This window comes from Streptomyces sp. NPDC043908, from assembly GCF_056435525.1.
On sequence record NZ_JBWKEI010000003.1, the window covers coordinates 354,770 to 412,258 of the forward strand.

Annotated in this window: 49 protein-coding genes and 1 pseudogene (1 of these 50 running past the window's edge); 34 read left to right on the top strand and 16 right to left on the bottom strand. The window is 72.5% G+C overall.

The features are described 5' to 3' along the window. The first annotated feature begins 36 nt into the window (after positions 1-36). On the top strand, positions 37-1,065 hold the full coding sequence (locus AC069K_RS09665; protein ID WP_365102137.1) for a C40 family peptidase: 1,029 nt from the start codon (positions 37-39) through the stop codon (positions 1,063-1,065). 39 nt (positions 1,066-1,104) lie between these two features. Here the strand turns inward: AC069K_RS09665 and AC069K_RS09670 are convergent, their stop codons facing one another. Beyond that, positions 1,105-2,754: a PP2C family protein-serine/threonine phosphatase gene (locus tag AC069K_RS09670; protein WP_478614010.1), complete on the bottom strand. Its 1,650-nt coding sequence runs from the start codon at positions 2,752-2,754 to the stop codon at positions 1,105-1,107. Positions 2,755-3,260: 506 nt separating this feature from the next. Here AC069K_RS09670 and AC069K_RS09675 point away from each other — a divergent pair. The 4 genes from AC069K_RS09675 to AC069K_RS09690 all read left to right on the top strand — a co-directional run bounded on the left by AC069K_RS09675 (position 3,261) and on the right by AC069K_RS09690 (position 9,314). Then, positions 3,261-4,034, top strand: coding sequence for a polysaccharide deacetylase family protein (locus AC069K_RS09675; RefSeq protein WP_478614013.1), 774 nt, complete (start codon positions 3,261-3,263; stop codon positions 4,032-4,034). An 81-nt stretch (positions 4,035-4,115) separates the two neighbouring features. Then, a complete protein-coding gene (locus AC069K_RS09680) occupies positions 4,116-5,567 on the top strand; it encodes an amidase (RefSeq protein ID WP_478614016.1) in 1,452 nt (483 codons plus the stop codon). 169 nt (positions 5,568-5,736) lie between these two features. Then, complete coding sequence (locus tag AC069K_RS09685; protein WP_365102126.1) at positions 5,737-7,137, top strand: amino acid permease; 1,401 nt, start codon at positions 5,737-5,739, stop codon at positions 7,135-7,137. A gap of 95 nt (positions 7,138-7,232) precedes the next feature. Then, the gene (locus tag AC069K_RS09690; RefSeq protein WP_478614019.1) at positions 7,233-9,314 is read left to right on the top strand and encodes a pectinesterase family protein; all 2,082 of its coding nucleotides are present in this window, start codon (positions 7,233-7,235) and stop codon (positions 9,312-9,314) included. A 115-nt stretch (positions 9,315-9,429) separates the two neighbouring features. Here AC069K_RS09690 and AC069K_RS09695 read toward each other — a convergent pair whose 3' ends face one another. From AC069K_RS09695 to AC069K_RS09710, 4 genes are all read right to left on the bottom strand, one after another. Next, the gene (locus AC069K_RS09695) at positions 9,430-10,239 is read right to left on the bottom strand and encodes a hypothetical protein (protein WP_478614022.1); all 810 of its coding nucleotides are present in this window, start codon (positions 10,237-10,239) and stop codon (positions 9,430-9,432) included. After that, a complete protein-coding gene (locus tag AC069K_RS09700; protein ID WP_358831575.1) occupies positions 10,239-10,763 on the bottom strand; it encodes a SigE family RNA polymerase sigma factor in 525 nt (174 codons plus the stop codon). The genes AC069K_RS09695 and AC069K_RS09700 overlap by 1 nt, the downstream gene beginning before the upstream one ends. A 196-nt stretch (positions 10,764-10,959) precedes the next feature. Continuing rightward, positions 10,960-12,303 (bottom strand): pectate lyase family protein, encoded by a 1,344-nt coding sequence (locus AC069K_RS09705; protein WP_478614026.1) that lies wholly within the window; start codon positions 12,301-12,303, stop codon positions 10,960-10,962. Positions 12,304-12,488: 185 nt separating this feature from the next. Further along, positions 12,489-13,019 (bottom strand): hypothetical protein, encoded by a 531-nt coding sequence (locus AC069K_RS09710; RefSeq protein ID WP_365102114.1) that lies wholly within the window; start codon positions 13,017-13,019, stop codon positions 12,489-12,491. A gap of 275 nt (positions 13,020-13,294) precedes the next feature. Here AC069K_RS09710 and AC069K_RS09715 point away from each other — a divergent pair, with 275 nt between their 5' ends. Next, on the top strand, positions 13,295-14,125 hold the full coding sequence (locus AC069K_RS09715) for a rhomboid family intramembrane serine protease (protein ID WP_478614029.1): 831 nt from the start codon (positions 13,295-13,297) through the stop codon (positions 14,123-14,125). Positions 14,126-14,188: 63 nt separating this feature from the next. Here AC069K_RS09715 and AC069K_RS09720 read toward each other — a convergent pair whose 3' ends face one another. Next, positions 14,189-14,998 carry an alpha/beta fold hydrolase gene (locus tag AC069K_RS09720; RefSeq protein ID WP_478614032.1) on the bottom strand — a complete coding sequence of 270 codons (810 nt, stop codon included), beginning with the start codon at positions 14,996-14,998 and terminating at the stop codon, positions 14,189-14,191. A 193-nt stretch (positions 14,999-15,191) separates the two neighbouring features. On the opposite strand from AC069K_RS09720, the gene AC069K_RS09725 reads away from it, so the two are divergent. From AC069K_RS09725 to AC069K_RS09740, 4 genes are all read left to right on the top strand, one after another. Further along, positions 15,192-15,422 carry a hypothetical protein gene (locus tag AC069K_RS09725; RefSeq protein ID WP_358831580.1) on the top strand — a complete coding sequence of 77 codons (231 nt, stop codon included), beginning with the start codon at positions 15,192-15,194 and terminating at the stop codon, positions 15,420-15,422. A gap of 5 nt (positions 15,423-15,427) precedes the next feature. Continuing rightward, positions 15,428-16,456: a serine hydrolase domain-containing protein gene (locus AC069K_RS09730; RefSeq protein ID WP_478614035.1), complete on the top strand. Its 1,029-nt coding sequence runs from the start codon at positions 15,428-15,430 to the stop codon at positions 16,454-16,456. A 244-nt stretch (positions 16,457-16,700) separates the two neighbouring features. Then, positions 16,701-17,258: a GNAT family N-acetyltransferase gene (locus tag AC069K_RS09735; protein ID WP_478614038.1), complete on the top strand. Its 558-nt coding sequence runs from the start codon at positions 16,701-16,703 to the stop codon at positions 17,256-17,258. Positions 17,259-17,532: 274 nt separating this feature from the next. Further along, positions 17,533-17,961: a DUF3592 domain-containing protein gene (locus tag AC069K_RS09740; protein WP_478614041.1), complete on the top strand. Its 429-nt coding sequence runs from the start codon at positions 17,533-17,535 to the stop codon at positions 17,959-17,961. 81 nt (positions 17,962-18,042) lie between these two features. Here AC069K_RS09740 and AC069K_RS09745 read toward each other — a convergent pair whose 3' ends face one another. From AC069K_RS09745 to AC069K_RS09760, 4 genes are all read right to left on the bottom strand, one after another. After that, entirely contained in the window at positions 18,043-18,543 is a 501-nt protein-coding gene (locus AC069K_RS09745; RefSeq protein ID WP_365102098.1) for a VOC family protein, read from the bottom strand. Between the two features lie 136 nt (positions 18,544-18,679). Further along, positions 18,680-20,236, bottom strand: a complete 1,557-nt coding sequence (locus AC069K_RS09750) for a class I adenylate-forming enzyme family protein (protein WP_478614044.1) — start codon at positions 20,234-20,236, stop codon at positions 18,680-18,682. After that, complete coding sequence (locus AC069K_RS09755) at positions 20,220-22,115, bottom strand: ABC transporter ATP-binding protein (protein ID WP_478614047.1); 1,896 nt, start codon at positions 22,113-22,115, stop codon at positions 20,220-20,222. The genes AC069K_RS09750 and AC069K_RS09755 overlap by 17 nt, the downstream gene beginning before the upstream one ends. Continuing rightward, a complete protein-coding gene (locus AC069K_RS09760) occupies positions 22,115-23,965 on the bottom strand; it encodes an ABC transporter ATP-binding protein (RefSeq protein ID WP_478614050.1) in 1,851 nt (616 codons plus the stop codon). Before AC069K_RS09760 ends, AC069K_RS09755 begins: the two co-directional genes overlap by 1 nt. A 590-nt stretch (positions 23,966-24,555) precedes the next feature. Between AC069K_RS09760 and AC069K_RS09765 the strand changes: the two genes are divergently transcribed. From AC069K_RS09765 to AC069K_RS09865, 21 genes and pseudogenes are all read left to right on the top strand, one after another. Continuing rightward, complete coding sequence (locus tag AC069K_RS09765) at positions 24,556-25,383, top strand: LuxR C-terminal-related transcriptional regulator (RefSeq protein WP_365102086.1); 828 nt, start codon at positions 24,556-24,558, stop codon at positions 25,381-25,383. Between the two features lie 323 nt (positions 25,384-25,706). Further along, the gene (locus AC069K_RS09770; RefSeq protein ID WP_478614447.1) at positions 25,707-27,038 is read left to right on the top strand and encodes a condensation domain-containing protein; all 1,332 of its coding nucleotides are present in this window, start codon (positions 25,707-25,709) and stop codon (positions 27,036-27,038) included. A gap of 132 nt (positions 27,039-27,170) precedes the next feature. Then, on the top strand, positions 27,171-28,577 hold the full coding sequence (locus AC069K_RS09775; protein ID WP_478614054.1) for an aldehyde dehydrogenase family protein: 1,407 nt from the start codon (positions 27,171-27,173) through the stop codon (positions 28,575-28,577). Further along, positions 28,574-29,122 (top strand): nucleoside 2-deoxyribosyltransferase, encoded by a 549-nt coding sequence (locus tag AC069K_RS09780; protein WP_365102080.1) that lies wholly within the window; start codon positions 28,574-28,576, stop codon positions 29,120-29,122. Before AC069K_RS09775 ends, AC069K_RS09780 begins: the two co-directional genes overlap by 4 nt. Then, positions 29,119-30,078, top strand: coding sequence for a glutamate synthase-related protein (locus AC069K_RS09785; protein WP_478614058.1), 960 nt, complete (start codon positions 29,119-29,121; stop codon positions 30,076-30,078). Before AC069K_RS09780 ends, AC069K_RS09785 begins: the two co-directional genes overlap by 4 nt. Then, entirely contained in the window at positions 30,041-30,832 is a 792-nt protein-coding gene (locus AC069K_RS09790) for a creatininase family protein (RefSeq protein ID WP_478614061.1), read from the top strand. Before AC069K_RS09785 ends, AC069K_RS09790 begins: the two co-directional genes overlap by 38 nt. Before the next feature lie 23 nt (positions 30,833-30,855). Continuing rightward, complete coding sequence (locus AC069K_RS09795) at positions 30,856-31,989, top strand: hypothetical protein (RefSeq protein ID WP_478614064.1); 1,134 nt, start codon at positions 30,856-30,858, stop codon at positions 31,987-31,989. 46 nt (positions 31,990-32,035) lie between these two features. Further along, complete coding sequence (locus AC069K_RS09800) at positions 32,036-33,349, top strand: nucleotide sugar dehydrogenase (protein WP_478614067.1); 1,314 nt, start codon at positions 32,036-32,038, stop codon at positions 33,347-33,349. After that, positions 33,342-34,334: an NAD-dependent epimerase/dehydratase family protein gene (locus tag AC069K_RS09805; RefSeq protein ID WP_478614070.1), complete on the top strand. Its 993-nt coding sequence runs from the start codon at positions 33,342-33,344 to the stop codon at positions 34,332-34,334. The genes AC069K_RS09800 and AC069K_RS09805 overlap by 8 nt, the downstream gene beginning before the upstream one ends. Next, positions 34,331-35,395 (top strand): glycosyltransferase family 4 protein, encoded by a 1,065-nt coding sequence (locus AC069K_RS09810; protein WP_478614073.1) that lies wholly within the window; start codon positions 34,331-34,333, stop codon positions 35,393-35,395. The genes AC069K_RS09805 and AC069K_RS09810 overlap by 4 nt, the downstream gene beginning before the upstream one ends. Before the next feature lie 14 nt (positions 35,396-35,409). Next, positions 35,410-36,168: a nucleotidyltransferase family protein gene (locus AC069K_RS09815; protein WP_478614076.1), complete on the top strand. Its 759-nt coding sequence runs from the start codon at positions 35,410-35,412 to the stop codon at positions 36,166-36,168. Beyond that, entirely contained in the window at positions 36,165-37,316 is a 1,152-nt protein-coding gene (locus tag AC069K_RS09820) for a DegT/DnrJ/EryC1/StrS family aminotransferase (RefSeq protein ID WP_478614078.1), read from the top strand. The genes AC069K_RS09815 and AC069K_RS09820 overlap by 4 nt, the downstream gene beginning before the upstream one ends. Then, complete coding sequence (locus tag AC069K_RS09825; protein ID WP_478614081.1) at positions 37,298-39,214, top strand: beta-galactosidase trimerization domain-containing protein; 1,917 nt, start codon at positions 37,298-37,300, stop codon at positions 39,212-39,214. Before AC069K_RS09820 ends, AC069K_RS09825 begins: the two co-directional genes overlap by 19 nt. Continuing rightward, on the top strand, positions 39,211-40,074 hold the full coding sequence (locus tag AC069K_RS09830) for an amidohydrolase family protein (RefSeq protein WP_365102054.1): 864 nt from the start codon (positions 39,211-39,213) through the stop codon (positions 40,072-40,074). The genes AC069K_RS09825 and AC069K_RS09830 overlap by 4 nt, the downstream gene beginning before the upstream one ends. A gap of 7 nt (positions 40,075-40,081) precedes the next feature. After that, positions 40,082-40,897, top strand: a complete 816-nt coding sequence (locus AC069K_RS09835) for a class I SAM-dependent methyltransferase (protein WP_358831601.1) — start codon at positions 40,082-40,084, stop codon at positions 40,895-40,897. Then, the gene (locus AC069K_RS09840) at positions 40,894-42,264 is read left to right on the top strand and encodes a condensation domain-containing protein (protein ID WP_478614086.1); all 1,371 of its coding nucleotides are present in this window, start codon (positions 40,894-40,896) and stop codon (positions 42,262-42,264) included. Before AC069K_RS09835 ends, AC069K_RS09840 begins: the two co-directional genes overlap by 4 nt. Then, on the top strand, positions 42,261-43,307 hold the full coding sequence (locus AC069K_RS09845) for an alcohol dehydrogenase catalytic domain-containing protein (RefSeq protein ID WP_365102050.1): 1,047 nt from the start codon (positions 42,261-42,263) through the stop codon (positions 43,305-43,307). The genes AC069K_RS09840 and AC069K_RS09845 overlap by 4 nt, the downstream gene beginning before the upstream one ends. Further along, on the top strand, positions 43,304-46,546 hold the full coding sequence (locus AC069K_RS09850) for an amino acid adenylation domain-containing protein (protein WP_478614090.1): 3,243 nt from the start codon (positions 43,304-43,306) through the stop codon (positions 46,544-46,546). The genes AC069K_RS09845 and AC069K_RS09850 overlap by 4 nt, the downstream gene beginning before the upstream one ends. 207 nt (positions 46,547-46,753) lie before the next feature. Beyond that, complete coding sequence (locus tag AC069K_RS09855; RefSeq protein ID WP_365102044.1) at positions 46,754-47,125, top strand: phosphopantetheine-binding protein; 372 nt, start codon at positions 46,754-46,756, stop codon at positions 47,123-47,125. 123 nt (positions 47,126-47,248) lie between these two features. Next, positions 47,249-47,559, top strand: a pseudogene (locus AC069K_RS09860) (dihydrofolate reductase family protein). A 111-nt stretch (positions 47,560-47,670) separates the two neighbouring features. Continuing rightward, complete coding sequence (locus AC069K_RS09865; RefSeq protein ID WP_478614095.1) at positions 47,671-51,228, top strand: glycosyltransferase; 3,558 nt, start codon at positions 47,671-47,673, stop codon at positions 51,226-51,228. 50 nt (positions 51,229-51,278) lie between these two features. On the opposite strand, the gene AC069K_RS09870 is transcribed toward AC069K_RS09865, so the two are convergent. From AC069K_RS09870 to AC069K_RS09880, 3 genes are all read right to left on the bottom strand, one after another. Then, the gene (locus AC069K_RS09870) at positions 51,279-51,812 is read right to left on the bottom strand and encodes a phospholipase A2 (RefSeq protein WP_365102039.1); all 534 of its coding nucleotides are present in this window, start codon (positions 51,810-51,812) and stop codon (positions 51,279-51,281) included. Positions 51,813-51,936: 124 nt separating this feature from the next. Beyond that, complete coding sequence (locus AC069K_RS09875; RefSeq protein WP_478614098.1) at positions 51,937-52,995, bottom strand: hypothetical protein; 1,059 nt, start codon at positions 52,993-52,995, stop codon at positions 51,937-51,939. Next, positions 52,992-53,366 (bottom strand): PadR family transcriptional regulator, encoded by a 375-nt coding sequence (locus tag AC069K_RS09880; RefSeq protein ID WP_365102033.1) that lies wholly within the window; start codon positions 53,364-53,366, stop codon positions 52,992-52,994. The genes AC069K_RS09875 and AC069K_RS09880 overlap by 4 nt, the downstream gene beginning before the upstream one ends. A gap of 173 nt (positions 53,367-53,539) precedes the next feature. On the opposite strand from AC069K_RS09880, the gene AC069K_RS09885 reads away from it, so the two are divergent. Further along, positions 53,540-54,085 (top strand): hypothetical protein, encoded by a 546-nt coding sequence (locus AC069K_RS09885; protein WP_478614102.1) that lies wholly within the window; start codon positions 53,540-53,542, stop codon positions 54,083-54,085. 34 nt (positions 54,086-54,119) lie between these two features. Here AC069K_RS09885 and AC069K_RS09890 read toward each other — a convergent pair whose 3' ends face one another. Both AC069K_RS09890 and AC069K_RS09895 read right to left on the bottom strand, forming a co-directional pair. After that, positions 54,120-55,709 carry a phytoene desaturase family protein gene (locus AC069K_RS09890; RefSeq protein ID WP_365102028.1) on the bottom strand — a complete coding sequence of 530 codons (1,590 nt, stop codon included), beginning with the start codon at positions 55,707-55,709 and terminating at the stop codon, positions 54,120-54,122. After that, positions 55,702-56,154 carry an SRPBCC family protein gene (locus tag AC069K_RS09895; protein ID WP_365102026.1) on the bottom strand — a complete coding sequence of 151 codons (453 nt, stop codon included), beginning with the start codon at positions 56,152-56,154 and terminating at the stop codon, positions 55,702-55,704. The genes AC069K_RS09890 and AC069K_RS09895 overlap by 8 nt, the downstream gene beginning before the upstream one ends. A 284-nt stretch (positions 56,155-56,438) precedes the next feature. On the opposite strand from AC069K_RS09895, the gene AC069K_RS09900 reads away from it, so the two are divergent. Further along, positions 56,439-56,666 carry a DUF5133 domain-containing protein gene (locus tag AC069K_RS09900; RefSeq protein ID WP_365102023.1) on the top strand — a complete coding sequence of 76 codons (228 nt, stop codon included), beginning with the start codon at positions 56,439-56,441 and terminating at the stop codon, positions 56,664-56,666. Between the two features lie 23 nt (positions 56,667-56,689). Then, complete coding sequence (locus AC069K_RS09905) at positions 56,690-57,139, top strand: DUF6098 family protein (protein ID WP_358831615.1); 450 nt, start codon at positions 56,690-56,692, stop codon at positions 57,137-57,139. 34 nt (positions 57,140-57,173) lie between these two features. On the opposite strand, the gene AC069K_RS09910 is transcribed toward AC069K_RS09905, so the two are convergent. Beyond that, on the bottom strand, positions 57,174-57,489 hold the 3' portion of the coding sequence (locus AC069K_RS09910; protein ID WP_478614108.1) for a DUF1360 domain-containing protein. 158 nt of this gene lie beyond the right edge of the window; only the last 316 of its 474 coding nucleotides appear in the window; its start codon lies beyond the right edge, outside the window; the stop codon is at positions 57,174-57,176.

Here is a 57,489-nt window from a genome sequence, read left to right on the forward strand (position 1 = left end):
AGTTCGGCGGCTCTGAGGAAGAAGGAGCTGCCTACCGTGGGGTCCCACCGCCGTCCCAGGAATCCGAGCCGCGCCCGCGTCAGCGTGCTCACCGCGACCGCCGCCGCGGCCGTCGCGCTCAGCTCCCAGACCGCCGACGCCGCGCCGGCCAAGCCGAGCAAGGACGAGGTGAAGTCGAAGGTCGACGAGCTCTACCACCAGGCGGAGAAGGCCACCGAGGAGTACAACGGGGCCAACGAGAAGCAGACCGCCCTCCAGAAGGAGGTGACGGCCCTCCAGGACCAGGTGGCCCGCGGCCAGGCCGAGCTCAACGTCCTGCGCAACGGCATCGGTTCGCTCGCCAGCGCCCAGTACCGTACCGGCGGCATCGACCCCTCCGTCGCCCTCTTCCTCTCCGCCGACCCGGACAGCTACCTCGACAAGGCCTCCGCGATCGACCAGTTGGGCGGCAGGCAGGCCGAGGCCCTCCAGACCATCCAGTCCAAGCAGCGGGCCCTGGCGCAGAAGCGCGCGGAGGCCACGCGCAAGCTCGCCGCCCTCGCGGACGTCCGCAAGACGGCCAGTGAGAAGAAGCAGTCCTTCCAGGGCAAGCTCGCCGAGGCGCAGAAGCTCCTCAACACCCTGACCACCGCCGAGCGCGCCAGGATCCAGCAGGACGAGAACCGCGCCAGCCGTGACGCGGGCGCACGCGTGGACCTGGGCCAGGAGAAGCCGGGTTCCGGACGCGGTTACGCCGCCCTCCAGGCCGCCGCGACACAGATCGGCAAGCCGTACCAGTCGGGCCACGAAGGCCCCGACTCCTACGACTGCTCGGGTCTGACCCAGTGGGCCTTCGCCCAGGTGAACGTCCACATATCGCGCGTCACGTACACGCAGATCAACGACGGCAGCCCGGTCGCCTTCAGCCAGCTCGCCCCCGGCGACCTGGTCTTCTTCAACAACCTCCTGCACGTCGGCATCTACGCGGGCAACGGCATGGTGCTGCACGCCCCCAAGCCCGGAGCCTTCGTCCGTTACGAGAAGATGAGCTACCTCGGCAGCTTCTACGGCGCCCGCAGGATCTGACCGGTCCACGCGCCCCGGGGCCGCCGTGAGGCGGGCCCCTCACAGCGCGATGTGCAGGGCGCAGATGTCGTCGCGGCGGCCCTCGGGAGTGACGAGGGTGTCCAGGATGCCGTCCAGGACGCGAGGGCTGCCGCTGCCCGCCGCCGCGGCGCGCACCAGCCGGGCCAGCCCCTCGGCGAGGTCCTCGCCCGGCTTCTCGACCAGGCCGTCGGTGTACAGCAGCAGATGGTCGCCGGGGAACAGACGCAGGGTGGACGCCTCGTAACGGGGCGTGGCCGTCGCGCCCAGGAGGATGCCGTGGGGGGCGGGCAGATAGCTCGCCCGCCCCTCGCGCAGCAGCAGGGGCGGCAGATGGCCGGCCTGTACCCAGGTCAGCTGCGACAGCGCGGGATCGAAGTGGGCCATGATCATGGTGGCCGTGCCGAAGTTCCGCTCGGACGTGTGCAGCAGCAGCGTGTTGAGCCGGGTGAGGATCGCCGCCAGGGGCATACCGGTGATCGCCATGCCCTTGGCGGTGAAGCGCAGCTGGGCCATGGTGGCCACCGCGTCCAGCCCATGGCCGGCGACGTCACCGATGACCAGCAGGGCGCTCCCGTCGGGCAGCTCGATGGCGCTGTACCAGTCGCCTCCGACATTGAGCCCTTCCTGGAGGGGCTGGTACGCCACTTCCACCGTGAGCCCCGCCAGGCGCAGGGACTGCTGCGGCAGGGGCAGCAGGGCGTGCTGGAGGCGCCCCGCGAGGTCGCGCTCGGCGGTCAGGAGGCTCTGCTGGGCCAGGGCGGCCTGCTGGTGCTCCAGGAGCTGCTGCTGGGTCCGCTTCTCGGGGGTGCGGTCCTGGAAGAACCCGTGGACCTCCACGGGGTTCTCCTCCACGTCCAGCTCGGCCTCCGCGACGATCCGGACGTGCCGGGTCTCCCCGCCGGGAGTGGTGATCCGGAAGGTGTGGTCGGCGGGCCGGCCCTTGCGCGTCAGCAGCCGCACGGTCCTGGCCAGGGCCGGACGGTCCTCGGCGACGATCTGGGCCGCCAGGTCCTCCAGCGTCATGGGCTCCGTGGGCCGGTCCCGGCCGAACACGGCGTAGACCTCGTCGGACCAGGTGATCACGTTCTGGGAGAGGTCCCAGTCCGCCCAGCCCATGCGGCCCAGCCGCTGCATCACCGTGAGGCGGCGCTGCTCGCGCTCCCCGCTGTCGAGACGGATCCAGGAGACGATCAGGCCGTCCTGGCAGGCCGCCGCCCGGACGGAGAAACGGGACAGGCGCGGTATGCCGGCGAGGACCTCTTCGTACTCGAAGGGGTCGCCCTCGTACCGGACGCCGCTCCGCAGTGCCTGGAGGTACCCCAGCCACAGGTCGGTACCGGCCACGCTCGGGTAGGTCTCCAGGATGCTCAGCCCGACCAGTTCCTTGCCGCGGCGGGCTCCGATGTCGACCGATTCGGGCGCCGCCGCCATGATCCGGAAATCGGCGACCTCTCCGTCGTCCCCGTACACCGGCAGCAGGAAGATCGCCGAACCGGACAGACCGTCGAGCACCTGCTGCACGGCGGAGAACCGCGCGGCGGGCGCCGCGTCGTCTCCGGCAGCCGGTGCGCCGGGAACCGCGTAGCGGCTCAGCGCGAACACGGGGTCGTTGCCCGCCGCGCCGAAGCCGCTCGTCCCCGCCACCACCAGCTCCTCGTGGTCCTTCATGCAACGAGCATGGCACGCCGCAGGACCTGCTCCCGACAGTACGGATCATCTGCCGGCCGTCCCGGACGGCGGCTGCCCGGGCGCCGGGCGGGTCGCCCCGGGCCCCGGTCCCGGGATGCGAGGAGGTTACGCGGTTTCCCCGGCGAAACGAAGCCCGGGGGGTGCCGTCCAGGGGGTGCGGAGGTGACCGGCTTCACTGGCGGGAGCGCGGCCCCTGTCCGGTCGTGGTACGGCCCGCCGGGGTGAACTCCTGAACGCGCCGGAGCGGCAGCCGCCCCGGCCGCGGCGATCAGGACGGCCCCGAAGCTGTCGACAGAACCTGGTCAAATGGTGACAATTCGCATCAATTGGCTTGCTGTGGACTGCTGTTCGCGAGGAGATGTCCGCGATCCATCCCGGAAATGTCCGTGATCCGTAACGGACGCATCCCTTAACCTCGGTTCCTCGTCCTGCCAGATGGTCGCAAGGCGACCGCGGTAGGCGAAGGACTGCGTAAAGGGGCGGACATGGCACGGCACGGCGGCGGGCGGGCTTGGTACGGCAAGATGATCGGGGCGGCGATCGGGGTGACGGTGCTCGCCACCGGTGCCTCGGTGTGGACCGCCCAGGCCGGCCCCGCGGACGAACCGTCCCCCAAGGTCTCCGCTTCCGCCACGCCGACGAGTGAGGCCAAGCGGGTCGCGACGACCATCGCCCACTCCTCGGAGGCGGGGGCGCGCGGCGTCAACATCACCATCGACGACGGCCCCGACCCCCGCTGGACCCCGCAGGTGCTCGACGTGCTGCGCGAGTACGGGGTGAAGGCGACCTTCTGCATGGTGGGCACCCAGGCGCAGGCCCACCCCGACCTCGTGAAGAAGGTCGTCGCGGCCGGGCACCGCCTCTGCGACCACTCGGTGTCGCACAACACCGGCATGGACAAGAAGTCGCGGGCCTACCAGTCGCAGCAGATCCTCGACGCCGAACGCATGATCACCAAGGCGTCCGGGGGCGTACGGCCGATGTACTACCGGGCGCCCGGCGGGGCCTTCACCCCCTACAGCCGCGAGCTCGCCGCCTCCCGTGGCATGCGCCCGCTGGGCTGGAACGTGGACAGCAAGGACTTCGAGCGTCCTGGTACGAACGCCATCGTCGCCACCGTCGAACGGGAACTGCACAACGGCCCCACGCTCCTCTTCCACGACGCGGGCGGCGACCGTACCCAGACCGTCCAGGCCCTGCGCCGCATCCTTCCCTGGCTCAAGGAGCAGGGTTATTCGTTCGGCTTCCCGGTGCACTGAGAGGCACCCGACCCGGACCCCAAATCTGTTGTACGAACCGGTATTTCATGCCCTCACAGGGGGGCCGGTACGGTCGGTTTCATGGAGTGGACCTATGCGACGGCCGAAGAACTCACCGCCGCCCTGTGCGCCGGTGACGTGACCTCGGCGGAACTGACCGACGACGCGATCACCCGCATCGAGCGGGACGACAAGACCATCAACGCGATATGCGTGCCCGACTTCGACCGTGCCCGGGCCGCCGCGCGCGCCGCCGACCGGGCGCGCGCCCGCGGCGAGGACCGCCCGCTGCTCGGCGTCCCGGTGACGGTCAAGGAGTCCTACAACATCGCCGGGCTGCCCACGACCTGGGGCATGCCGCACCACCGGGACTTCCTGCCGGACGAGGACGCGGTACAGGTGTCGCGGCTCAAGGCGGCGGGTGCGGTGGTGCTCGGCAAGACCAACGTGCCCGTGGGGCTCCAGGACGTGCAGTCCTTCAACGAGATCTACGGCACCACCAACAACCCCTGGGACAGCGGCCGTACGGCGGGCGGCTCCTCCGGCGGATCCGCCGCGGCCCTCGCGGCCGGGTTCGGTCCGCTGTCCATCGGCTCCGACATCGGCGGCTCGCTGCGCACCCCCGCGCACTTCTGCGGTGTCTACGCGCACAAGCCGTCGCTCGGACTGGTGGCCGACCGCGGTATGACCCCGCCGCCCGCACCCGCCCTGCCGGTCATCCACGACCTCGCCGTCGTCGGTCCCATGGCGCGCACCGCCCGCGACCTCGCGCTCCTGCTCGACGTCATGGCCGGCCCGGACCCGCTGACGTTCGGCGTGGCGTACGACGTGGCACTGCCGCCCGCCCGCCATGAGCGGCTGGGCGACTTCCGGGTGCTGGTGCTGGAGGAGCATCCGCTCATCCCCACCGGGTCCGCGGTGCGGGCGGGCGTGAACCGGGTGGCGGACGCCCTGGCGCGGGCCGGCGCCCGCGTCGAGCGGCACAGTGCGCTGCTGCCCGACCTGGCCGAGAACGCGATGGTCTACACGCAGTTGATGTTCTCCGGCGCCGCCGCGCGTTTCCCCGTCGAGGTGTACGAGCAGTTGCGCGCCCGCGCCGCCGGGCTGGGCGAGGAGGACCGGAGCCTGGACGCGACACGGCTGCGCGCGATGGCGTTCAGTCACCGCGACTGGATGGAGGCGAACAACTGTCGCGAACTCCACCGCCACGGCTGGCGGCGGCTCTTCGCGGAGTTCGACGCGGTGGTGTGTCCCATCACGCCGACCCCCGCGTTCCCGCACGACCACACCCCCGACCCGCTCGAACGCCGGCTCGACATCGACGGCGTCGCCTACCCGTACCTGGACCAGCTCGTCTGGGCCGCTGTGGCGACCATGCCCGGGCTGCCCGCCACCGCCGTACCGGCGGGCCGGTCCCCCGAGGGTCTGCCGGTCGGAGTGCAGCTCATCGGCCCGATGTTCGAGGACCGCACCCCGCTGCGGCTGGCCGAACTGCTGGAGCGGGAGATCGGCGGCTTCCAGGCGCCCCGGTAGCGAGCCGTCCGGGTCGGTGCGGGGGTGGTGGCGGCTCGTAGGGGCGTACGGGCCCGGTCACAGTCGGTGAGGAACATTCCCGGATAACGGACAGACCAGACAGAAGATCGCGTCGTCGTCTCACAATCGGGCGTACATCGATCTCAGCAATTGGACAGGCCTTTCCGTTATGAGCCGGACCCTCACCTCCCCGTCCCCGCACCAGGAAGGGCACCAGCAGGACACACCGCTCGCGAACGGGCTCAAGCAGCGGCACCTTTCGATGATCGCCCTCGGCGGTGTCATCGGAGCCGGGCTCTTCGTGGGCTCGGGCGCCGGGATCGCGGCTGCCGGGCCGTCGATCGTGCTGGCCTACGCGCTGTCGGGCGTGCTGGTGATGTGCGTGATGCGCATGCTCGGCGAGATGTCCGCGGCCGATCCGGCCTCCGGGTCGTTCTCCGTGCACGCCGACCGCGCGATCGGCCCGTGGGCCGGGTTCACGGCCGGATGGATGTTCTGGACCCTGCTCGTCGTGGGCGTCGGGATCGAGGCGATCGGCGCCGCCCACATCATGCAGGGCTGGTTCCCCGGCACCCCGTCCTGGCTGTGGGTGCTGGTCTTCATGGCGCTGTTCTGCGGCGCCAACCTGGGGGCCGTGTCGAACTTCGGCGAGTTCGAGTTCTGGTTCGCCGCCCTCAAGATCGGTGCCATCGCGCTCTTCCTCGTCCTGTGCGCGCTGGCGGTCCTGGGCCTGCTGCCCGGCACCGATTCCCCCGGTACGGCCCACCTCCTGCACGACGGCGGATTCCTGCCCACCGGCGTCAGCGGCCTGCTCGTCGGACTGCTCGCCTCGGTCGTCGCCTACGGCGGCCTGGAGACGGTGACCATCGCGGCCGCCGAGTCCGACGACCCGGTGCGCGGCGTGGCCAGGGCCGTGAGGACGACCATGTGGCGGATCGCCGTCGTCTACGTGGGCTCCATGCTGGCGATCGTCACCCTGATCCCGTGGAACGACCCGGCGGTCACCGGGTCCGGCCCGTACGCGGCCGTCCTGGACCGGCTCGGCGTTCCCGGCGGCGCGCGGATCATGGAGGCCGTCATCCTCGTCGCGCTGCTGTCCGCGATGAACGCCAACATCTACGGCTCCTCCCGCATGGCCTACTCGCTGGTCGCGCGCGGCCAGGGCCCCGCCTTCCTCGGCAGGCTCTCCGGCCGGGTCCCGCGCCACGCCGTCCTCGCGTCGTGCGCGTTCGGCTTCTTCGCCGTACTCCTGTCGTACTGGTGGCCCACCACGGTCTTCGCCTGGCTGCTCAACATGGTCGGCGGCGTCGTCCTGGTCGTGTGGGGCTTCATCGCGGTGTCCCAACTGGTGCTGCGCCGCCGCCTGGAGCGCGAGGCCCCCGAGAGGCTCGCGGTCCGGATGTGGGGGTTCCCGTATCTGACCTGGGTGGCCCTCGCCGGGGTGGTGGGCGTGCTGGTCCTCATGGCCGTCGACTCCGGAACGCGGGTGCAGGTGTACTTCACCGGCGGCCTCGCCCTCGCGCTGGCCGCGGTCGGATACGTGCGCCAGCGGGCGGCCACGGCGCGCTGAGCCACGGCGAGGTTTTTTCGGGGAGCACGGCAACCATACGGACTCCGGCGGCAACCAGAAACCGATCCTCCCTCTTCAAGGAACGGAAGCCGCATATGAGTTCGACCCGCCGCGCGTCCCGTCATCGCAGACCGCACAAGGCCCTGGCCATCGGCGTGCCCCTGGCACTGGCCGCCTCCGGCGTGCTGGCGTACGGATCCGTGTTCGGACTGGGACTGGGCGACGAGGAGAAGGCCGCGGCCGCGGAGGCTCCCACGTGGGCCACCGCCGCCGCCGACGGGTTCGCCTCCGTCAACGCACTCGGTCAGAACGGCACCTACGGCGGCCGCGACGGCAAGACCGTCACCGTCAGAACGCTCGCCGATCTGGAGAAGTACGCCACCGCACCGGACCCGTACGTCATCGTCGTCGCCGACACGATCAACATGGCCCCCGTCGGCAAGGAGATCAAGGTCGCCTCGCACAAGACGATCATCGGCTCCGGGTCGCTGGGGCACATCGTCGGCGGTGGCTTCTTCCTCGGCCAGGGCGTGCACAACGTCATCATCCGCAACCTGACGATCAGGGACTCCTACCAGGGCGTCTGGAACGACAAGGCGCACGACTTCGACGCCGTCCAGATGGACGGCGCCCACCATGTGTGGATCGACCACAACGACCTCCGGCACACCGCCGACGGACTGATCGACGTCCGCAAGGACAGCACCTACGTGACGGTGTCCTGGAACAGGCTCAGCAACGCCAACAAGGCCTTCGGCATCGGGTGGACCCCGAACGTCGTCACCGACATCACGATCCACCACAACTGGATCCGCGAGACCGAGCAGCGCAACCCCTCGACGGACAACGCCGCCCACGCGCACCTCTACAACAACTTCCTGGAGGACGTCCCCGGCACGGCCATCAAGTCCGCCTACGGCAACTACGCTCGCGGCAAGACGCGGATGGTGCTGGAGAACTCCTACTTCCAGGGCATGAACAACCCGGTGACCAGGGACTCCGGCGCCGCCCTCGTCCAGCGCGGCAACCTCTTCTCGGGCACGAGCGGGCGCAACGAGAGCGGCGGCGGTGCGGCCTTCGACCCGAAGACGTACTACCGGTACACCCCGGACGCGGCCGTCGACGTGCCCGCCCTTGTGAAGTCCGGTGCCGGACCGCGGAGTTCCTGGGGCAAGGCGGCCGCCGCCAACGCAGCTGCCGCCAACACCACCGCCAACGCCGCCGCCACCAAGACGCTCACCGTCGCCAAGGACAACACGGGCCAGTACAAAACGGTCCAGGCCGCGGTGGACGCCGTGCCCGTCGGCAACTCCTCCCGCGTCGTCATCTCGGTCAAGCCGGGTACGTACCGCGAGACGGTCGACGTGCCGGCGAACAAGCCGCACGTCACCATCCAGGGCTCGGGCACGAGCCGCAAGGACACGGTGATCGTGTACGGCAACGCGGCCGGTATGCGGAAGCCGGACGGGTCGGGCACCTACGGCACTCCGGGCAGCGCCACGGTCGCCATCCGCTCGGACGACTCCCAGATGCGCAACCTCACCGTCTCCAACGACTTCGACGAGGCCTCGCACCAGTCCCTCAAGGACCACCAGGCCGTGGCCCTGCTCACGACCGGGGACCGGATCGTGCTGAACGGCCTCATCGTCACCGGCGACCAGGACACGCTGGAGATGGAGACCGCGGCGAAGGACAAGCCCGGCCGCGTGTACATCACCCGCTCCTACATCGTCGGCAACGTCGACTTCATCTTCGGCCGTGCCACCGCCGTGGTCGACCAGTCGGTCATCACCCTCAAGAAGCGCTGGAACGGCAGCTCGGCCGGATACATCACCGCCCCGAGCACCCCGGCGGGCCGCCACGGCATCCTCATCAACCGCACCACGGTCAACGGTGACGTGGCCGCCGCCTCCTTCTCCCTCGGCCGGAACTGGCACCCCGGCGGCGACAAGACCGTCGACCCCCAGGCCACCGTCCGCAACTCCACCCTCAGCGCCGCGATCAAGCGCGCTCCCTGGAGCGACATGGGCGGTTTCTCCTGGAAGGAGGACCGCTTCGCGGAGTACATGAACACCGGTCCCGGCGCCGGTCCCAAGAGCGCCGACCGGCCCCACCTGACCGACGCCCAGGCCGCGGACCAGCAGGTCTCGGACTGGCTGGGCGACTGGACTCCGTAGACCGCCGGGAAGAGAAGGAAGGAGCCCGGCAGACGCGTCCTCGCGCGACTGCCGGGCTTCTCCGGCTTCTCCGGCCTCTCCGTGTCGCACGGGCACGCGGTGGTGCGGCGCGGTGTCAGCCCGACGTGGCTCGGGGGGCCGCGCGGAACCGGCCCGTGACGGTGTACCGCTGCCCCTCGGCCGTCGTGGCCGAGGCGGTGTAGACATCGGCCGTCGCCGCCCGCGGACCTTGGGCGTGGTTGTACTGCACGGCGAAGACGTGCCGGCCCGGCGGGACGGTGCGGCCCGGCTTGAGAGTCCACCGGTAGGTGAGCGCGCCACCCTTGTCGATGGTGGTCAGGGCGAAGTCGTCCGTGGGCAGGGTCCGCCACGCGCCGGTGGAGGCCACCCCGCCAGTCTGGGCGACGCGGACCTCCACCGTCAGCGCGCGCAGGGGCACACCGGTATGGAAGGTGAGGTTGCTCTGCGCCCAGAAGGCGTTGGAGTGCGGGTCGACGGCACCCTCGGACCGCAGCGGCCCGTCCTGCGAACGGGGAGGGGCGCCGGCCGGGGGGGAGGGGTCGGGAGCCCGGCCCGTCGCGGAGGGGTGCGAGGGGGCGGGGGCCCGGTCCGTCGCGGAGGGGTGCGAGGGGTCGGGGGCCCGGCCCTTCGCGGAGGGGTGCGAGGGCGCCGCCGGGACCGTGGCGACCTCCCGCCCGGCGCCGCCGCCGTGAACGGTGGCGGCGATCGCGAATCCGCCCGCCACGAGCGCCGCGGTCGAGGCGACGGTGGCGAGGGTGACACGGGGCCAGGACAGCGGCGCGGCCGCCCGGCGGCGGGGACGGGGACTGTGGGAGATGCCCTGGTGGACACGTGACAGCATGCCCTCCCGGTCGGGCTCGTGAGCGGCCGCCGCTTCCCGCAGCCGGCGCTTCAGGTCCTCCATCAGTTCCTCGTTCCGCTCAGTTCCTCGGCGGCCTGCGCCCCGAGGATGCGCTGCAGCTCGGCCATACCCTTGGAGGTCTGGCTCTTCACCGTACCGACGGACGTCCCGAGGGCGAGGGCGGTGTCCTTCTCCGACAGGTCAAGGGCGTGGCGCAGCACGACGCAGGCACGCTTGCGGAACGGCAGCCGCGCCAGCGCGCGGCGCACGTCCACGACGGCATCCACGTCGGGGTGCTGCGCGCGGCCGGGGAGGGCCGCCCAGAAGAGGTGGACGCGGCGCCGTTCGCGGGTGAGGGCGCGGATGCGGGCGCGGGCCATGTTGGTGACCACGCCCCGCGCGTACGCCACCGGGTGGTCGGCGCCCCGGACGCGGTCCCAGCGGTGCCAGAGCGCGACGAAGGCGTCGGCGGCCAGGTCGTCGGCGGTGTCCGCCTCACCGGTCAACAGACGGGCGAGACGGGCCAGCTCCGCGTGGTGACGCTCGAAGAAGTCATGGAACTCCGCGGACGCGTCATCAAGAGCCATGGCGGAGTCTCCGTGGGGTGTGCCCGTGCCCGGCCCGAGCCAGCGCCGGTGTTCGTGCCCGCCGTTGGTGACGGGGCCGGTGAGCATACCAAGCATTCGGTCAGCTCTTTCCATGTCATACAGGGGGCGCTCTCTCTTCCCCGGCCCGCCCCGGTGCCCGGGCGGCGTCAACCCAACCGGGCACCGGGGCGGCGGATCACTTCAGGACACCCGAACCCGCGCGGGCGGCCAGGGAGGCGGGCAGGTTCGCCGCGGACGACTCCAGCCCCGCGGACAGCGCGGGCTTCCACGCCACCGCGGTCTTGATCTTCTTGCTGTTGGCGGCGTTGTGGACGGCGACGAGGTCGGTGACCGCGCCGTTGACCATGTTGCCGCTGCCGGCGAACGCGCCCGTCCCGTCGCCCGACAGGAGCTGGGAGGCCTTGCGGCCCGAGGCCAGGGTCCAGAAGTTGTTCTGCCCCACGATCTGGACGCCGGCGCGCGCGTTCACGCTGTAGCTGTGCGCGTAGCCGTTGCGCGCGGTGGTGTCGAAGTGGTTGTTGTAGAGGTGGACCTGGCCGACCCGGGCCAGCGGCGCCCGCTGCACGATGCCCTGGAAGACGTTGTGGTGCAGGGTGACGCGCAGCTTCGTGTCCTTGTCGCTGCTGCCGATGAGCATCGTCTTGTCGTGGTCGGTGAAGCGGTTGTACGAGACGGTCACCAGGTCCGAGGCGTTGGTGATGTCGAGGGCTCCGTCGTGGACCTGGTACTCGCGGCCGTAGTAGCGCGGGTTCGACGCGTCGAAGTGCGGGCTGTCGGTGAACGAGTTGTGGTCGGCCCACACGTGCGTCGCCCCGCGCAGGGTGACGGCGTCGTAGTTGGAGTTCCAGTTGCCCTCCGAGCCGTCCTTGGGGTCCCACTGGGGGAAGCAGTCGCGGGTGTCGGCGAAGGTCAGGTTGCGGATGATGACGTTGTCCACCTTCTGGACCAGCAGGCTGCCGCCGTTGATGCCCGCGTCGGTGCCGGGCACGCCGACGATGGTGGTGTTCGACGGCACGGCGATGCCGACCCGCTCGGCCTGCCGTGCCTGCGCCGCCGCGCGGGCGGACTCCTGCGCGCCGGACGGCTGCTTGGACCGTCCCCAGACCGACGGGTCGTAGGCCTTGAGGTAGGCGGCGAGTGAATAGCCCGTGCCCTTGGCGTAGTCGGCGCAGGTCAACGGGCGGCCCTGGTCGTCGGTGTTGGCGTTGATGCGGCCCTTCACGCGGATGATCCTCGGGGCGCCGGACGGGCCCGCGCGGAGCGCCTTGACCAGTTCGGCCCGGGTGGTGACGGTGATGTCGTGGGCCTTGTCGGCGGCCTGTCCACCGGTGGTGCCGGAGCCGCTCGACGCCCAGCCGTCCTTGGCGGCCAGACCGGCGTGTGCGAGGTCGACGGCTCCCGCGTCGGCGCGCATGGCGAACGGCAGGAAGCCGAGGCCCGCCGCGGTGACGAGTCCGGTGCCGAGCAGGGCGACACGGCGGCGGGCGGGGAGGCGGCGGCGGTGCGAGGAAGGGGTCATCGGGTGGTGATCCTTGTGCGGAGGTGGAGCGGAGTACTGCTCTGTCACCCCCTCAGTTGCCGCCGCGGGCCCCGGGGTTGCCGGTGGAGGGAGGAAAACCGTGGGATCTGGGTCACACCCCGTCGGCCCCGGCCGGAGACCGCCCGTTGCCCCACCCCGCACCCTCACCTTCCGGCGTCACGTGCTCATGTGTCGGCGAAGACCTTCCGGGCCTGGCGGCGGCGCAGCTCTTCCAGATTGCTCAGCTGGCGTACGGCGCGGTCGGCCAGGACGTCGAGGTGCTGGGCGTCGAGACGCTCCTCGGTGTCGGTCAGCTCTCGCAGGGTCTGCCAGCAGGCGGCCTTGCCCTCGACTCCCAGCCGGAGGAACTCCAGTTCCACCATGGTGGTCAGGGGCGAGCGGCGCACCAGGCTGCCGTTGCTCTTCAGCCGTCCCACCCGTTCGGCAAGCCGCCCCGCGTAGACCTTGTAGCGGCGGATGGGGATGTCGAGCCGCCGCATGATGTCCACCAGACTCCTGCGGTCCTCGGCGATCTCCTTCGCGATGGGCCCGAGGCTCTTCGTGACCTCCGGGTCCGTGCATTGCTCGGCGAGGTAGTGGGCCCGCTCGACGCCGACGGTGGCGCCGAGCAGATGATCGTTGAGGTAGATGGCGAGCAGGTCGGAGCCTGTGCCCTGGCCGTGTGCCTGACGCGAGCGCGGTGCGCGGGTGGTCATCGGGTCGTTCCCTTCGGTGCGGTGCGCGGCCGGAGCGAGGCCGTTCGGCCGTCCCGCGCGCGGTGACAGCCGTACCGCTCTGCTCCGACCGTGCCGGGCTGTCCGGGCGCGTCACGGGTACCCGGGGGAGTACCGCTCGACACCCTCGGCCGCCGGCGGGAGCGGGGGCTTCCGGCCAGGCCGGGCCGGGGTCGCGGTGGCGCGGGAGTCGCGTGCCGCGTGACCGCGGACAGCGGGGGTACCTGGGTTCCGTCGGCGGAGAGGAGGCCGGTCAGGTGGTGATACCGGTTCATGACATCAACCCGGTCCGGCGTACTCCCTGGGTGACGTACGCGCTGGTGGCGGCGAACCTCGTGGTGTTCCTGCGGACGCCCGGTATGGCCGGCTCGCTGGCCGGGGGTGACAGCCTGTCCCAGCTGTGCCACTTGCAGGCGTTCCTGGATCACTGGGCGGCCGTACCGCGGGAGCTGGTCCACGGTCGCGTGCCCGCGTTGGTGGCCACGGGGCAGACCGGGGTGGGTCCGGCGGGCCCCGGGTGTGTGGTCGGCCCCGCGGATTACACCAAAGAGCCGGCGCTGTCGGTGCTGACGGCGATGTTCCTGCACGGAAGCTGGCTGCATCTGCTCGGCAACATGCTGTTCCTGTGGATCTTCGGGAACAACATCGAGGACCGGTTGGGGCACGTCCGGTACGCGCTGTTCTACCTCGTGTGCGGGTACGCGGCGGCCTACGGATTCGCGCTCGTCAACGCGTCCTCGTCCGCCCCGTCGATCGGCGCGTCGGGGGCGATCGCGGGCGTACTGGGCGCCTATCTGGTCCTCTACCCCACGGCCAGGGTCTGGGTGCTCGTCCCGTTCCTGGTCTTACTGCCGCTCCGGCTGCCCGCGTGGGCGGTGCTGGGGTTCTGGTTCGCGCTTCAGGCGCTCTACTCCTACGGAGGAGGGGTCTCCGACGCGGGGTCCGTGGCGTATCTCGCGCACGTGGTCGGCTTCGTGACGGGCATGGTCCTCGCGTTGCCGCTGAAGCCGGGGACGGTTCCGCCGCCCGAGCCCGAGGGGATCCTGTGGGGCAGGCGCTCGCGCCACCGTCGGGCGTACGGCGGGTGAGAGGCGCGTTCACCGACAGCGGGGCGGCCGACGGCTTTTCGAGGGAGAAGTTGAGGGAGAGGGTCAGATCTGGACGGTCTCCGTCGCCTCGACGATCACTTCGGCCACTCTTGCCGGCTGTTCCACCAGGAGGGCGTGACCCGCGTCCGGGACCGTCACCATCGTGATCTCCGGGCTCGCCTCCAGTTGGCGGCGCTCCTCGTCCTTGAGGCCGATGTCGTCGCGGTCGCCGCGTACGACCCAGGAACGCGTACCGGACGCGTGCAGACGGGCCACCAGGGAGGGGTGGCGGTCGAGGTACTCGTAGTAGTGCCGGGTGACGCGGCGGCAGAACACCGGATCGTTGTTGCCCAGGTCCGCCGCCAGTTTCTCCGCGCGGTCCTCCGGGATGCCTCCCTTCAGCATCTCCTTCTTCATCATCGGGGGCACCGCCTTGAGCATGGCCGTCCAAGCCAGCGGGCCCAGAGCGGGCACCCGTCCCACCTGGTCCAGGACACCGAGGAACTTGGCCTCGTCCGCCCGGGAGAACGTCGGTGACAGGAGGACCAGGGGGCCCGGGACGACACCGAGGGCGGCCATCTCGATCGCAACGTTGGCGCCCAGACTGTGCCCGACGACCACCTGGCAGCCCTCGGCGGCCGCCAGCTCGCCCATCAGGCGTGCGTAATGCTCCATCGACAGGTCGGCGGGCGGTGTGGTCCGGCCGAACCCCGGCAAAGTGGCCGCCACCATGCCCAGCCCCGCCTCGGCCATCACCGGCTGGGCCATCACGTCCGCGAAGAACTCCGTGGTGCACATGCCGCCCGGCACCAGCAGCACCCGGCGAGCCGCGTTCGCCGGGCCCGCCCTGCGCAGGTCCAGACTTCCGTTCATACCTCCACACTGAACGTGCCGTGCGGTTCCCGCGACTGTTTCCTGCGGCTGTTCCTGGGCCGGACCGGCGGCCGGGTGCCGGCAGGGGCCAGCTGATCCGTAACCGGCGCTTCGATCGCGCCAACTCCGGGCCCCTCACCCACACGGTCAACCTAGGTTGACGATCCGAAGAGAAGTCAACTAAAGTTGACTCATGACCGGAGTGGATATTTCGTCGATCACCGAGAACGCCGATCCCGTCGCGGCCCTGCGCGAGGCGGCCGCGCTGCGCCGCCGCCTGGAAGGGCAGGAGGAGGTTCTCGTCCACCGGGCGCGGGTGGCGGGAACGACGTGGACGCAGATCGCCGAGGCGCTGGGAGTCTCGAAGCAGGCCGTCCACAAGAAGTACGGCGGCCGACGGCTCTTCGGCCGGACCGAGGCGTGACGCCCATGTCCTCGCTCCTCGATGATCTGACACGGCGTACGGCGGAGCGGCTCGGCGCCAGGCAGCGGGGCGCCGTCGTGGTGGGTGCCGTCCGGGGCGGGCAGTCCGCAGTGCACGGCGCGGACCCCGGCACGCTCTTCGAAATCGGTTCCGTCACCAAGACGTTCACCGCTCTGGCCCTTGCCCGGCTCACCGTGCGGGGCACCGTGGAGCTGGACCAACCGCTCCGCGAGCTGCTGCCCCGTGACATCACGGCTCCGGAACGCGGCGGTGAGGCCATCAGGCTGGCGCATCTGGCCTGCCACACCTCGGGCCTGCCCCGGTTGCCCAAGGGCCTGCTGCCGCGAGGCCTCTTCCGGTCGGACCCCTACGCCGGCTGCACGGGCGAACTCCTGCTGGACGGATTGCGGCGCACCCGTCTGCGGTCGGTGCCCGGTACCCGTTTCCGCTACTCCAACATGGGGGCCGGCCTGCTCGGATTCGTCCTGGCGCGTCACACCGGCACCGACTACGACGCGCTCATCCAGGCCGAGATCTGCCGACCCCTGGGCATGACCGACACGCACGTGGTTCTCGGCCCCGGGCGCACGGCACGACTGGCCGCCGGTCACTCCCGCACCGGACGCCCCCGCCCGCCCTGGCACCTGGCCGCCCTCGCCGGCGCCGGTGGCCTGCACTCGACCGTGCCGGACCTGCTCACGCTGGCCCGCGCCCAGATGGGCGCCGCACCCGGAGAACTCGCCGAAGCCATCGCTCTCACCCACGCGACCACCCACCGCGTCAATGCCAGAACCGCCGTCCACCCCGGCTGGATCTCGGCCAACCTGCCCCGCGGCCGGCACCGGATCCTGTTCCACACCGGCGGCACGGGGGGCTACCGCAGCCTGCTGGCCATAGCTCCCGAACAGCGTGCCGCGGTCGTCATCCTCAACGCCAACGCCCGGTCCGTGGACCGTCCCGGCCTCGACCTGCTCACACAGATCATCAACTCCGCCTCCGGGCCGGATCCCGTCCCGGCCGTCACGGGCGCCTGACGGGGGCAGCCCACGGTCGGCGGCCCAAGCCACCTCCTCGGGGCGAAACGACCCCGTAGGAGAGGGCCTGAATCCACACGGCCGGGGCGCCCCCGGCGCACGTCTGTTACGGTCGCGTCGGCGCGGATGGCGCGTGAACGCGGGACCGGACTCGGGAGGTTGATGAATATGGCCGTCGACGGCCTTTCTCGGCATGCCCTTTTCCGGTCCGCCCGCTGACGCTCCGCGGGACGGGTCGTCCACCATGACCCACCAGGAGACATCCGTGCCTTTCGCCACCTCCCATGACCTCGACGAGCTCACCACCGACCGGCTCGTGCTGCGCAGTTGGACCACGGCCGAGGCCGCGGCCGTTCTGAGCGGCACCGCCCGTCCGGCCGACTGGGCCGAGGACTTCCCCGCTGACGGCGACCGCGTCATCGCGGCCCTCTTCGACGACAACCCGGCCTGGCTCGGTGTGTACGGCCACCGGTTGATCGCCGAACGGGACAGCGGCCTCGTCGTCGGCTCGCTCGGCCTGTTCTGGCCGCCCGCCGAGGGAATCCTCGAAATCGGGTACGGCGTCGTCGCTTCCCGGCAGGGCCGGGGCTACGCCACCGAGGCCACCCGGGCGCTCGCCGCGTTCGCCCTCACCGCACCCGGCGTCCACACCGTGGTCGCCGGGGTGGAACTGTCCAACCCCGCCTCCGTCCGCGTCCTGGAGAAGGCCGGATTCGAACGGTACGACACCACCGCCGCCGAGCCCGGTGACGGCGTGGCCCGGTTCCGCCTGACCACACCGCCCGGCCACAACCGGCCCTGACCCCTCGGGCCGGCGGCGCACACCGCCGCCGGCCCGTGCCCGGCGGGCATGTCGTTCTCGCCCGGTGGGGCACGGGGATCGGGACTGGGGGCCGCCCGCGCGCGTCGCGTCGGGTCGTCTCATCGCGACAGCGCATCCATGACGGGACCCCTCGCCCCTCCGGTCCTGCGCCGTCGGGTCAGGAGAGGGGAAGCCACAGCGGAGGCATGAGCGTTCCCTCATTCCCCCTGTGCTTCCCTGCAACCAAAACCCCAGCTCAGGCGTCACGTCACATATGCAACGCGAATGGTTCGCCGCCCTCATCCCGCTGGCGCTCGGCGTGTGTTTCCTCAGCCTTGGCGTACACGGGCTCCGCCGCGCCAAGACGCTGCGTCTGCGCGGCGTCACCGCCAAGGGCCGGATCGTCCGCCACGAGCTCGCGCGGAGCGAGGACAGCGGCAAGTTCTACCACCCGGTCGCCGCCTGGACGACCGAGGACGGGCGCGCCTGCGAGCACTCCTCCCGGTTCGGTCGGGGGCGCGTCGAGAACCGATTCCGCGTGGGGGCGAACGTCACGGTTCGCTACGATCCGCAGACGCCCGACCGGTTCGAGATCGAGGGCTGGGACTCGACGGTCGTCGACCGGCTGTTCGCCGTGCTGGGGGCCGTGATGACCGCGGGGACGGTGATCACCGTCCTGATTGTGTGGCTCTGTTCTCGCTGAGATCAGCAGGAACGTACATGTCAGAGGGTCTTCCCCCGGTCGGCGGCGGTGACTCCGGGCCGGGGGACAGCGCTTGTCCTGTCAGGTCGCGGATCCGGCCGCCGCACCCGTTCTGAGGTCCGGGCCCCAGCGCCTGAGCGACTCTTCGAGGTCGAGCGCGCCCAGGCGGGCCTTCTCGGACGCGTCCGGCCAGTCCTCACGCGGTACGCGCCACATGATCTCGAACTCGTTGCCGTCGGGGTCCTTGGCGTAGAGGGACTTCGACACGAGGTGGTCGGTGGCGCCGACCATGGCGGCGCGCTTGTTGAGCTTGTCGGCGATCTCGACGAGCTCGCCGAGTGTGCCCACCTCCCAGGCCAGGTGGTAGAGGCCGACACGCCCCTGTTCGGGCCCGGGCGCGTCCGGGCCGACGGAGAACAGGCCGAGGTCGTGGTCGTTGAGGGTGCCCTCGGCGCTGAGGAACGCGGCGCGGCCCGGGATGTCGACGTCGAGGTGGAAGCCGAAGACGTCCGTGTAGAACTCGACGGCCCGCGCGACGTCGCGTACGTAGAGCACCGCGTGGTTGAGGCGGCGTACCGGCATGGGGTTCTCCCTGGGGGGCGGCGAGGCGCGGGTGGCGGCCTCGGGTGCGACGATAAAACAATGTGAGACTTCAAGTAAACACCTCCGGTGCCATGGGCGCGCGTACGGCCGAAACGCGCCGGCGGGTCGGACGGGGTCAGGCCGGGTCGTCCCGGTCCGGCGCGGGGGCGGTCGCGGCCACGGCCGCGCGCCGGATCTTGCCCAGGGAGGTCCTGGGCAGGGACGCCACACACGCGATCGTGGCGGGCACCTGGTGGGCCAGGAGCCGGTCCCGGCAGTGCGCGGTGATCGCGGCGGTGCTGAGCGGGGAGCGCGGTACGACGGCGGCCCGTACGCGTTCGCTGGCCTGCCCCTCCACGGGCTCGCCCCAGACCACGGCCTCGGCGACGCCCGGGTGGGCCAGCAGGACGGCTTCGACCTCCAGGGGATTGACCTTCTTGCCGCCGACGTTCACGAAGGAGTCCTTGCGGCCCACCAGGTGCAGCCGGCCCTCTCCGTCGAGCCGCGCCAGGTCGCCGGTGACGTACCAGCCGTCGCGGAAGGCCCGCTCGGAAGCGCCCGGGTGACCCAGATAGCGGGTGAACATCGCGGGGGTGCGCACCAGCAGCGCGCCCGTGCCGCCCGGCGGGACGGGCCGGTCCGCCTCGTCCACGAGGCGGATCCGCACCCCCCGCACCGGCCTTCCCACACCGGCGTCGGCCGTGCCGTCCGGCTGGGGGAGCTGGGTGGCGATGACACCCGCCTCGGTGCTGCCGTAGACCTGCTGGACGGCCGGGCCGCAGTGCTCGGTGAAGCGGTCCGCCACCTCCGGGGGCAGGGCCGCGCCGGAGGACAGACACAGCCGTACGGTCTCGCCCGGGCGGGACGTCTCGCGCCAGGAGGCCGCGGAACGGGCCGCCAGGTCGTACGCCAGCGGGGTTCCCACCACGATGGTGCAGGCGCGCCCGTGCATGGTCCGCAGCATGTCGGCCGGGGTGAACCGGCCGAGCAGGACGAGTTCGGCGCGGGCGTGCAGCGCGGTGGTGAGCGCGGCGACCATGCCGAAGGAGTGCAGCAGGGGCACGGCCGCGAGCAGGCGGTCGGCGGGGGTGACGGCGTAGGTGTGGGCGTAGACGGCGCCGCCGCTGACCAGGTCGCGCTGGGAGTGCACGGCGGCCCTCGGCTCGCCGGTGGAGCCGGAGGTGTACTGGTAGAGCGCGGGGGCGTCGGGTGGCGGCGCGGGCAGCGATGCCGGACGGGCCGTCGCGTCGGCCGGGGCGGTCAGTTCACGCACGTCGACGAGGACCCCGCCCTGCCACCGGTCCGGTGACGCGGCACCGGTGAGCGTGCGGAGCCTGGCCATGTGGCCGATGAGGTGGAGGGGCCCGAGGTCCCGGTGGACGCCGAGGAGGCCCGACTCGGTGCTGTCGGGTTCGAGCGGCGTGAGGGGGACGCCCGCGCGCAGCGCGCCCAGGAAGGCCACGGTGCCTTCCAGGGTGTTCTCGAAGAGCAGGCCCACGGCTCCCTCGCCGTCGGCCGGAAGGCGTGTGCGCAGCCGGTGGGCGGCGGTCAGGACGCGGTCGGCGAGTTCGCCGAAGGTGAGCGTCCGCGTCCCCTGGCGTACGGCGGTGGCCGCGGGGGAGAGGCGCGCGGCGCGCTCGACGAGCTCCCACGGCGTGGCGGGGGACTCCGTGGGATCAGTGGTCGACGGCATCGCTGGCCTCCGCTGTGTGCGCCCCCGCGCCGACCGGAGCCCGTTCGTCGCCGTACGGTTCGTCGCCGTACGGTTCGTCGGCCGGGTCGTGGTCGGGGTGCTGGTGGTGGAAGTACTGCCGGTAGAGGCGGCTGTAGGCGCCGTTTCGCCGCATGAGCGTGGCGTGGTCGCCCTGCTCGACGAGCCGCCCGCCGTCCACGACGACGATGCGGTCGGCCTTGCGGACGGTGGGGAGCCGGTGCGCCACGACGATCGTGGTGCGTCCCGCCGAGAGCGCGTCGAGCCCTTCCTGGATCTGGGCCTCGGTGAGCGGGTCGATACTGGCGGTGGCCTCGTCGAGGATGAAGATCGGGGCGTCCTGGAGGAAGACGCGGGCCAGCGCCACGATCTGCCGCTGGCCGGTCGACAGGTTGCGCCCGCCCTCGTCGGTGGGTGTGTCCAGACCGTCGGGCAGTTGCCGCAGCCAGGCGCCGGAGGCCACCGCGCGGGCCGCGGCCTCGACCGCCGCGCGGTCGGCGCCCGGCCGTCCCAGCGCGATGTTCTCCGCGACGGTGCCGGAGAAGAGGAAGGGTGTCTGGGTGACCACGCCGAGGCACCGCCGGTACTGCGCCAGGTCGAAGGTGCGCACGTCCTGGCCGTCGGCGAGGAGGCTGCCCTCCTGGAAGTCGTACGAGCGGGTCAGCAGACGCACCAGGCTGGACTTGCCCGCCCCCGTGTGACCGACCAGCGCGACGGTCTCCCCGGCCGCCACGTTCAGGTCGACGCCGTGCAGCACGGGGCGCTCGGGGGTGTAGCGGAAGCTGACGCCGCGCAGTTCGAGCGCGCCGCGCAGACGGGGCGGGGGCAGGTGGGCGCTCTGGTGGACGGCCGGTTCCCGGTCGATCAGCGCGAAGATCCGCTCGCCGGCCGAGAGGCCCTGCTGGAGCTGCTGCCAGAAGGAGGCGATGGCGGCGACCGGTGACCAGAAGAGGGCCAGGGCCTCCAGGAAGAGGACCCATTCCCCGGCCGAGAGGTCGCCGGAGGCGACGTTGTGGCCACCGACCAGCACGACCGCCGCGGTGCCGAGGCCCGTCAGGGAGATGAGCAGCGGGAAGATGCCGCTGAAGAGGCGGTTGAGGCGCACACTCGCCCGGTACCAGTGGTCGTTGACCGTCCGCAGCCCCGCTTCGGCCGCCGCCTCGCCGCGGTGGTTGCGCGCCACGGTGATCCCGCGCAGGGTCTCCTGGACGAAGCCGCTGACCTCGGCGAGAGCCTGCTGCTGGCGGGTGGAGGCGGTGCGCGCGCGTGTCCTGAAGGCGAGGCTGACCGCGACGATCAGGGCGGCGACCACGGTGGTGAGCAGCGCCAGCGGCACATTGATCACGAACAGGGCCGTCAGGATCAGCAGGACCACCAGGACCTGGCCGATGAGGGACAGGACCAGGGAGAGCAGCGCCCCGAACGTCTGGGTGTCGTTGGTGACACGGCTGACCACCAGGCCGGTGGGGTGGGTGTCGTAGAACGCGAGGTCCTGGCGCATGGCCGCGGCGAAGACGTCCTCCCGCAGCTTGAGCACCGCGTCGCCGACCAGCGTGCCGGTGAGGCGCTGCTGGAGGACGGTGAACAGCCAGGCGGCCGCGCCGGCCAGGAGCACGGCCGCGGCCAGCAGCGCCATCGCGGAGCGGGAGTCGTCGTCCAGGGCCGAGTCGACCGTACGGGCCAGGAGGACCGGTACGGCGCTGCCCGCGGCGGCGGCCACCACCACGGCCGCGGTGACGAAGGCCACCGCGCCGCCGCGACCCCGGAAGTAGGGGGTGATGCGGCGCAGCAGCTGCCGGTCGCCGTAGTGGCGGTCGTAGGTGTCCTCGGCACCCGCCTCGATGCCTTCCAGGAGTGCCATCAGCCGGTTCCTTCCTCTGCTCCGGCCGGGACCGGGGCGGTGGTGGTTCCCTTCGCGTCGGGGGCCGTGTACGGCGCGAAGATGGTGCGGTACAGCGCGCAGGTGCGCAGCAGGTGTTCGTGGGTGCCCTGGCCGACGACCCGGCCGGCGTCGAGGACGACGATGTGGTCGGCGGCGCGGATGCGGGAGAGCCGGGGGGTGACGAGGAAGGTGGTGCGGCCCGTGGCGGCGCGCCGCATCGCGAGCTGGAGTTCGTGCTCGGTCACGCTGTCGACGGCGCTGGTCGCGTCGTCCACGGCGAGGATGCGCGGGTCGGTCACCAACGCGCGGGCGATCGCCAGGCGTTGGCGCTGGCCGCCGGAGAGGGTGATGCCGCGCTCGCCCAGCACCGTGTCGTACCCGTGCTCGCTCGCCATGACGAAGTCGTGTGCCTGGGCGGTACGGGCCGCCTCCTCCAGCTTCGCCCGGCCGGTGCCGGGCGCCGCGCCGAAGGCGAGGTTCTCGGCGATGGTGCGGGAGAACAGGACCACGTCCTGCTCGACCACCGCGACCTGGCCGCGCAGCGCCTGCGGGTCCCAGGCGGTGGTGGGCACGCCGTCGACCAGGACCTGTCCCTCGTTGGGCACGTAGGTGCGGTTGAGCAGGTGCAGGAGCGTGGACTTGCCGCTGCCGGTGGCACCGACGACCGCGACGGTGGTGCCGGGAGCGGCGCGGAAGGAGATGTCGTGCAGCACGGGTTTGCCGTCGCCGTAGGCGAAGGTGACGTGGTCGAAGACGACTTCGCCGCTGATGACCGCCGTGTGCCGGCCGCCCTCCTCGTCCTCTCCCGCCCGGTCGTTGATGATCTCCAGGATGCGCTGTGCTCCGGAGAAGCCGAAGAAGATGAGCCCGATGCTGAAGGAGGCGAGCTGGGTCGGGGCTCGCAGACTGCTCATCAGACCCAGGACCGCGACCAGTTGGCCGACGCTGAGTGAGCCGTCGCGCAGCAGGAAGACGGCGTGCAGCAGGGTGCCGGCGGTGGCCACGGCCAGCAGCAGCGGGGGGAACGACAGGGCCTGGACGTGTGCCTGGCGCACGGCCGCGTCCCGGTAGGCGGCGGCGGCGCTGCGGAAGCGGTCCTGTTCGCGTGCGGCGCCGTCGGTCGCCTCGACCGCCTCGATCCCGGAAATGCTCTCGGCGGCCTGCGCGGACATCGCGCCGAACTCCTCGCGGGTGAGGTCGGAGACCGGTTCCAGGCGGCGCCCGTGGTCCATGAGGGCGACGACGAACAGGACGACGAAGATGCCGGGGAAGAGCAGGAGCCGCCAGTCCACGGCCGCGATGAAGACCAGCGGGATGAGGGTGTTGAGCGCCATGTCGAGCGTCATGTCGAATCCCGGCGACACCATGAGCCCGAGGGCCTCGGCGTCGCCGGTGGCGCGGGTGGACAGGTCGCCGGTGCGGTGCCGGTTGAAGAAGCCCTGCTTCTTGCGGAGCATGCTGGCGAACACCCCCGCCCGCGCGTCGCGTTCCAGGCCGCTGGCGAACGCCTCCAGGGCGTAGGTGGAGGCGATGCCGCAGACGCCCCGGACGAGGACCAGGCCGAGCAGCACGGCGCACACGACGTGCAGGGCCCCGAGGTCCGGGTCCTGGCCGTTCGTCTTCAGTACGGCGTCGAAGGCCAGCCCGATGACCAGGGGGAGGGCCGCGGTGAGGGTCTGCCAGAGCAGGCTTCCGGCCAGATGGACGGCGATGTGCCGGCGGAAGTGACGCATGTGCAGGCGGAGCCAGGGGCCCACGCCCATCTCGGGTCCGGTGGCCGGCGCCGGTGCGGACGCGGGGCGGGTCTGCTCGGCGGTCTCGGTCGTCATCGGTCTCTCCCGTGCGGTGTCACGGAGCCGGCGGGGTGGGCGGTCAACGGTTCGGTGCTCCCTTTGTTCCTGGGGTTGTTCCCCGGGCCGGTCCCCGCGCTGTTCCTCGGCGCGGGAATTGCCCAGGGGAATGTGACGCCATGACGCGCGCCGACCCGGCTGTTTCCGGGCGGGCTTCCGGTTTTTTCCGGCTCCTCCGGAGTGCCTTTCGGGCAGGCGGGAGCCGGGCGGGTAACAGGTGCGTCAGGAGGGGAAGTTAGCTGTTTTTTCGGAAAAACGAAACCGGCGGCCGGGTGAGCGGGTGGCTGGGAAAGTTCGAAATCCCGACCGTGACGGTCATGGTGACGGTCATGTCCACGCCATGTCCCGGATGCCGTGGTTTGTTCGGTTTATTAACTTTGTTGGTCTGTAAAATCGGATGATGGCTCATAGCTGGGGCAATTGGCCGGATGGTACTGGTTCCCCCGAGTCCCTGTTGTTATAGTCAAGGCAAATTCGCGACAGGAGTCGACGGTAGCGAATTAGTCCGGACGCATACGGTCACCGCGTCCGGGGAATGCCCACTTACAGCCTTGATCCGGAGGAGTACGGTGAGCGATTTAGCATGCAAACCCCCCACCCCGTCGCGACAGCTGGTCGTCGCGACTCTTGTCCACGACCGCGTGGCGCGCCAGGAGTTGCAGGCCGCCCTGTCCGGGGCCGCCCTCGTGCGCGAGGCCCGGCACTGCGCCGACCGGCGCGAGGCACGCCAGGTGCTCGGCTCCGGCCGGGTCGACGTGTTCGTCGTCGCCAAGACCGACTACGACGCCCATGCCGACCTGCTTGACGAATTCCGCTCCCCGCTGCCGAGCACGCTGGTGCTGCTGAGCCACGCCGATCCGGACGAGGCGATGCTGACCGGACCACCGGCGCCCGACGGGTTCCTGATGCAAAGAGGTCTGAGCGCGGCGGCCGTGGACAGCACCCTGCGCCGCATGGCCGCGGGCGAAGTGCCCATGCCCGCCCCGCTCGCCCGCGCCCTGATGGACCGCGCCGGCGCCACCCGTCCTCCGCACGGACGGCGTGACATCGCTGTCACCGCCCGCGAGACCGAGGCGTTGCTCCTGCTCGCCGAGGGGCTGAGCAACAAACAGATGGCCCGGCGCCTGGACATCACCAGCCACGGCGTCAAACGGCTCGTGGCCAGTCTGCTGCTCAAACTGGGCGCGCCGAACCGGACGGCCGCGGTCGTTCTGGCCATCCACGCCGGCCTGATCCGTACGGTCCGGCCGGGCCAGACCACCGCGGACCGCCGCGTCGTACGGGTCCAGCTCGCCGGGGGCGGAGCCGATGTCCGCCTCCCGGTCCCCGCCGGGCGCCTCGCCGCTGAGGAGGCGGACCCCGGAGCACGCCTCCTGGCCGACGACCGGCACCGCTGACGCTGACCACGAACACCACTGACGACCGGTACTGCTGACCACCGCCACCGCTGACGAAAGGCACCGGCGCGGGCCGCGCCGACGGCGGCGGACACACCGCCGTGGCCCGGCGCCCTGCCCGTCCGGCCATGCCCGAATGGGCAGGTCTTCCTCCCGGGATTCCCCGGCTAGCGTGAAAGCGCGAAAGCCCTGGGGTGTCGACCGGAGGAAATCCTGCCGTGGAAAAATTCGAGACACGTGAAGTCCCCTTTTACGGTCGCCGTGCGGTCACGGCACCGGCGACCTGTGCGCAACGGCACATGTGGGACCTGATCCGCCGTGAAATGCCCGACGCCTCCTTCTATGATTTCTGTCAAGAGGTCTTTCTTCCCGGTGAAGGAACCGTGGAAGACGCTCTCGCCGTGTGCGGAGAACTCGTCGCCCGACACGAGTCCCTGCGCACGGCTTTTTTCCGTGGCGCGGACGGAAGCCTCGTCCAGCGGGTCGAACGGTCGGGCTCCTTTGAGGCGCAGATATGCGCCACCGGGCCGGGCCGGAGCGCGCAATTCGTCCACGACGCCTGGCGGCGCCGGATGCGGGACCGGACGTTCGACCTGCGGAGCGGGCCGCCGCTGCGCGTGCTGATCGTCGTCACCGACCACGTGCCGGTGCTGGCGGCCTTCTGCGTCTCGCACCTCGCCGCGGACCTCATGTCCATGCGTACCCTCGCCGAGGAAGCCCTGACCCTGCTGGCCGCGCGGACCACCCGCACCGCGGCACCGCCGCCCGCCGACACGCGCCAGCCGGTCGAACAGGCCGCGTTCGAGCGCTCCCCGCAGGGCCGTGCCCTGCTGGCCCGGGCCCACACGCACTGGCGGCGGCACCTGGCGACCGCTCCCCTGACGATGTTCCCCGGCCGTCCCGCCCCGCAGGGGCCCGGCCGCCCGGACCGCTACAGCGCGGCCATGGACTCCTCGGCCGCCTTCCTGGCCGTCCGCGCCCTGGCCGGCCAGTGGCGGGTGAGCACTTCCGCGGTGCTCTTCACGGCGGTCGCGCTCCTGCTCGGCGCCCGCTCCGGGCAACCGGTCTGCGCCCTGCGGCTGCTGGCCGCCAACCGTACGCACCCCGCCCTCCAGCACACCGTGGCCAACCTCCACCAGGAGGTCCTCACCACCCTCGACCTGCGCGCGGACGACGTGCGGACCGTCGCCCGGCGCGCCTTCGCCGCGGGCACCCTCGCGTACGCCAACGGCCTCTTCGACCCCGACGCGGCGAACGAGCTGATCCGGGCCGAGGGGCGTGGCAGGGGCGAGCCGCTCCATCTGTCGTGCTGCTTCAACGACATCCGCACCGACCACGATCTGCGGACCCTGGGTGAGACGGCGTCCGCACCGGACATACGCGCCGCCCTGGCCCGTACCGTCGTCGCCCCCTCCGACTTCGAGGAGGCCGAGACCTTCTTCCTGGTCGTGGTCGACACCGATCCCGGATGGCTGAGATTCGTGCTGTGTGCCGAGACGGACGTCCTGCCGCCCGAGGAGGTGCACACCTTCCTGCGGCGGCTCGAACGGTTCCTCGTGGACTGCGCCGAGCAGCCCGAACGCCCCTGGCCCCCGCTCGATCGGGAGCAGCGGCCGTCTGCCGTACGGCCACCGCGGACGGCCGCCCGAGGGTGACCGGATCTTGGCCGTAGCCGAACGGGCATGCCCCAAAGCGGAGGATGCCTCAGGCACTTGCACGTGGTGAGACTGGGACCTGTCCGATCAGGGTGCGCGCCACCGCGGCACCGGGTGACGGGGGAGTCGACTGTGTTCACGCAAGTACGGGCAAGCGAGACCGCCATGGGCGTGGAGAACCCCGCGCACGGCACGGTCTTCGCCCACGCCCCCCGCTGCACGGCCGCCGAACTCGACGCGGTCGTCGCCGACGTGGCCCGGGCGTTCCCCGGATGGGCGGCGCTGCCGCTGGAGAGCCGCCGCCGGCACCTGCTCGCCTGCCGGGACGCGCTGCGGGACGCCGAGGACGCCATGGCGGACCTGCTCACCCGGGAACAGGGCAAACCGCTGCGGCACGCACACGCCGAAGTCCGCCTCGCCGCCGACTGGTTCGCCCACACCGCCGAGCTCACCCTGGGCCCGGACCGCATCGTGGACGAACCCGCGGCCCGGGTCACCCTGGAGCGGGTGCCGCACGGCGTCGTCGCGGCGATCGCGCCGTCCAACTACCCCGTCCTGCTGGCCGTGTGCAAGATCGCCCCGGCGCTCCTCGCGGGCAACACGGTCGTTCTCAAACCCTCGCCCGCCACACCGCTCTCCAGTCTGCTCATGGGCGAGGCGCTGGGCCGGGTCCTGCCGCCCGACGTCCTGCGGGTGATCAGCGGCGACGCCGCACTGGGCGCCCGGCTCACCGCACACCCCGCGGTCCGGCTGATCTCCTTCACCGGCTCGATCACCGCCGGCCGCGCCATCGCCCGCTCCGCCGCCACCGACTTCAAACGGACCGTCCTCGAACTCGGCGGCAACGACCCGGCCGTCGTGCTGCCCGGTACGGACGTACAGGCCCTGGCACGCGCCCTGTTCGACCGGGCGATGGTCAACAGCGGGCAGTTCTGCGCCGCGGTCAAACGCGTCTACGTGCCGCGCGAGCAGCACGCCCCGCTCACCGCGGCGCTGGCCGCGCTGGCCGAGTCCGCCGTCGTCGGTGACGGCCTCGACGCGGCGACCGAACTCGGCCCGCTGGTCAGCGGAGACCAACTCAGGCACGTGGCCGGGCTGGTGGACGACGCGGTGCGCCGCGGCGCGCGGCTCGTAACCGGCGGCCGCGCCCTGGAACGGGCCGGCCACTTCTATCCACCCACCGTCGTCACGGACCTGCCCGAGGGAACGCGCCTCGAAGAGGAGGAGCAGTTCGGTCCGGTGATCCCCGTGATCCCCTACGACGACCTCGACGCCGTGACGGCCCGTGTCAACGCGTCACCCTACGGCCTGGGCTGTTCCCTGTGGGGCGACCCGGAGCAGGGCGCCGCGGTGGCCCGGCGGCTGCACTGCGGAACGGTGTGGATCAACACCCACGGCGACCTCCGGCACGACGTGCCGTTCGGCGGCCACCGCCACTCGGGCACTGGCGTCGAGTACGGACCGTGGGGCCTCTTGGAATACACCCAGATCACCATCCACCACCTCGCGCTCCGCGGGAAAGATGAGGGGAAGGCATGAGCGATACCGTTTCCGGCGGCGACCCCGGCACCGGCCTGGTCGATCTGTCGGGGCTGCGTGTGTTCGTCGGCGGCCCCATCCAGTACGCGCTGGGGCACAACAGCTTCCACCAGCCGTTGCGCGAGACGCTCCAGACCATCGTCACCGCGGTCGCGGAGGCCGGGGCCACCGTCTTCTCCGCCCATGTCGTGGAGAAGTTCGGCCTGGAGACACCGCTCTACTCACCGGAGGACGTCAGCGCACGGGACCTGGAGTGGATGCGCCGCTGCGACGTGTTCGTCCCCGTCCTGCCGACGGACGCCGACGGCGGCCTGATGCGCACCGACGGCACCCACATCGAACTGGGCTGGGCCTCGGCACTGGGCCGCCCCATCGTCATGGTGACCGCCCTGCCGGTCCCCGCAGCGGCCAGTCATCTGCTGCGCGGGCTGCCGTCCGTGGCCGACGTCGGCCACGTCGACCTGGCCGAGCTGCGCCGCGGCGGCCCCGGCGAACTGCTGCTGCGGCTGGGCAAGGTCGGCCGCGACGCGGTGGTCACGCCGTGACGACCGTCGAGCACACCGCGTCGGCCACCGAGGTCCTCGGGCTGCGGCTCCTGAGCCCCCTCGTCGTCGGCTCGGGCCTGCTCACCGACCAGGAGCGCAACATCCGCCGACTGCTGTCCGGCGGCGCCGGCGCCGTGGTCACCAAGACCATTCACCCAGGCCCCCTGCCCGGCGGCGACGAGCGCCTGCTCCACCTGCCCACCGGGATGATCAACAGCACCACGTACTCCCGGCGCGGCCTCGACGCCTGGTGCGCCATGCTCGGCCGGTTCGCCGAGGACGACCTGCCGGTCATCGCCTCCCTGCACGCCGATTCCCCCGCCGCGCTGGCGGACCTGGCCGCGCGGGTCGCCGACACCGGCTGCCGCGCTCTGGAACTCGGCATCTCGTGTCTGAACGAGGACGGCGGACTGACCGACAGCGCCCGGCGGGTCGCCGACTACACCGGCGCGGTGCGCCGGGCCACCGGGCTGCCCTTCAGCGTGAAACTGGCGGTGGGGGAGCAGGTCGGCGAGCGCGTCGCCGCCGCGGTGGAGGCGGGCGCCGACGCGATCACCCTCAGCGACACCATCGCCGGGCTCGCGGTCTCCGCCGACACCGGCGAAGTGCTCCTGGGCCGCCCCTTCGGCTACTCGGGGCCCGGGATCAAACCGCTGGTACTCGCCGCGATCTACGAGCTGCGGCGCGGCGGCCTCTCCGTTCCGGTGATGGGCAGCGGCGGGGTGCGCAGCGGCACCGACGTGGCGGAGTACCTCACCGTGGGCGCCGACGCCGTACAGGTCTACACGGCGCTGCACACACGGATGCACCAGACCCTGGCGGAGATCCGCCGGGGTTTCGACACCTGGCTCGGCGCACGCGGCGGAACCCTCGCCGACGTGGTGGGGCGGGCACTTGACGGCGGAAGAGGTGAGGCGCGTGCGGCAGCGGACCACGAACGTCACGGCGTACGGTGACCTGACCAGCCCCGAAGCGCCCGACGCGCTCAGCGGCGCCACCCTGGTGTGGCCGGTGGGCGGACTGGAGCAGCACGGCCCCCACCTGCCGCTGTCCGTGGACTACGACATCCCCGACGCGCTCGCCCGGCAACTGGTGGCGGACGTCGACGGGGTGCTCTTCCCGGGGCAGCCGCTGTCCGCCAGGTCACTGCCGCACAGCGGTGGTGGACTGCGCTTCCCCGGCACCGTTCACATCGACGGGGGAACGTTCATCGACTACGTCGCCCAGTGCCTGCGGGGACTGGCCCGGCTCGCCCCCGCCCGTCTGGTGGTGATCAACGGACACTACGAGAACGAGGCCCTGCTGTTCGAGGCGATCGACGGACTCGACCCGGCGCGCACCTTTCCCGCCACCGAGATCGTCGCCTTCAGCTGGTGGAGCCTGGTGGAGGAGGAGTGGCTGCGCAAGCGGCTCCCCGAGTTCCCGGGCTGGCACGCCGAACACGCCGGGGTGACCGAGACCAGTCTCATGATGTACCTGCGTCCCGAGGTGGTGCGCCCGGTACGCGTGGACCACCCCACCCCGCCCGCCGCCGGGGTGTACCGCCACCCCGTCGACGTGGACCGCATGTCCACCCAGGGGGTGCTCACCACGACCTCGGGCGCCAGCGGCGCACTGGGGGAGGAGCTGTTCTGGCACGTGATGGACGGTGTGGCGCGGACCCTCGCGGACGGCCCGTCCCCGCGCACCGAGCGGCGTGCAAGCGAGTGACGAATTCCAGCGGAAGGGGATCCATGCGCCTGCCGACGACCGAACGCGACGCCTTCGAAGCCCGCCTGCAAAGCCTCTTCGGCGACAAACTCCGGCCCGTGGAGGAGTGTTTCGAGGCCATCCAGAACTTCAAGGACGGATCCTTCGCGGTGGGGCAGCTCGGGCTCATGCTCTACACCAACGGATACAACCTGCGGGGCACCAGCACCCGCCATCCCAACGGCATGGTCTTCCACGACGGGCAGAACCTGTTCGGCGTCGGCTACTTCAGCAAGGAACACGACGAGCGCAAGCACCTGCACATCGTCGCGCCCAAGGGGAAGGACCGCATCACCGCGGTCAAGTCGTTCATCTCCGCGACACGCGAGGCGGGCCTGGCCCGGACCTCCGTATACGTCCGCCACCTCTCGCCGCGCGACCACGCGCTGTTCCTCGCGGCCGGCTTCGCCCCGGTTACCGCCGACCCGTGGCATCCCGAGGCCCCGGAGGAGGACGAGACGTATCCCAACCGCGTCTACCGCCTGGAGGAGCTGCTGGCGGCGGACGACGAGGGCGGCCTGGTGGTGAAGAACCTGGAGGGGGACGGCAACCGCCGGCACAGGAACAAGAACCGGCTCGCCTACCGGCGCTTCGAGAACTTCCTCGCCCGCAACGACCACCTGGAACTGCGCATACGCCCCTACGGGTACGGCCCCGAGGAGGCGAAGATGGCCAGGTCCGTCGTCGAGGGGTACTTCGAGGCCCGCCGCGCGCAGGGCGAGGTCGTCGGCTCCACCCCCGAGGACTACACCGCGATCGTCACCCAGCGGCCGGGCGGCCGCAACGAACACGACTACTTCGCCTACCTCGGCGTCCTGGCGCACAGCGGCGGCGAGGAGGTGCCGGTGATGTTCTTCGCGGGCGAGCGCACCGCCCCGGAACGGGCGTCGCTGTACTGCACGATGTCGATGCGCTTCGCGGACCGCCTGAGCGGGCTGTTCAAGGACGCCACCGGATTCACCGCCATACCGCAGTACATCTGGCTGACCGTGTTCAAGAAGCTGATGGACCACGGCATCCGCGAGGTCGACGCGGGCGGATCCGAGGTCAAGGGCCTCGACGACCAGAAACGGCAGTTGGGCGGACGGCCCGAAAAGACCTACTGGGTCGTGGGCTGACCGCCTCGACCCGGACCTTCCCAAGTCGCGCCCAGGGGGTACGTACATGCAATCGCGCACCGATCACAAGGACTTCACCCCGTTCGACGTCTGCGTCGTGGGGATGGGATACGTCGGCGTCACCCTCGCCGCCGCCCTCCTGTCCACCGGCAAGCGGGTGCTCGGCTACGAGAGCGACCCGGCGGTCGCGGGCACCCTGGCACAAGGGCGCCTCCAACTGGCGGAGCCCGGCGTCGCCGAGCTGATCGCACGCGGAGCCGGCGACGGCACGCTCGCGGTCACGGCCGACATCAGCGGGCACCGGCTGCCACCCGTCGTCGTCATCTGCGTCGGCACACCCATCACGCCCGGGGGCACGACGCCCGAACTCGGCCACCTGTCGGCCGCCGCCGAGGCCGTCGCGGCGGGAGCGGACGAGAACACCCTGGTGATCGTGCGCAGCACCGTCCCCGTCGGCACCACCCGCGAACTGGTCCTGCCGGCCCTGGCCCGCCGCATACCCGAGCCGCTGCTCGCCTTCTGCCCCGAACGCACCATCCAGGGCCAGGCGCTGGCGGAACTGCTGTCCCTGCCGCAGATCGTCGGCGGCCTGGACGAGGAGGCGACCAAGCTGGCGGCGGGGTTCTTCACCACCATCAGCGGGCGCGTCGTCCCCGTCTCCTCACTGGAGGCCGCCGAACTGGTCAAACTCGTCAACAACTGCCACACCGACCTCATCTACGGCTTCGGCAACGAGATCGCCCTCATGGCGGAGAAGCTCGGCCTGGACGCCATGGAGGTCATCAACTCCGCCAACGCGGACTACCCCCGCCCCGATCTGAGCAAGCCGGGCTTCGTCGGCGGCAGCTGCCTCACCAAGGACCCCTACCTGCTGAGCCACTCCCTCGCCCGCCACGGCCACACCCCGCGGATGGTCATGGCGGCCCGCACCCTCAACGAGTCCCTGCCCCGACAGGTCGGCGAGCGCGTGCTCGACGCGCTGCGCCGGGCGGGCCAGGACCCGCGGGAGTCCACCGTCCTGGTCTCCGGGTTCGCCTACAAGGGCCGGCCCGAGACGGACGACATGCGCGGCGCCCCCTCCGTGCCGCTCCTCGATTTCCTGCGCGACAGGGTCGCCCGGGTGGTCGGGCACGACTTCGTGGTCCCGCCCGAACGCATCGAGGCACTGGGGGTGCCCTCCGTCACCCTCACCGACGGCTTTACCGGCGCCCACGCCGCCATCCTGCTCAACGACCACGCCCGGTACGGCGCGTTGCCCGCCGACGAGCTCATCGCCCGGATGAGCCCGCCCGCGCTGGTGTACGACGCCTGGCGGGTGCTCCCGCCGACGACGAAGACAATGAGGCTCGGCAGTGCCTGAGAAGATCCTGATCACCGGGGGAGCGGGGTTCATCGGGCTGCACCTGGCCGCGGAACTCGCCTCCCGCCACGACGTCACCCTCCTCGACGACTTCAGCAGGGGCCGGCGCGACACGCTGCTCGACTCCCTGCTCGACCGCGTCACCCTCGTCGAGCACGACCTGACCACCCCCATCCCCGACACCCTCCTGCCCGACGACTTCGACACCGTCCACCACCTGGCGGCCGTCGTCGGCGTCGTCCACTCCAACGAGGAACCCCAGCGGGTGCTCAGGACCAACCTCCTGTCCACCGTGCACGTCCTCGACTGGTTCACCGGGCGGCCCGGGACGTCCGGCGCCACCTTCTGCTTCGCCTCCTCCAGCGAGGCGTACGCGGGAAGCGTCGCCGCCGGACTCGCCGCGCTGCCCACCGGCGAGGACGTCCCCCTGCTGGTCCCCGACCCCGAGGTGCCCCGCTCCTCGTACGGCTTCAGCAAGATCGCCGGAGAGCTGCTGTGCCGCACCTACGCCGGTGTCCACGGCTTCGCCCTGCGCATGGTCCGCTTCCACAACGTGTACGGGCCGCGCATGGGCTACGACCACGTCATCCCCCAGTTCATCGAACGCGTCCTCGCCGGCGCCGACCCCTTCGCCGTCTACGGCGGCGACCAGACGCGGGCCTTCTGCCACGTCGACGACGCGGTGGCCGCGCTCGTCGCGCTGGCCGGTCTGCCCACCAAGGAGACCCTGCTCGTCAACATCGGCAACGACAGCGAGGAGGTCCGCATGGACGACCTCGCCCGGATGGTCTTCGAGACGGCCGGGCGCACCCCCCGCATCGCCGCCCACCCCGCGCCGCCCCTGTCCCCGCAGCGCCGCCTGCCCGACCTGACCCGGCTGCGCGAACTCACCGGCTACCGCCCCGCCGTCGACCTGCGCGAGGGTCTGCGCCGCACCTACGCCTGGTACGCGCACGACCTCGCCACCCGAGGGGCCGGGCAGTGAACGGCCTACGGGTGCGGTACGTGCACCAGGGGTACTTCCCCGCCCGCGCGGGCGGCGAGCTGATGACCCGCTCCCTCGCCGTGGCCATGAGCCGCCGGGGGCTGAGCGTGGGCCTGTACGGCGGCGAGGGCGACCCCGAGGACGCGCGGCTGATGACGGCCGCGGGAATCGGCGTCGAACCGCTGCCGACCGGGGACGGCCGGGCGCGCGCGGCGGACCTGGTGCACGCCGTCGACGCCTTCCAGCCCGAGAACATCCGCGCGGGTCTGCGCCTCGCCCGGGCCTGGGGCGTCCCCTTCGCCGTCACACCGGCCTCGGCCCCGGACGTGTGGCCCGACCGGGAGGCCGTGGTGGAGGGCTGCCGCCGGGCGGACGCCGTGTTCGTCCTGACCGACGCCGAACGCGAGATGCTGCGCGCCGACGGCGTGGCCGACTCCGTCCTGCACCGCATCGGGCAGGGGGCGCACCTGCCGGGCACCGCCGACCCGGAGGGCTTCCGTGCCGCGCACGGCATCACCGGGCCGCTGGTCCTCTTCCTCGGCCGCAAGATGCGCTCCAAGGGGTACACGGTCCTGCTGGAGGCGGCACGGCACGTGTGGGCACGCCACCCCGAGGCGCACTTCGCCTTCCTCGGCCCGCGCTGGGACGAGGACTGCGCGCAGCGGTTCGCCGCCCACGCCGATCCCCGTATCACCGAACTGGACCGGGTGGACGAGGACACCAAACGCAGCGCCCTCATGGCGAGCGACCTGGTCTGCCTTCCCTCGACGGTCGACGTCTTCCCGCTGGTGTTCGTGGAGGCGTGGATGTGCGGCAAGCCGGTGATCGGCTCCGCGTTCATGGGCAGCGCGGAGGTGATCGCCGACGGCCGGGACGGGCTGATCGTCCCCGCCGCCGCCCGGCCGGTGGCGGACGCGGTGAGCCGCCTGCTCGCCGACCCGGCCGAACGGGAGCGGATGGGGCGCGCGGGCCACGCCAGGGCCCGCCGCGAACTCACCTGGGACGCCGTCGCCGCGCAGGTGCACCGCGTCTACACCGAACTGGTCCCGGCCCGGAGTTGAGCGGAGGAAGTCCCGTGAAAGCAGTGATACTGGCCGGCGGCGAGGGGCGGCGCCTGCGGCCCGCCACCTTCACCGTCCCCAAACCCCTCATCGAGGTCGACGGCACCCCGATCCTGCACATCATCCTCCGACAGCTCCAGAGCGCCGGATTCACCCAGGTCACGCTCTCCCTCGGCTACCGCGCCCAGCTGATCGAGGCCAGCTTCGACGGACCTGACTGGGCGGGCCTGGACCTGCGGTTCTCCCTGGAGCACGAGCCACTGGGGACCGCCGGACCGCTGGGCCTGCTCCCTCCCCTGGAGGACTCCACCCTGGTGATGAACGCGGACCTGCTCACCGACATCGACTTCGCCGACCTGTGGAGGCGGCACAAGAAGTCCGAGGCGGCCGCGACGATCGCCCTGGTACCGCGCCACGTCGACCTCGCCCACGGCGTGGTGGAGGTCGACGGCGAGAACCGGGTGGCCCGCTTCCGGGAGAAACCGCGCATGAGCTTCCTGGCCAGCACCGGCATCTACGTCCTGGAACCCTCGGTCCCGCGTCTGCTGCCCCCGCGTACCCGCTACGACATGCCCGCGCTGCTCACCGACGCAGCCGACCGGGGCGCCCGCGTCGAGGGCCATGTCTTCGACGCCGCCTGGCACGACATCGGCACCCCCGCACAGCTCGCCGCCGCCGACGCCGCCCTGCGCGCCGACCGGGCGCGCTATCTCGGGGCCCTCGCACAGCGCGGCCCCGGCGCGGACTCCACGCAGGAGGCGGTGCGCGGATGACCGACTGGAAGATCCCCCTGTACGCCCCGAGCACCGGCGAGGCCGAGGCCCGCGCCGTCGCCGAGGTCCTGCGCGCCAACTGGCTGTCCGTGGGCCGGGTGACCCAGGACTTCGAGGAGCGCTACGCGGCCGCGCTGGAGGTCGAGGACGCGGTCGCCGTCAGCAGCGGCACCGCGGCGCTGCACCTGGCCGTCCTCGCCCTGGGGATCGGCCCCGGCGACGAGGTGGTCCTGCCGTCGCTGAGCTTCGTCTCGGCCGCCGCCGTGGTCGCCCTGTGCGGGGCCACCCCGGTGTTCGCCGAGGTGAAGGGCGCCCATGACCTGGGCGTGGACCCGGCGGACGTGGCCGCCCGGATCACCCCCCGCACCCGGGCCGTGGTGGTCGTGCACTACGGCGGCCACGCGGCCGACCTGCCGGCCCTGACCGCGCTGGCCCGGCGGCACGGCCTGGCCCTCATCGAGGACGCCGCGCACGCCCCGGCCACCAAGACCGCGTACGGCGTCCTCGGCACGGTCGGGGACATCGGCTGCTTCAGCTTCTTCGCGACCAAGAACCTCTCCATGGGGGAGGGCGGCGCCGTCGTCGCCCGCGACCCCGGGGTGCGCGCCCGCGTCAGACGGCTGCGTTCGCACGCGCTGACCGTGGGGGCCGAGCAGCGCCACCGCGGCGGCCCCTCGGGTTACGACGTGGACGGATTCGGCCTCAACTACCGGCCCACCGAGATCGCCTGCGCACTCGGACGCGTCCAGCTGGAGGCGCTGGCCGAGCGCCGCGTGGTGCGCCAGGAAGCGGTGCGGACCTATCGCGAGCTGCTGTCCGGGCTGCCCGGTCTGGAAGTGCCCTACGCGGACCGGCCGGTGGAGGAGGGCGCGCACCACCTGTTCCCGGTGGTGCTGCCCGACGGCCTCGACCGGGAGGACCTTCAGACGGGGCTGCGGGCGGCCGGGGTCCAGAGCGGTGTCCACTATCCGCCCACCCACCTCTTCACCGCCTACCGCGAGCGCTACGGCACCCGCCCCGGCAGCCTCCCGGTCACCGAGAGCGTCGCCGCCCGCCAACTGTCGCTGCCCCTGCACGGCGCCATCGAGATCCAGGACGTCCGCCGGGTGGCCGAGGCGGTGAGCCGGACATGGGCGCCGGAGCGGTGAGCCCGGACGGTGGCACCCGCCTCGTCGAGGGGATGCTGCACCGCGACGGACACCCCCTGTTCTGCCTGGGCGTCAACTACTTCCCCTCGCGGGCGGGCTGCGACTTCTGGCGGGACTGGGACCCCGACGTCCTCGACGCCGACTTCGCGCGCATGGCCGCCCTCGGCTTCAACACCGTGCGGATCTTCGTCTTCTGGGCCGACTTCGAACCCGCCGAGGGCGTCTACGACCCGAGGATGACCGAACGGCTGCGGGAGCTCGCCGATCTCGCGCACCGGCACCAGCTGCTGTGCCTGCCCTCCCTGCTGACCATCTGGATGAACGGACAGCTCTTCGACCCGCCGTGGCGAGGCGGCCGGGACCTGTGGCGCGATCCGGCGATGACCGAGCGGCAGCGCGCCTTCGTCGCCCACATCGCGGGCGCGCTGCGCCACGCGCCCAACATCCTCGCCTACGACATCGGCGACGAGATCCCGCACGTCGACCCGGCCGCGTCCGGCTCACTGGACGCGCACGAGGTACGGGCGTGGTGGGCCGGTCTCGCCGACGCGATCCGGGCGGCCGACCCGGGGGCCCTGGTCCTCCAGGCCAACGAGGGCTCGGCGGTCTTCGGCGACCACGCCTTCCGGCCCGAGCACGCCCGGCCGCTGGACCTGGTGGCCCTGCACGGCTTCCCGCTGTGGACCCCCTTCCACATCGAGTCGGCCGCCGCCGCCAAGGCCACCGCCTATCTGCCCTACCTGGTCCGGCGCGGGCGGGCCCACGCCCCGGTGCTCGTGGACGAGATGGGCAGTTACGGGTGCGACGAGGCAACCGCCGCCCGCTATCTGCGTGCCGCGGCCCACAGCGCCTTCGCCGCCGGGGCCGTCGGCATCGTGGTGTGGTGCTGGCAGGACTTCACCTCCGAGAGCAAGCCGTACGCGCTGCGCCCCGGCGAACGCTTCGTGGGGCTGCTGGACATGGACGGCCGCGAGAAGCCCGCCATGGACGCCTTCCGCGGCTTCGCGCGCCGGGTGAGCGGGGAACTCGCCGGGTTCCGTCCCGTACCGGCCCCGGTGGGGGTGTTCCTGCCCGAGCGGGCCCCGGACCACGACGGCGGATACCTGGCGTCGGAGGCGGACACCGAGGCCGCCGCCTTCTACACGCATTGCCTGCTCCAACAGGCCCACCTGCCCTACGAGTTCATAGGGACCGAGGACCTGGAGCGGTACGCGATGGTGATCTGCCCCTCGGTCCGGCCGCTGCCGCTGGCCGCGCAACGACGGCTGGGCGAGTACACGGTCGCGGGCGGGGTCCTGCTGTACTCCACCGGCGACGTGCTGGGCCCGACGGGGTTGGAGGAGCTCTTCGGCGTACACATCCGGGACTTCACCCTCGACCCGGCCGAACAGGACCGCTTCACCTGGGCCGACACCCCCTACCCGGTGCACTGGCCCGCCGGGCGGATCCCGGTGGTCGACAGCACGATCGCCGAGACCCTCGCCCGCTACCCCAACGGCACGCCCGCCCTCACCCGGCAGCAGCGGGGCGGCGGTGTCGCCTACTTCCTCAACGCCCCGCTGGAGGCGCTCCTCAACGCCCCCTACCGGCTGGAGGAGACACCCTGGCACCGGCTGTACGCGGCGATCGCGGCGAAGGAGGGGATACGGCCGGAGGTGTTCGCCGACGAGCCGCTGGTGGAGACCACCGTCCTGGCACGCGGCGACGAACGCTGCGCCGTGGTCGTCAACCACTCCACCGCACCCGTGACGACGACCGTGTACGGCACGTCCCCCTCCGGTGACCCTCGGGCGGTACGCCACCTGAGTCTGGAGCCCAAGGGAGTCGCGCTGGTGCGCCGGCCGGGCGAACCGCCCCTGCACGCCGACCCCGACACCGGAGAGGACGGACAGCCGTGATCATCGACGCCCACGTCCACGCCGGCGAGTACTACCGCCACTTCACCGCCCGGTTCGCCGACCAGATGATGGCCACCACCGGGCTGCCCCCCGAAGCGCTGTCCGCCCCCGAGGACAAACTCCTCGCCGAGATGGACGCCGCCGGGGTCGACCACGCCTTTCTGCTCGCCTTCGACGTACGGCGCGTCGAGGGGTTCTCGGTGCCGAACACCTTCGTCGCCGAGCTGTGCGCCCGCCACCCGCAGCGGTTCACCGGCTTCGCCTCCGTCGACGCCGGCCGGCCGGGCGCCGCCGAGGAACTGCGGCACGCCGTGACCGAACTGGGCCTGCGCGGGCTGAAGACCGCCCCCTGCTACCTGCGGATGTCCCCGGCGGACCCCCGCTGGTTCGACGTGTACGAGGCGGCCCAGGAGCTGGACATCCCGGTCCTCGTCCACACCGGCCACACCCCCGCGAAGAACGCCGACCCCCGCTTCTTCTCCCCCCTGCTGCTGGAACCCGTCGCGCGGCGGTTCCCCCGGCTGCGCCTGATCCTGGCGCACCTGGGCACCCCGTGGACGACCCCCTGCATCGACCTGCTGGCCCGGCACCCCCACCTCTACGCGGACCTGTCGATCTTCGGCTCCTACCAGTCGCCCCACACCGTGGCCGCCGCGCTCGCCCACGCCCGCGCACGGGGAGTCCTGGACCGCCTGCTGTGGGGTACCGACTTCCCCTTCGCCACCATGTCCGCCGCCGTGGCCCGGATGGACCGACTCACCACCGACGCCACGCCGTGGCCGTCGGACAGCGCCCCGCTGACACCAGACGAACACCGGGCGGTCATGGGCGGCACCGCCGCACGACTGACCCAGAAATGAGGAGACGGTGGCCTTCATCCAGGGATACGAATTCGACGCCATGTCACGTCGCCCCCTGTACGGGGACGTGACCCAGCGGCTCGTCGACCTGTGCGCCTGCGCCCCGGGCAGCGTCGTCGCCGACGTCGGCTGCGGCTCCGGCCGGGCCACCGAGCTGCTGCTCGAACGCTTCCCGCAGCTCGGCTCCGTCGTGGGCATCGACCCCTCCGCCCATGAACTCGCCCTGGCCGAGGAACGGCTGCGCGACAACCCCCGGGCCCGCTTCGTCACCGGCCGGGCCCAGGACGTGGGCGCCGTCGTCGGCCCGGTGGACGCCGTGGTCCTCAGCAACGTCATGCACCAGATCCCCCGGGCCGAACGCCCCTCGGTGCTGCGCGGCTGCCACGATCTGCTCGCGCCCGGCGGCCGGCTCGCCCTGAACACCCTGTTCTACGAGGGCGCCGTGCTGCCCGAGAGCCGCCGCTTCTACGCCGCGTGGCTGCACGCCACCCGCACCTGGCTGCGCGGCCACGGCGGCGACCTCGTCCTGGAACGCGAGGCCCCCGTCGCGCTGGAGACGCTCACCCCGGCCGACCACGAAGCACTCATGACCGAAGCGGGCTTCGTCTCCGTCACCTCCGAGGAGGACGTCTACCCCTGGACCCTGGAGGACTGGCAGGCCCTGTGCGGCTACTCGGTCTTCGTCGAGGGCGCCACCGGACTGACGGACGTCGAGCTGGGCTCCCGGGCGCTGACCGCCGCCCTGCACACCGTCTTCCGCGACCTGGGACTGCGCCAGGTGCCACGGCGCTGGCTCTTCGTCCACGGCACGAGGCAGCGGTGATCGCGGCGACCCGGCGCACGGTGGCCGCCGCCACCGGACCGCTGTCCCACGCCCAACTGGGCATGTGGTTCCTGGAACGGCGCGCCGGGAGCACCCTGTACGCCGAACCGATGACCTTCCGCCTGACCGGCGAGGTGGACGTGCGCGCCCTGCACGCCGCCGTCGAGGACGTGGTGCGCCGCCACGACGCGCTGCGCACCCGCTTCACCGTGGTGGACGGGGCACCCCGCCAGTACGTCGTCCCCGACGCGCGGGTGCCGCTGGCCAGGATCGACCTGGCGTACCTGCCCCCCGACCAGCGCCACCGGCGCGCCGAACGGCTCCTGCGCGCCGAGCTCGGCCGTCCCATCGACCTCGCCGCGGGACCGCTGGTGCGGGCCACGCTGATCCGGCTCGCCCCGCACGACCACGTCTTCCGCCTCACCCTGCACCACCTCGTCTGCGACGCCTGGTCGTGGTGGATGGTCGTCCTGCGCGAGCTGGAAGAGCTCTACGCCCGTCGGGTGGCCGGCGTGCGGACACCCCTGGAGCCCGTCCGTACCCACTACGCGGACTTCGTCGGCTGGCAGGAGCGCTGGCTGGAGAGCCCCGCGTACACCCGGCAGGTCGCCCACTGGCGCCGGGCCCTCGCCGGTGTCACCCCCCTGCCCGAACTCGCCCTGGCCCGCACCACCGCGCCGGTCCCGCACACCTCCTGCGCGACCGAGTGGGAGGTCTTCCCGCAGCCGCTCTACGACGGGCTGCGCGCCCTCGGCCGCCGCGAACACGTCACCCTGTACATGCTGCTGCTGACCGCCTTCACGCGGGTGCTGCGCCGCCAAGTGCCGGGGGACGACATCCTGGTCGGCACCCGGGGCGGCTTCCGCAGCAGACCCGAGTTCGAGAAGACCGTCGGCCTGTTCGTCAACATGCTGCCCATCCGCGCCCGCGTCACCGAGGACACCGGGTTCCACGAGCTGCTGCCCCAGGTACGCGACACGCTCCTCGGCACCTACCTCAACCGCGACCTGCCCTTCGAACGCCTGGTGGCGGAGCTGGGTCTGCGCCGCCCCGGGCCCCACCCGGTGATCAACGTGTGCGTCTCCTTCCAGACCACCCCCGAGGTGATGCCCCAACTGCCGGGCCTGGAGACCACGTTGGTCAACCACGACCCCTATTCACCCTTCGACCTCGATCTCGGCTTCTACACCGAGGACGGCGGTCTGCGCGCCCTGATGATCTACAACCCGGCCCGGTACACCCGCGAGGCGGTCCGCCATCTGCTCGACGCGCTGCGCCGGGAGCTGGAGGAGGCCACCCGCCCGGCGGGCACCCGCCGCACGGCCGGGTCCGTCCGCCCCGACGACGCGAAGGAGACGCCCGTATGAGGGCTTTGCAGTGGCACGGCCCCCACCGGGTGGTCCTCGCCGACGACGTGCCGCCCCCGCGCGTCGAGGCCCCGGACGACGCGGTGGTACGGGTCGTCACCAGCGCGATCTGCGGCACCGACCTGCATCCCTACCGGGGCGAGATCGCCTCCTTCACCCCGGGCACCGTCACCGGCCACGAGTTCACCGGAGTCGTGGAGGCCGTCGGCCCCGAGGTGCGCGGTCTGCGGGTGGGCCAGCGGGTCCTCGCCTCGGACATCATCGCCTGCGGCCGCTGCTGGTGGTGCCGGCAGGGCGCGCACTACCAGTGCGAGCGGGTGGGCCTGTTCGGCTACGACACGGTCGTGGGCGAGCACCCGGTCGCGGGCGGCCACGCCGAGTCCGTCCGCGTCCCCTTCGCCGACACGGTCCTCCACCCGATCCCCGACGACGTCGGCGACGAGCGCGCGCTGCTCATCGGCGACGCACTGGCCACCGGGTACGCCTGCGCCCTCGGCGGCGAGGTCAGGCCCGGCGACACCGTCGCGGTGATCGGGTGCGGGGCGGTCGGCCTGCTGGCCGCCGAGGCCGCCCGGCTGCTGGGCGCCGCCCGCGTCCTCGCCGTCGACCCCGTCGCCGCCCGCCGCAAGGCGGCCGCCGAACGCGGCGCCCGGACCCTGGCCCCCGGCGACGACCTCCCGCAGCAGGTCCGCGAGCTGACCCGGGGACGCGGCGCCGACGCCGTGCTGGAGGCGGTCGGCACGGACGCCGCCCTGCTGAGCGCCCTGGAGATCGTGCGGCCGCGCGGGGTGGTGTGCGCCGTCGGCGCCCACGCGTCCACGGCCACGCCCCTGCCGACGGTCACCGCCTTCGCCAAGGAGGTGACCCTGCGGTTCGCCGTCGGCGACCCCATCGCCACCCGCGAGCCGCTGATGGAACTCGTCCGCCACGACCGCCTCGACCCCTCCTTCGTCATCACCCACCGCCTGCCGCTCGCCGAAGCCCCCGAGGGGTTCCGGCTGTTCGACGCGGGCGAAGCCATCAAGGTGGTGCTCGTCCCATGACCACCCACCCCCTCCTCCCACCCGCTCCTCCGCCCGCCCCCGATCCGCTCACCCGTGCCGTACACCGTCTCGTCGAGGAGCGGGCGGCGCGCACCCCGGACGCCGACGCCGTGCTGTACGGGACCGAACGCCTCAGCTACGCGCGACTGGACCGGCAGGCCGAGCAACTCGCCCGCCGTCTGCGCCACCACGGAGTGGGCCCCGAGGTCCCGGTGGGCGTGCACCTGACGCGTTCGCCCGCACTCGCGGTGGCCTGCCTCGCGGTGCTCAAGGCGGGGGGTGCCTGCGTCCCGCTGGACCCCGCCCATCCGCCCACCCGGCTGGCGCAGGCCGTACGCGACGCGGGCGCCCCGCTGGTCCTGAGCCGGCGCGCGCTGGCGCCGGGCCTGGGCCCGCACCCGGCGACCGTCCTGTACGTGGACTCGGAAGACACCGACCCGGCCGCGCGAGCCGAGCAGCGCCCCCCGGCCCCGCCGGAGCCGGGCATCCGTCCGCCACGGGACACCGCGCCACGGCCGCCCGCCGGCGCCGGGACGCCCCCTCACCCGTCCCCCGCGCGCCGCCTCGCGTGGGTCGCGTACACCTCGGGCTCCACCGGCCGGCCCAAACCCGTGGGCCTCGAACACGGGCCGCTCGCCAACCTCGCCGTGCGGATCGGCCGCCGACTGGACCTCGGCCCCGAGGACCGCGTCCTGCAGTTCGCCTCCCCCGGGTTCTCCGTGGCCGCCGAGGAGATGTTCTCCACCTGGGCCGCCGGAGCCTGCCTCGTCATGGACCCCGACGACACCCTCGCCGACAGCGCGGGACTGCTCGCCGCCGTGGACAGGTACGCCGTCACCGTCCTCCAGCTCACCCCCACCCTGTGGTACGAGTGGCTGCGCGAACTGAGCCGGGACGGCACCCTGCGCCCGCCCGCCTCGCTGCGGCTGCTCGTGGTGGGCAGCGAGCAGGCCGCCCCCGACCGGGCAGCGGACTGGCTGGCCACCGGGGTGCGTCTGGTGCACGAGTACGGCGCCACCGAGGGCACGGTCTCCCAGATCCTGTACGAACCCGACGTCTCCCCGGACGAGTTGCGGACCTGGCCGCGCCTGCCCATCGGCACACCGCTGCCCGGCGTACGCGTCCACATCCTCGACCCGGAGGGCCGACCGGTCGCCCCGGGCGAGTCCGGCGAGCTGCACCTCGCGGGAGACACCCTGGCGCGCGGCTATGTGGGGCAGCCCGCGCTCACCGCCGAGCGCTTCCTGCCCGACCCGTTCACCGACCGGCCCGACGCGCGCATGTACCGTACGGGCGACCTCGCCCGGCAGCGCGCCGACGGCAACCTCGAGTTCCTGGGGCGCGTCGACCACCAGATCACCCTGCGGGGCGTACGCATCGAGCCGGGCGAGATCGAGACGGTGATCGGCCGCTACCCGGGCGTCACCGAGAGCGCCGTGCTGGCCCGCACCACCGCGCGCGGGGACGACCAGCTGTGCGCGTGCGTGGTGTGGCACAAGGAGCGCGACGAGCCCGGACTGCGCGCCCATCTGCGTGCGACGCTCCCGCCCGCGCTCGTCCCCGCCCGCCTGACGGCCCTGCCCGAACTGCCCCGTACGCCCCACGGCAAGGTGGACCGCCAGGCGCTGCGGGCCATGCCCTGGGACGGTGACCGGGCCCCGTCGCCCGACGGCACGCCGCGCACCGCGCTGGAGGCGGCCCTCGCCGCGCTCTGGGCGTGGGTCCTCGACGTACCGTCGGTCGGCGTCGACGACAGCCTCTTCGACCGGGGCGGCGACTCCCTCACCGCCACCCGTCTGGCGGCCCGGCTGCGGGAGGTCCTGGGGGCGGACGTACGGCAGCGGACCGTGTTCGACGCGCCGACCGTACGGGCCATGGCCGAGGTGATCGCGCGCCTGCGTCGCGGCACTCGCGCGGACGAGGCGGTGGGGGCGGCGGACGAGGGCGAGGAGGCGCCGCTGTCGTCGGCGCAGTGGCGCATGTGGCTGCACCACCGCCGGGACCCGGCGAGCGCCGCGTACCACGAGCCGGTGGCGCTGCGGCTGCGGGGCCCACTCGACGCCGACCACCTCGTGCGGGCACTGCGGCGGACGGTGGAACGGCACGCCGCCCTGCGCACCACCATCGGCACGGCGGCGGGCCAACCGGTGCAGCGGGTGGCGCCGCCCGCCACGGCCGAGACGTTCCCCCTCGCCGACCGGGACATGAGCGGCAGCTCCGCAAGCGAACTGGAAGGTGTGTTGCAGGAGTTGGCGGTGGAGCCCTTCGATCTGCGGCGCGGCCCCCTGATCCGCGCCCACCTGCTGAAGGTCGCCGCCGACGACCACGTCCTGGTGCTGGTCCTGCACCACATCGTCTTCGACGGCTGGTCGATGGACGTGCTCTTCCGGGACCTGGCCGCCTTCCACGACGAGGCCGCGACCGGAGTCCCCGCGGCGCTGCCGACCCTGCCGTCCCAGCCGCAACGCCCGCCGCGTCCGGCCGTCGGTGATCCGGACGCCGAGCACCGGACGCGCGAGCAGCGGGCCTACTGGGAGCGGCAGTTGGAGGGCGCTCCGCCCGTCACCCGGCTGCCGGTCGGGCGGCCCACGGGCCGGCAGGGCACCGTGCGCTGCCCGTTCACGGTCCCGGCCGCCTCGGCGGCGCGCCTGCGGGAGCTGGCCGCGGAGGAGGGAGCGACCCCGTTCATGGTGCTTCTCGCCGCCTTCACCGCGCTCGTCCACCGCGGCTCCGGTACCCGGGACATCGTGGTGGGAACGCTGCTGGCGGGCCGCGACAGCCCGGACACCACCGACCTGATCGGTCTGTTCACCCACACCGTTCCGCTGCGCACACGGGTGCCCGAGGGCACGACCTTCCGCGATCTCGTCCGGCGGGTGCGCGAGACGGTCCTGGGCGCGGTGGCCGCACAGGACGTCCCGTTCGAGCACATCGTGGCGCATCTGGGCCCGCCGCGCGATGCCCGGCACAACCCGGTGTTCCAGATGGTGTTCTGCCAGGGTGGCGCGTCCGCCCCCGCCCCGCGCCTGCACGGCCTGGGCGTGACACCCGTGGAGGTCGCTGTGCCCTGCGCCAAGTTCGACGTCACCGTCATGGTCGAGGAGGACCGGCACGGCGGCCACACCGTCGACCTCGCCTACGACCTCGCGCTGTACGACGAGACGACCGCGCACCGCCACACCGCGGCGTTCCGGGCCCTGCTGGAGACCTTCGCGGACCGACCGGAAACGGTGGTGTGAATGCGACCGGCGAGGAGACCGGCGGCGAAACCGGCGACGAGGAGAAACGCAGCGCGAGCGCGCGCCCCGTAGCGCGCGGAAGTCCCTCTGCTCCAACCAGTCCCCTTCGAGGGCCGCCCACCGGTTGCGGTCCTCACACCGGCACCGCCGGCCCGCGAGGGCGGCGGCCCCGGCCCGCACAGACCCATCCGACCCCCTGGGGGAGACGTGTCCACAGAATCGACCGCCCGCACCACCGCATCCCCGGCCGCCGCGACCGCGCGGAACGGCGAAGCGCCCCTGACATCCGAAGCCGCGGCGGTCCGGGAGGCCGAGTCGGTCCGCCGGATCTGGGCCGAACTCCTCCAGATCGACGCGGAAACCATCGACGTCCGCCGCAGCGACTTCTTCGAGCTCGGCGGCTACTCGCTGCTCGCGCTCCAGGCCATCGGCAGGCTGCTGGAGGAGCGCGGCCTCGACGAGTTCGAGGCGGCGGAGCTGGAGGGCGCGCTCCTCAACCGTCTCTTCGAGGATCCCACGGCCCTGGCTCAGGCGGAGTGCCTGCTGTCCGCGTCGGCCGACGGCGCGTCACACGCCTGACGGCCACTGGGGCGGCCCGCCGAGCCCGTGCTCGCGGGCCGATCCCGGGTGCCGAGTCCGAAGTCCTCGTCGCCCCGCGCCCCGGAAGCGATGAGTTCCGGCGGCGGCCCGGGTCTACCCGGTATGACGCGCATCATCGCTGACATCTCGGTCTCCCTCGGCGGCTTCGTCACCGGCCCCGACCCCGGCCCGGACAACGGTCTGGGCACCGGCGGCGAGGCCCTGCACCTCTCTCTGGGTGTTCTCCGATGACCCGAGCCACGATCGCCTCGGCGCTGGAGGCCGGCCTGGTCGACGTCCTGTCGCTCCATCTCGCCCCCGTCGTGCTGGGGGCCGGGACGCCCCTGTTCACCGGGGGAACGCCGCGCTCCCTGGTGCGGCGGAGCGCGATCGCCACATCGACCGCGACCCATCTGACCTACGACGTCCTCTGACGGGAGGACCGCCCGCACCGGACGAGTTCCCGGTGAAGTGCCCCGGCGGCCAACCTGTTTGCCTTAGGGTCGGATCCGCATCGCCCGTTGGCCGGAGCGAGGGGATCGGACGTGAGTCGAGGCGAAGCGGGCCCCCGGGGCACGGACACGGGGCGCCGCTACCTGCTGGCCATCGGCGTCGCCCACTACCGGTCACCCCGTCTGCCGGACCTTCCGCGTGCCGCGGCGGACGCGGAGCATGTGGCCGACGTGCTCGCGGACTTCGGGTACGAGCGTGTCCTCTCCGGACTGGGAACCTCGCCCACCACCCAGCAGCTGTGGTCCGGCCTGGCGCGCTGGACGCGAGAGGCCCGGCTGGGACCGGACGACGCGCTGGTCCTGTACTTCAACGGCCACGGCGCCGGGGACGGCCAACGTCTGCGTCTGCTCGCGTCGGACAGCGAACCGGGGTCCGTGTTCACGGCGTCGACCGCCGACGACCTCACCGCCCTGGTCGCCGAGAGCGGTGTGGGAAGCGCCCTGACCGTTTTCGACGTGTGCACGGCGCCGGAGGGTGACCCCGCCGCGGCCGGATGGTCCATGCCGCATCTCCACGCGCGGCTTCCGTACCTCACCTACCACTGGGTGTCGCACCGGCGGGACGCCGCCGACGGCTCCGGGTCCCTGGCGGCCTCCTGGACGTACGCGCTCACCCACGCGAACGTCGGGGTGCGGCAGCGCTACCTCCCCGTCACCCAAGTATTCGAAGACACGCGCCACCACCTCGTGTCCCAGGGGATGTCGGGCGGGGAACCCCGATACGCCGGATACGGGACCGGGGGAGCGGACTCCCTCTTCCCGAACCCCCACTACGTACCGGATCTGCCGCGCGACGCCCTCGATCCCGTAGGTGTGGCCCGGCTGCGGCACAAGTACCGCGACCACTTCGAGCCGCGCGGCCGTGGCGTCGCGCACGCCGCCGAACCCGGTGACTTCTTCGTGGGGCGGACCGAAGCCCTGGCGCGGATCGCCTCCTGGGTGCGGGCGGCGCCCGGCGCCGCGGTGCCCCCGCTGGTGGTCCTCGGGGCGCCGGGCGCCGGCAAGTCCGCCCTGCTCGGACGCTTCCTGGCGCTGACCGACCCCGACAGCCCGGCCAGGATGAACACCGCGCCCGAGACGCTGCCGCCGCCGGGGCTGGCCGTCATTCCGCTCAGCGGCCACGGTGTCAGCGGGCTACGGTCTCTCTGCGACCAGTTGTCCACTGCCCTGGGCCGGCGTTCGGGGGCGGGCGCGGGGGACGTACTGGAGGCGCTGCGTGCGCGGACCGACCCCGTCGTCATCGTCCTCGACGGACTCGACGAGATCGCGCCGTCCTCGTACGACGACGCCCTCGCCCACTTCGTGCGCGGGCTCGGGCGCGTACCCGCGGTGCGGCTCCTCGTCGCGACCCGCGCGGAACGCCTCGCGTCCCTGGGCGAGGACGTCGAGGTCCTCGACCTCGACTCGCCCCAGTACCGCGACGAGGACGCCCTGCACCAGGTCGCCCACCGCCTGGCCCGGGACCCCGGCCGGGCCGGGGAGGTCCTCGCGGAGCTCGGGGAGAACGTCACCCGCGAGGTGGAGCACTCCTTCCTGATGCTGCACCTGCTGGCGGCGGGTGCGCTGACGGCCGAGACCGTACCGCCGGACGCGGGGGACCTCGCCGCGCTGTTCCGGAGGCTGCTCCAGCGGCTCGGCCCCGACGAGGCCCGCACGCGGCGCCTGCTGGCGCCGCTCGCCTACGCGCAGGGAACGGGCCTTCCGTACGGACTGTGGGCGCCCCTTGTGGAGGCCCTCACCGGCGAGGTGTGCGCGCCCGAGGAGCTTCGCCGGTTCCGCGACCGGGCGGCCGACCTCGTGGTCACCGGCACCCGGCCCGACGGCACCCCGGCCCACCGGCTCTTCCACGTCGCGCTCATCGAGTACCTGCGGGCCTCCGCCGACGAGCGGGACCAGCACCGGCGCATGACCCGGGGACTGGTCAGCCTGGTGCCGCGCACGGCCGACGGGCGGCGCGACTGGGCCGCGGCGGACCCGTACATCCTCGAACACCTCGCCGCCCACGCGGCGGCGGGCCGGATCCTCGGCGAACTGGTGCTGGACAGCACCTACCTGCGCCACGCGGTGCCCGGGCCGCTGCTGCGCGCGCTCGCGGACAGCGGCGCCGACAACCCGGCGGCCCCGACGGCCGAGGACCAGGACCTGGGCGCCGGCACCCGGCCCGAGACGACGGCGGACGAGGACCTGGGCGTCGACGACGCCGCCGACGAGGGCATGAGCACGGACGAGGACGTGGGCACCGACGCCCGCGAGACCGATGGGGACGTGTACATCGATGCCCGCGTGGCCGAGGACGACGCCTTCGACTTCGACCCGGTGGACGCCGGTGAACTCGCCGCCGCGCAGGTCCTGTCGGAGCGGCCCCACGTCCTGGTCGTCGCCACCGAGTGGTCCTCGGGGCGCGGAGGCCTGAGCACCTTCAACCGGCATTTGTGCGTGGCGATGGCGACGGCCGGCGCCCAGGTCTTCTGCATCGTGCTGGACGCCGACGCCTCGGAGGTGACCGACGCCAAGGAGAAGGGCGTCACCCTGCTCACCCACCCGGGCGCGCCGGGGGCCCCGGAGTACGGCCGGCTCACCCGTCGGGTCGCCCTCCCGCACGGCGTCCTGCCCGACCTGGTCATCGGCCACGCCCGCATCACCGGACCGGCTGCCGCCCACCTCACGGAGGACTTCTTCCCGCACGCCCGCAGGCTGCACTTCGTCCACATGGCTCCGGACGAGATCGAATGGCACAAGCTGGGTGACGGCGTCGACCGCGCCCGGCAGGCGGAGGAGCGCACCGAGATCGAGCGCGAGCTGGGGGCGACGGCCCACCGGGTGGTCACGGTCGGCCCCGCTCTGCAACGCCGTTTCATCAACGAGCTGTGGGACGCCGGAGTGCCCGAACCGCTGCGCCTGGACCCGGGCTTCGACTCGCCCCTGTCCACCGGACGGCCCGGCGCGCCGTCGACGGCCTTCGCCCGCCGCAGGCCCCCGCCGGACGGGCTGCGCAAGGTGCTGTTCGTCGGCCGTACCGAGGACGTCCGGCTCAAGGGCGTCGACCTCGCCGCCCGGGCCTGCGGGATGGTGCACGAACTGCGGTCCAGGACGGCGGGGGAGCCCATCGAACTGCTCGTGCGCGGCGCGCCGCCGGAGAAGGCCGACGAACAGCAGCAGCTCATCCGGGACTGGTCGGGCTGCCCCGGCCTGCGCGTGGTGGTACGCCCCTACTCCGCCGACCCGCGCAAACTGGAGTCCGACATGCTGCGCGCCGGACTGGTGGTGATGCCGTCCCGCTCCGAGGCCTTCGGCCTGGTCGGACAGGAGGCCATCCTGCGGGGCGTACCGGTGCTCGTCAGCGACCAGAGCGGACTCGCGCAGCTCCTGCGCGAGCAACTCGGCGCCGACGCCGACCACGTGATCGTTCCCGTCACCGGCGACTTCGAGGAGGACAGCCGGGAATGGGCGGCGCGGATCGAGAAGTGCCTGACCGGCCGTGACGAGGCGTTCGAGAGGATGCATGGCGTACGCGATCGCCTCGCCGCGGCGGTCACCTGGGAAGCCGCCGCCCGCCGGGTCCTGGCCGAGGTCCCGCCCCGGGCCGGGTGACGTGACCTCTTCGCGGGAGCCGGTCGCGGACCGCAGCCCCCTCAACCCGCCTACGCACCGTAGAACGCGGGGCCTCCGTACTGCCGTACGACCTGGTACATCAGCCGTGCCGTGCCGGTGCAGTTGGCGAGAGCGTCCGGGTGGTCGACGCAGATCCGGAGCATCTCCTCGTAGAAGCGGTCGTCGACGTGCCTGCGCCGGCCTTCGGTGGGGTCCAGACGCAGCCCCTGTCCGCCGTAGTTGCGGTAGCCGAAGTCGTGGATGACGCACGCGTCGTGGAAGACCTGCGCCCACAGGCGGGGGGTGGGGGGCGAGCAGCCGTCGGTGCGCCAGTCGAAGGGCCTCTCGTGGTGCCGGGCGTAGGTGGGGAACTCGCGGTAGTTACGCGACTGAAGGAAGTCGGCCCGCTCGCGCACCTTTTCGGGGTACGTGGCCGGTCTCCCCTGGAGTGCCGCGCCGGGCGGGGTGTCGGTCGCGGCCGCCGCGGGCGCGGCGTTCGGGACGGCGCCGAGCAGGAGCGATCCGCAGAGGGCGAGCCCGGTGAGGAAGCGGGACGCGGCGCGGCGTGGGGTGGGGGGTCTCATACGGGTCCTGTCCGGGGTGCGGGTACGGGGAGTGACAGGTGGCTACCTGGCGTAGCTGATGGTAGCTGTGCGTGACCGCGATGGGTGGTTACGCAGCCGGGCCTGTCTCTCGCCGTCGTCGCCCCTACGCGGACCGGTCGCGCAGAGCCGTACGGATCTGGAGCAGCGCCGAGGCGTACATCCACAGGGCCGGCAGCACCAGGGCGGCCTTGAGCCAGAACCACACCGAGCCGGGCTCCGGGTGGGCGAGCAGGTCGTACACCCACCCGGCGCTCAGCGCGCACATGGCCAGGGTCGGGATCAGCCGGGCGCGCGCCGCGCGTCCCGCGCGCCCCGAGGTGTCGGCCATCCGCAGCGCGTAGACCTCGACCGGTCCGAACTCGTCGGCCGCGCTGCCGCCGGACGCCCGCAGATGGTCCCGGGCCTCCTCCCGGCAGCGGGCCGCCGCGGCGGGCCGGTAGCCGTGCCGCCCTCGGAGCAGCGTCTCCAGACGCGCCAGCCAGGCCTTGTCGTCGACCGGCTCGGCCGCCGCGCGCCGCCCGAGGAACCAGCGCGCGGCCCGTTCGTCGGAGAGCTGGAAACCCGCGACGGCCAGCAGGGCCCCGACGCCGAGCAACGCGGGCGCGGGCACCTCGGCCAGCGGCTCGGAGGGGACCGAGGTGAACAGGGTGGCGGCCGTCACGACGAGGACGCAGACGGCGGCCAGCGCGACGCGCCAGGCCCGCGGCCGCGCGGCGGCCCGCAGCTCGGGCAGCACCCCGGACACCACCACGGACAGCACCGCAAGCAGCGTCCCGCCCGCCAGTTCGGGCCACCCCGCGGTGAGCCAGAACCCGTCGCTCACCCAGAGCAGGATGCCGAACAGCACCGTCTGAACGGCCGCCATGATCAGCCCGGCCGTGAACCGGCCGCCCGGCGCGAACCCGTCCAGGCCGTCGGCGCTGCGCCGCGTCTCGCTGATGCGCTCCGCCGCGACCGTGTCGGCGTACGCGTCCGGCTCACCGACCACGTCCCGTACGGGACGGTCCGCCTCCTCCGCGATCTCCCGCACCTCGGCGAGCACCTCGTCCGCCAGCCCGCGCGGCGGGTTGTGGCGGCCGATCAGCGCGAGCTCGAACTGCGCCGCCCACCGCTCGTCGTCCTGACGCGTCCAGACCTGCCGTTGCCCGGTACCGCGCGTCATCGGCGCTCACCCTCCTGGTTCACGGGTGCCGTCGGTGCGGGAGAGCGGCCCCCGGCCAGCGCGCTCACCACGTCGTCCAGGGCGCGCCAGGACCGGTACTCCTGGGCGAGCCGGGTGTGTCCGGCGGGGGTGAGGCGGTAGTACTTCCGCCCCGGCCCGCCGTCTCCCGCACTCCATCGCACCTCGACCGCCCCCTCTTCCTCCAGCCTGCCGAGAGCCGGGTAGAGGGTGGCCGCCTTGAGGCCCCCGAGCCCGGCCTCACCGAGGCGCTGGATGAGCGCGTAGCCGTAGCTCTCGCCCTCGGTGGCCAGCACGCCGAGCAGGCACAGCGGCAACGACGCGCGCAGCCACACGGCCTGGACGTCCGGCATGGTCCCTCCCCAGCACCCCGACTAGTTGGATTATGAGAATAGTCGAAGAATCGGAAGAGCTTCCATGCCCGGAACGCGGCTGACTCCGGCGTTGTTGACGCCGCCGGAAGCGCCCTAGGCTCGGCAGTGCACGGACGCAGGTGTCGGGCAGCCACTCATGGGGGTCGGTTGACATGTTGTACGCATTCGGCTTCGAGCGGCTCGGCGTCGTCGTGGGCGACCTGTACTTCGTCGATCCCGAACCGCTGCCGGGGCAGGAGTCCCCCGAGCGCGGGGTCCGGCTGGAACTGCGCGTCCTCGAGGGCGGCGAGCCGCCCGGATCCCTCTACGCCGCACGCCCCATCACCGTCGGCCGCCCCCTGTGGCGGGTGGACCTCCTCCAGGACGCGCACGCCGCCCCGCACACCTTCGACCGCACGCACCACCACCCCGGCTTCACCGACTGGGACCCCGGACCCCGGGTCTTCGTCGAGGAGCTGACCCGCGACCCGCTGGCGTGGCTGACCGGCAAACTCACCGACCTGCCGGCCCTGTTGAAGGAGACCGGCATCGCCTTTGACTTCATCCCCGCGGCCGACGCGGACGCCCTGCGCACGGCGGCACCCGAGATCACGGACACCGTCCGCCGGCTCCTGGAGCGCGTGTGGTCCGGCGAACTCGGCCGCCCGCCCACCGGCACGGGCCCGTCCGCCACCAGCGTGCGCGCCGGCTGGCTCTAGGACGTGCTCCGGGCACCGCGCCGTGGCGGGTGGTTCACAGAAGCTGCGCGCGATGGAGCAGAGTGCGCAGAGCCTCGGGCCGCAACGCGGCACGCGCCGCGTTCGCGCCCGGGGCACCATGCACTCCGCCGCCGGGATGGGCGGCCGCGGAGGCGAGGTACAGCCGCTTGACGGGCGTCTCCGGGCGGCCGGTTCCGGGTACCGGCCGGAAGATGGCCTGCTGGTGCAGGGCGGTGGTGCCGTTGTTGATGGCTCCGTTGTGGAGGTTCTCGTTCATGGCCTGGAGCGTGGGGGGCGCCAGGATCCGGCGGGCGCGGACGAGGGAGCGGAAACCGGGGGCGAAGCGTTCCACCTGGGCTTCGATCCGGTCCGCCATGGCTTCCTGCTCGTGGGCGTCCCAGCGGCCGGTGATGCCGTCGGGCCCGGCGTCGCCGGTGATGTGCTGCGGGAGGTGGGTGTAGGCCCACGCCGACTCCGTGCCCGCGGGGGAGCGGGTGGGGTCCGCCGTGGTCATCTGGCCGAACAGGGCGAAGGGTTCGTCCGGCACCTGTCCGACCGCGAGCTGACAGGCGAACCGCGTCAGGGCGTCGACGCCGTCGCTGAGGTGGACCGTCCCGGCCCCGGCGGCCTGCGGCGCCGTCCAGGGCACCGGCCCGGACAGCGCCCAGTCGACCTTGAAGGTCGCGAAGTCCCACTGGAAGCGCTCCAGGTCCCGCAGCAGCCGGGACGGCAGGTGCTCCTCGCCCACCAGATCCCGGTACAGCGCCGGCGCCGAGACGTCGGCCAGCACCGCCCGGCGCACGCCGATCGTCTCCCCGGCGGCCGTCCTGACGCCCACCGCCGTCCCGCCGCGCACCACGACGGTCTCCACGCGCTCCCCGCAGCGCAGCACACCACCGCGGCGCCGCAGACGGCGTACGAGCGCCCCGGTGAGGGCTCCGGCCCCTCCGACGGGCACGGGGAAGCCGTGGCTCTGCGCCAGCATCGACATCAGCCAGCCGAACCCGCCGCTCCCCGCGGCCTCCGGCCCCAGATCCGCGTGCAGGGCGTTCCCCGCCAGCAGCAGCCGGCCGCCCTCGCCCCGGAACTCCTCCTCTCCCAGCCTGCGTACGGGAAGAGCGAGGTTGCGGGCGAGCCGCAGACCGCCGGGTCCCCGCAGCCGCGCGGCCAGCCGCAGCCCGGAACGGACCGGCGGGAACGGCGTGAACAGGGTCCGTACGAGATCGGGCCCCACCCGGCGCCACATCGCGTACATGTCCCGCCAGGCGTCCGCGTCCTCCGCGGCGAACTCCGCCAGACCGGCGCAGGTGTCCTGCGCACGCCGCTCCAGCACGGCACACCGGCCGTCGCCGAGGGGGTGGGCCAGGACGCGCGGTGCGTGGCTCCAGCGCAGGCCCTCGGCGGCGAGGTCGAGGCGGGCGAGCACCGGGGAGGCGGCCGCCAGGGGATAGAAGGCGCTGAAGAGGTCCGAGACGTAGTCGGGGTGGACACCTCGGTCGCTGCGGACCGCGCCGCCCGGCTCGCTCTGCGCCTCCAGGACCTCCACGCTCCACCCGGCGTCGACCAGCAGGTTGGCGGCCACCAGCCCGTTGGGGCCGGCGCCGATCACCACGGCGTCAGGCATGGCGTGCGGGGGCGTGGTTCTTCTCGACGAGCGCGGCAAGACGGCCCAGCATGCCCCGGTGGCGGAGCTGGAGCACCGCTTCGACCACGGGATTGTGGAAGGTGCCGCCGAGGCCGTGCAGGGGGTGCTCGTCGCAGACGACCAGGGTCTCCTCGCCCCAGGGCCGCAGCTGGAGCAGGATCCGCGCGGTGCCCAGGGTCTCGACCACCGCCTCCAGCTCCAGCTCCTTGGCCGGTTCCTGGTGGCGGACGACCGTCACGCCCTTGGTGGACCAGGGGCCGAGTTTCAGGGTGAAGCTGAGCCGCGACCCGGTCTTCGGCCAGGTTTCGTCGAGCGGTGTGGAGTGGGAGGGCCCCACCACCCACTCGCCGTAGAGCCTCGGATCGCACAGCACGTCCCATACCGCCTGCGGGGGACGTCGGACCAGCCGGTGACGGACGGCCATGAGGGAGTCCTTCCACGAGGGGATCTTCGGCCAGTGAAACACCTGGGGAAGCTCCGCGATCGCCGGACCGACGGTGCCGGGCCGTGCGGGGGGAGGGGAGCGAGGCGTGTTCACCAGGTCCGGTTGCCGCGATTCGGGCTTCCATGCACTGTGTGGAGGAGGTCGAGCAGTTGGTGCAAACGGGTGTCGACTGCCGCACGGTTACCCCGTGCGTTCCGGGGCACATGCGTGACATCGAACATACCTCCGTACACCTTCCGTGGCTCTGGTAAGGAGAGGCCCCCATGCTGATGGCGCACCCCGCGGTACTGAAGGACCTGGTCGAGCGGTACGAGACGCTGCGGACCCTGTATGCGCAGGAGGCTTCGGCCGAGGTGGGGCGGCGCATCGAGGACGTCACCTACACCCTGTGCGTGTCCACGGGGACCCGCGACATCGAGGCCGCTCTGGCCGCGGCGCACCGCCGGATGAGCAGCGCCCGTACCGAGGGCGACTTCGCGCTCGCCGGCTGAACCGCCGTTCCCGCTCGCTCGCCATGGACGTCGTGTCTCTGCCCACCCTCTCCGGCCTGGATGCCGTCACCTCGCTGGTGGCCGACCGGCAGGACCTCTACGTGCGCTGGTCGCGGGGGCCCGAGTGGGACCTCACCAGCGTCTCCAGCACGGATGACCTGACCGGTATCCAGCTGCCGGGCCTGTCCGCCAGCGCACTGGGTGTCGAGGAGTGGTGGGGGAGGCGCCCCGCTCGCGTATGGGTCGCCAGACGTCTGTACGACTACTGCCACCTGCCCGCGGTGAAGGACCCGGCCACCCGGCCCTGGGTCCTGCGCGGCCGGGAGGTGGGCCGGGGCCCGGACAACGAACCGCTGGTCGTCGACGTGGAGCCGCTCGCCTGGATCACCGACGACGTCGTCACCGAAGCCGTGGACATCATCAGGCACCTGCCCGGCCGTTGGGGACCCCTGGACCGCGACATCGCGAACTAGGGGGTCCCCCCACGTCCCCGACGGCCGGGGACGGTCACTCCTCGGTCTGCTGGACCAGGGCCGAGTGCGCGAACTGAAGCGCATCCGCCACGGCCAGCGCGGTCAGACCCCCGGTGACCGTGCGCGTGGCCCGGGGCCAGATCCCCTTGGCGCCGGTGAAGGTGGTCACGATCCACACGCTCAGGCAGAACGGGCAGCTGAGCAGCTCGCCGATGGTCTGGCGACCGGGTTCCTCGCTCGGGGTCTCGTTCAGCTCGCCGGGCGCCCCGGCCCCGTCCACCTCGGTGAAGGGAGCGCGCAGCGGACGGGTGACCGTCGCCTTCCCGATCAGTCGGCTGAGCCGGAACGTC

Bases quoted from the DNA above. Each gene is read 5' to 3' on its own strand.
- AC069K_RS09670 (WP_478614010.1), bottom strand. From the start codon at position 2,754: ATGAAGGACCACGAGGAGCTGGTGGTGGCGGGGACGAGCGGCTTCGGC.
- AC069K_RS09895 (WP_365102026.1), bottom strand. From the start codon at position 56,154: ATGGCCGTCCGTCACCGGCTGGTCCGACGTCCCCCGCAGGCGGTATGG.
- AC069K_RS09850 (WP_478614090.1), top strand. From the start codon at position 43,304: ATGACCACCCACCCCCTCCTCCCACCCGCTCCTCCGCCCGCCCCCGAT.
- AC069K_RS09770 (WP_478614447.1), top strand. From the start codon at position 25,707: ATGCCCGACGCCTCCTTCTATGATTTCTGTCAAGAGGTCTTTCTTCCC.
- AC069K_RS09745 (WP_365102098.1), bottom strand. From the start codon at position 18,543: ATGCCGGTACGCCGCCTCAACCACGCGGTGCTCTACGTACGCGACGTC.
- AC069K_RS09845 (WP_365102050.1), top strand. From the start codon at position 42,261: ATGAGGGCTTTGCAGTGGCACGGCCCCCACCGGGTGGTCCTCGCCGAC.
- AC069K_RS09875 (WP_478614098.1), bottom strand. From the start codon at position 52,995: ATGACGCGCGGTACCGGGCAACGGCAGGTCTGGACGCGTCAGGACGAC.
- AC069K_RS09690 (WP_478614019.1), top strand. From the start codon at position 7,233: ATGAGTTCGACCCGCCGCGCGTCCCGTCATCGCAGACCGCACAAGGCC.
- AC069K_RS09720 (WP_478614032.1), bottom strand. From the start codon at position 14,998: ATGAACGGAAGTCTGGACCTGCGCAGGGCGGGCCCGGCGAACGCGGCT.
- AC069K_RS09885 (WP_478614102.1), top strand. From the start codon at position 53,540: ATGTTGTACGCATTCGGCTTCGAGCGGCTCGGCGTCGTCGTGGGCGAC.
- AC069K_RS09760 (WP_478614050.1), bottom strand. From the start codon at position 23,965: ATGACGACCGAGACCGCCGAGCAGACCCGCCCCGCGTCCGCACCGGCG.
- AC069K_RS09820 (WP_478614078.1), top strand. From the start codon at position 36,165: ATGACCGACTGGAAGATCCCCCTGTACGCCCCGAGCACCGGCGAGGCC.
- AC069K_RS09725 (WP_358831580.1), top strand. From the start codon at position 15,192: ATGACCGGAGTGGATATTTCGTCGATCACCGAGAACGCCGATCCCGTC.
- AC069K_RS09800 (WP_478614067.1), top strand. From the start codon at position 32,036: ATGCAATCGCGCACCGATCACAAGGACTTCACCCCGTTCGACGTCTGC.
- AC069K_RS09900 (WP_365102023.1), top strand. From the start codon at position 56,439: ATGCTGATGGCGCACCCCGCGGTACTGAAGGACCTGGTCGAGCGGTAC.
- AC069K_RS09780 (WP_365102080.1), top strand. From the start codon at position 28,574: ATGAGCGATACCGTTTCCGGCGGCGACCCCGGCACCGGCCTGGTCGAT.
- AC069K_RS09680 (WP_478614016.1), top strand. From the start codon at position 4,116: ATGGAGTGGACCTATGCGACGGCCGAAGAACTCACCGCCGCCCTGTGC.
- AC069K_RS09890 (WP_365102028.1), bottom strand. From the start codon at position 55,709: ATGCCTGACGCCGTGGTGATCGGCGCCGGCCCCAACGGGCTGGTGGCC.
- AC069K_RS09880 (WP_365102033.1), bottom strand. From the start codon at position 53,366: ATGCCGGACGTCCAGGCCGTGTGGCTGCGCGCGTCGTTGCCGCTGTGC.
- AC069K_RS09755 (WP_478614047.1), bottom strand. From the start codon at position 22,115: ATGGCACTCCTGGAAGGCATCGAGGCGGGTGCCGAGGACACCTACGAC.
- AC069K_RS09870 (WP_365102039.1), bottom strand. From the start codon at position 51,812: ATGAGACCCCCCACCCCACGCCGCGCCGCGTCCCGCTTCCTCACCGGG.
- AC069K_RS09710 (WP_365102114.1), bottom strand. From the start codon at position 13,019: ATGACCACCCGCGCACCGCGCTCGCGTCAGGCACACGGCCAGGGCACA.
- AC069K_RS09825 (WP_478614081.1), top strand. From the start codon at position 37,298: ATGGGCGCCGGAGCGGTGAGCCCGGACGGTGGCACCCGCCTCGTCGAG.
- AC069K_RS09700 (WP_358831575.1), bottom strand. From the start codon at position 10,763: ATGGCTCTTGATGACGCGTCCGCGGAGTTCCATGACTTCTTCGAGCGT.
- AC069K_RS09685 (WP_365102126.1), top strand. From the start codon at position 5,737: ATGAGCCGGACCCTCACCTCCCCGTCCCCGCACCAGGAAGGGCACCAG.
- AC069K_RS09905 (WP_358831615.1), top strand. From the start codon at position 56,690: ATGGACGTCGTGTCTCTGCCCACCCTCTCCGGCCTGGATGCCGTCACC.
- AC069K_RS09675 (WP_478614013.1), top strand. From the start codon at position 3,261: ATGGCACGGCACGGCGGCGGGCGGGCTTGGTACGGCAAGATGATCGGG.
- AC069K_RS09730 (WP_478614035.1), top strand. From the start codon at position 15,428: ATGTCCTCGCTCCTCGATGATCTGACACGGCGTACGGCGGAGCGGCTC.
- AC069K_RS09740 (WP_478614041.1), top strand. From the start codon at position 17,533: ATGCAACGCGAATGGTTCGCCGCCCTCATCCCGCTGGCGCTCGGCGTG.
- AC069K_RS09735 (WP_478614038.1), top strand. From the start codon at position 16,701: ATGACCCACCAGGAGACATCCGTGCCTTTCGCCACCTCCCATGACCTC.
- AC069K_RS09795 (WP_478614064.1), top strand. From the start codon at position 30,856: ATGCGCCTGCCGACGACCGAACGCGACGCCTTCGAAGCCCGCCTGCAA.
- AC069K_RS09750 (WP_478614044.1), bottom strand. From the start codon at position 20,236: ATGCCGTCGACCACTGATCCCACGGAGTCCCCCGCCACGCCGTGGGAG.
- AC069K_RS09695 (WP_478614022.1), bottom strand. From the start codon at position 10,239: ATGGAGGACCTGAAGCGCCGGCTGCGGGAAGCGGCGGCCGCTCACGAG.
- AC069K_RS09705 (WP_478614026.1), bottom strand. From the start codon at position 12,303: ATGACCCCTTCCTCGCACCGCCGCCGCCTCCCCGCCCGCCGCCGTGTC.